General features: G+C 55.0%; 50 protein-coding genes, 5 tRNA genes and 1 pseudogene (1 of these 56 running past the window's edge). 24 read left to right on the forward strand and 32 right to left on the reverse strand.

Going from position 1 to position 57,671, the window contains the following annotated elements:
* The 5 genes from EKN83_RS11135 to EKN83_RS11155 form a co-directional block, all read right to left on the reverse strand.
* Window positions 1-111 (reverse strand): GTP-binding protein (locus EKN83_RS11135; RefSeq protein ID WP_001336758.1); only part of this gene is annotated, 111 nt, incomplete at its 3' end.
* 118 nt (window positions 112-229) lie between these two features.
* Window positions 230-305 (reverse strand) — tRNA-Thr (locus tag EKN83_RS11140).
* 6 nt (window positions 306-311) lie between these two features.
* Window positions 312-386, reverse strand: a tRNA-Gly gene (locus EKN83_RS11145).
* 117 nt (window positions 387-503) lie between these two features.
* Window positions 504-588: transfer RNA gene (locus EKN83_RS11150), tRNA-Tyr, on the reverse strand.
* An 8-nt stretch (window positions 589-596) separates the two neighbouring features.
* A tRNA-Thr gene (locus EKN83_RS11155) sits at window positions 597-672 on the reverse strand.
* Window positions 673-990: 318 nt separating this feature from the next.
* Between EKN83_RS11155 and coaA the strand changes: the two genes are divergently transcribed.
* A complete protein-coding gene (gene coaA / locus EKN83_RS11160; RefSeq protein WP_025759195.1) occupies window positions 991-1,941 on the forward strand; it encodes a type I pantothenate kinase in 951 nt (316 codons plus the stop codon).
* 45 nt (window positions 1,942-1,986) lie between these two features.
* Here coaA and dppF read toward each other — a convergent pair whose 3' ends face one another.
* The 14 genes from dppF to lpfA form a co-directional block, all read right to left on the reverse strand.
* Window positions 1,987-3,000, reverse strand: coding sequence for a dipeptide ABC transporter ATP-binding subunit DppF (gene dppF / locus EKN83_RS11165; protein WP_045285991.1), 1,014 nt, complete (start codon window positions 2,998-3,000; stop codon window positions 1,987-1,989).
* On the reverse strand, window positions 2,997-3,980 hold the full coding sequence (dppD, locus tag EKN83_RS11170; RefSeq protein WP_008502772.1) for a dipeptide ABC transporter ATP-binding protein: 984 nt from the start codon (window positions 3,978-3,980) through the stop codon (window positions 2,997-2,999). The genes dppF and dppD overlap by 4 nt, the downstream gene beginning before the upstream one ends.
* 10 nt (window positions 3,981-3,990) lie before the next feature.
* Window positions 3,991-4,893 carry a dipeptide ABC transporter permease DppC gene (gene dppC / locus EKN83_RS11175; protein ID WP_025759191.1) on the reverse strand — a complete coding sequence of 301 codons (903 nt, stop codon included), beginning with the start codon at window positions 4,891-4,893 and terminating at the stop codon, window positions 3,991-3,993.
* 9 nt (window positions 4,894-4,902) lie between these two features.
* The gene (gene dppB / locus EKN83_RS11180; protein WP_045285992.1) at window positions 4,903-5,922 is read right to left on the reverse strand and encodes a dipeptide ABC transporter permease DppB; all 1,020 of its coding nucleotides are present in this window, start codon (window positions 5,920-5,922) and stop codon (window positions 4,903-4,905) included.
* Between the two features lie 177 nt (window positions 5,923-6,099).
* Window positions 6,100-7,707, reverse strand: a complete 1,608-nt coding sequence (gene dppA, locus EKN83_RS11190; protein ID WP_025759189.1) for a dipeptide ABC transporter periplasmic-binding protein DppA — start codon at window positions 7,705-7,707, stop codon at window positions 6,100-6,102.
* A gap of 620 nt (window positions 7,708-8,327) precedes the next feature.
* Window positions 8,328-8,404 (reverse strand) — tRNA-Pro (locus EKN83_RS11195).
* A 91-nt stretch (window positions 8,405-8,495) separates the two neighbouring features.
* Window positions 8,496-10,187, reverse strand: coding sequence for a kdo(2)-lipid A phosphoethanolamine 7''-transferase (eptB, locus tag EKN83_RS11200; protein ID WP_126800923.1), 1,692 nt, complete (start codon window positions 10,185-10,187; stop codon window positions 8,496-8,498).
* Between the two features lie 259 nt (window positions 10,188-10,446).
* Window positions 10,447-11,649 (reverse strand): MFS transporter, encoded by a 1,203-nt coding sequence (locus EKN83_RS11205; RefSeq protein ID WP_008502767.1) that lies wholly within the window; start codon window positions 11,647-11,649, stop codon window positions 10,447-10,449.
* 238 nt (window positions 11,650-11,887) lie between these two features.
* Entirely contained in the window at window positions 11,888-12,586 is a 699-nt protein-coding gene (locus EKN83_RS11210; RefSeq protein ID WP_088244015.1) for an autotransporter domain-containing protein, read from the reverse strand.
* 151 nt (window positions 12,587-12,737) lie between these two features.
* Complete coding sequence (gene lpfE / locus EKN83_RS11215) at window positions 12,738-13,247, reverse strand: long polar fimbrial protein LpfE (RefSeq protein ID WP_409513608.1); 510 nt, start codon at window positions 13,245-13,247, stop codon at window positions 12,738-12,740.
* 23 nt (window positions 13,248-13,270) lie between these two features.
* Entirely contained in the window at window positions 13,271-14,338 is a 1,068-nt protein-coding gene (gene lpfD / locus EKN83_RS11220) for a long polar fimbrial protein LpfD (protein ID WP_126800925.1), read from the reverse strand.
* Between the two features lie 17 nt (window positions 14,339-14,355).
* Window positions 14,356-16,884, reverse strand: coding sequence for an outer membrane usher protein LpfC (gene lpfC / locus EKN83_RS11225; RefSeq protein WP_126800926.1), 2,529 nt, complete (start codon window positions 16,882-16,884; stop codon window positions 14,356-14,358).
* 23 nt (window positions 16,885-16,907) lie between these two features.
* Entirely contained in the window at window positions 16,908-17,606 is a 699-nt protein-coding gene (gene lpfB / locus EKN83_RS11230; RefSeq protein ID WP_260591220.1) for a long polar fimbrial biogenesis chaperone LpfB, read from the reverse strand.
* A gap of 58 nt (window positions 17,607-17,664) precedes the next feature.
* Window positions 17,665-18,189, reverse strand: coding sequence for a long polar fimbrial major subunit LpfA (gene lpfA / locus EKN83_RS11235; RefSeq protein ID WP_126800928.1), 525 nt, complete (start codon window positions 18,187-18,189; stop codon window positions 17,665-17,667).
* Between the two features lie 349 nt (window positions 18,190-18,538).
* Between lpfA and tag the strand changes: the two genes are divergently transcribed.
* A complete protein-coding gene (gene tag, locus EKN83_RS11240) occupies window positions 18,539-19,120 on the forward strand; it encodes a DNA-3-methyladenine glycosylase I (protein WP_025759181.1) in 582 nt (193 codons plus the stop codon).
* Window positions 19,098-19,544 (forward strand): N-acetyltransferase, encoded by a 447-nt coding sequence (locus EKN83_RS11245; RefSeq protein ID WP_126800929.1) that lies wholly within the window; start codon window positions 19,098-19,100, stop codon window positions 19,542-19,544. Before tag ends, EKN83_RS11245 begins: the two co-directional genes overlap by 23 nt.
* Here the strand turns inward: EKN83_RS11245 and EKN83_RS11250 are convergent.
* Entirely contained in the window at window positions 19,507-21,786 is a 2,280-nt protein-coding gene (locus EKN83_RS11250) for a molybdopterin guanine dinucleotide-containing S/N-oxide reductase (protein WP_260591233.1), read from the reverse strand. The two genes, EKN83_RS11245 and EKN83_RS11250, sit on opposite strands and share 38 nt — an antisense overlap.
* A gap of 211 nt (window positions 21,787-21,997) precedes the next feature.
* Between EKN83_RS11250 and EKN83_RS11255 the strand changes: the two genes are divergently transcribed.
* The 6 genes from EKN83_RS11255 to ghrB all read left to right on the forward strand — a co-directional run bounded on the left by EKN83_RS11255 (window position 21,998) and on the right by ghrB (window position 28,068).
* Window positions 21,998-22,660, forward strand: a complete 663-nt coding sequence (locus EKN83_RS11255) for an OmpA family lipoprotein (protein WP_021242473.1) — start codon at window positions 21,998-22,000, stop codon at window positions 22,658-22,660.
* A 179-nt stretch (window positions 22,661-22,839) separates the two neighbouring features.
* The gene (locus EKN83_RS11260; RefSeq protein ID WP_021242472.1) at window positions 22,840-23,856 is read left to right on the forward strand and encodes a LacI family DNA-binding transcriptional regulator; all 1,017 of its coding nucleotides are present in this window, start codon (window positions 22,840-22,842) and stop codon (window positions 23,854-23,856) included.
* Between the two features lie 103 nt (window positions 23,857-23,959).
* On the forward strand, window positions 23,960-24,709 hold the full coding sequence (locus EKN83_RS11265) for a sugar phosphate isomerase/epimerase family protein (RefSeq protein WP_126800931.1): 750 nt from the start codon (window positions 23,960-23,962) through the stop codon (window positions 24,707-24,709).
* 3 nt (window positions 24,710-24,712) lie between these two features.
* A complete protein-coding gene (locus tag EKN83_RS11270; RefSeq protein ID WP_126800932.1) occupies window positions 24,713-25,651 on the forward strand; it encodes a sugar kinase in 939 nt (312 codons plus the stop codon).
* A gap of 135 nt (window positions 25,652-25,786) precedes the next feature.
* Window positions 25,787-27,067 carry an MFS transporter gene (locus EKN83_RS11275; RefSeq protein ID WP_025759175.1) on the forward strand — a complete coding sequence of 427 codons (1,281 nt, stop codon included), beginning with the start codon at window positions 25,787-25,789 and terminating at the stop codon, window positions 27,065-27,067.
* 26 nt (window positions 27,068-27,093) lie between these two features.
* On the forward strand, window positions 27,094-28,068 hold the full coding sequence (ghrB, locus tag EKN83_RS11280) for a glyoxylate/hydroxypyruvate reductase GhrB (RefSeq protein ID WP_126800933.1): 975 nt from the start codon (window positions 27,094-27,096) through the stop codon (window positions 28,066-28,068).
* Window positions 28,069-28,126: 58 nt separating this feature from the next.
* Here ghrB and cspA read toward each other — a convergent pair whose 3' ends face one another.
* Window positions 28,127-28,339 carry an RNA chaperone/antiterminator CspA gene (gene cspA, locus EKN83_RS11285; RefSeq protein WP_003860775.1) on the reverse strand — a complete coding sequence of 71 codons (213 nt, stop codon included), beginning with the start codon at window positions 28,337-28,339 and terminating at the stop codon, window positions 28,127-28,129.
* A 247-nt stretch (window positions 28,340-28,586) separates the two neighbouring features.
* Window positions 28,587-29,297: a DUF3053 domain-containing protein gene (locus tag EKN83_RS11290; RefSeq protein WP_025759171.1), complete on the reverse strand. Its 711-nt coding sequence runs from the start codon at window positions 29,295-29,297 to the stop codon at window positions 28,587-28,589.
* 331 nt (window positions 29,298-29,628) lie between these two features.
* Between EKN83_RS11290 and EKN83_RS11295 the strand changes: the two genes are divergently transcribed.
* Window positions 29,629-29,916 carry an HTH-type transcriptional regulator gene (locus tag EKN83_RS11295; protein WP_025759170.1) on the forward strand — a complete coding sequence of 96 codons (288 nt, stop codon included), beginning with the start codon at window positions 29,629-29,631 and terminating at the stop codon, window positions 29,914-29,916.
* Between the two features lie 39 nt (window positions 29,917-29,955).
* Here the strand turns inward: EKN83_RS11295 and EKN83_RS11300 are convergent, their stop codons facing one another.
* Complete coding sequence (locus EKN83_RS11300; RefSeq protein WP_088244009.1) at window positions 29,956-31,575, reverse strand: ABC-F family ATP-binding cassette domain-containing protein; 1,620 nt, start codon at window positions 31,573-31,575, stop codon at window positions 29,956-29,958.
* Between the two features lie 747 nt (window positions 31,576-32,322).
* On the opposite strand from EKN83_RS11300, the pseudogene EKN83_RS23675 reads away from it, so the two are divergent.
* A pseudogene (locus tag EKN83_RS23675) lies at window positions 32,323-32,556 on the forward strand (hypothetical protein); the annotation flags it as partial.
* Window positions 32,460-32,837 carry a hypothetical protein gene (locus EKN83_RS11305; RefSeq protein ID WP_229235389.1) on the forward strand — a complete coding sequence of 126 codons (378 nt, stop codon included), beginning with the start codon at window positions 32,460-32,462 and terminating at the stop codon, window positions 32,835-32,837. The pseudogene EKN83_RS23675 and the gene EKN83_RS11305, both read left to right, overlap by 97 nt.
* Before the next feature lie 93 nt (window positions 32,838-32,930).
* Here EKN83_RS11305 and glyS read toward each other — a convergent pair whose 3' ends face one another.
* From glyS to EKN83_RS11320, 3 genes are all read right to left on the reverse strand, one after another.
* Complete coding sequence (gene glyS / locus EKN83_RS11310; protein ID WP_059386737.1) at window positions 32,931-35,000, reverse strand: glycine--tRNA ligase subunit beta; 2,070 nt, start codon at window positions 34,998-35,000, stop codon at window positions 32,931-32,933.
* Window positions 35,001-35,009: 9 nt separating this feature from the next.
* A complete protein-coding gene (gene glyQ / locus EKN83_RS11315; protein ID WP_003860141.1) occupies window positions 35,010-35,921 on the reverse strand; it encodes a glycine--tRNA ligase subunit alpha in 912 nt (303 codons plus the stop codon).
* A 160-nt stretch (window positions 35,922-36,081) separates the two neighbouring features.
* Window positions 36,082-36,387: a YsaB family lipoprotein gene (locus EKN83_RS11320; RefSeq protein WP_025759165.1), complete on the reverse strand. Its 306-nt coding sequence runs from the start codon at window positions 36,385-36,387 to the stop codon at window positions 36,082-36,084.
* Between the two features lie 182 nt (window positions 36,388-36,569).
* Between EKN83_RS11320 and EKN83_RS11325 the strand changes: the two genes are divergently transcribed.
* Entirely contained in the window at window positions 36,570-37,565 is a 996-nt protein-coding gene (locus EKN83_RS11325; RefSeq protein WP_126800934.1) for an acyltransferase, read from the forward strand.
* Here EKN83_RS11325 and EKN83_RS11330 read toward each other — a convergent pair.
* From EKN83_RS11330 to xylA, 4 genes are all read right to left on the reverse strand, one after another.
* Window positions 37,558-38,478: a GlxA family transcriptional regulator gene (locus tag EKN83_RS11330; protein WP_126800935.1), complete on the reverse strand. Its 921-nt coding sequence runs from the start codon at window positions 38,476-38,478 to the stop codon at window positions 37,558-37,560. The genes EKN83_RS11325 and EKN83_RS11330 overlap by 8 nt on opposite strands.
* On the reverse strand, window positions 38,478-39,017 hold the full coding sequence (locus EKN83_RS11335) for an isochorismatase family protein (protein WP_126800936.1): 540 nt from the start codon (window positions 39,015-39,017) through the stop codon (window positions 38,478-38,480). The genes EKN83_RS11330 and EKN83_RS11335 overlap by 1 nt, the downstream gene beginning before the upstream one ends.
* A gap of 103 nt (window positions 39,018-39,120) precedes the next feature.
* Entirely contained in the window at window positions 39,121-40,575 is a 1,455-nt protein-coding gene (gene xylB / locus EKN83_RS11340) for a xylulokinase (RefSeq protein WP_126800937.1), read from the reverse strand.
* A gap of 62 nt (window positions 40,576-40,637) precedes the next feature.
* Complete coding sequence (gene xylA / locus EKN83_RS11345) at window positions 40,638-41,960, reverse strand: xylose isomerase (RefSeq protein ID WP_126800983.1); 1,323 nt, start codon at window positions 41,958-41,960, stop codon at window positions 40,638-40,640.
* A gap of 370 nt (window positions 41,961-42,330) precedes the next feature.
* Between xylA and xylF the strand changes: the two genes are divergently transcribed.
* The 4 genes from xylF to xylR all read left to right on the forward strand — a co-directional run bounded on the left by xylF (window position 42,331) and on the right by xylR (window position 47,307).
* Window positions 42,331-43,323, forward strand: a complete 993-nt coding sequence (gene xylF / locus EKN83_RS11355; protein WP_025759158.1) for a D-xylose ABC transporter substrate-binding protein — start codon at window positions 42,331-42,333, stop codon at window positions 43,321-43,323.
* A gap of 71 nt (window positions 43,324-43,394) precedes the next feature.
* Window positions 43,395-44,936, forward strand: a complete 1,542-nt coding sequence (locus tag EKN83_RS11360) for a xylose ABC transporter ATP-binding protein (RefSeq protein ID WP_126800938.1) — start codon at window positions 43,395-43,397, stop codon at window positions 44,934-44,936.
* Window positions 44,914-46,095 (forward strand): xylose ABC transporter permease XylH, encoded by a 1,182-nt coding sequence (gene xylH / locus EKN83_RS11365; protein WP_126800939.1) that lies wholly within the window; start codon window positions 44,914-44,916, stop codon window positions 46,093-46,095. The genes EKN83_RS11360 and xylH overlap by 23 nt, the downstream gene beginning before the upstream one ends.
* Before the next feature lie 33 nt (window positions 46,096-46,128).
* A complete protein-coding gene (gene xylR, locus EKN83_RS11370; protein ID WP_021242460.1) occupies window positions 46,129-47,307 on the forward strand; it encodes a D-xylose utilization transcriptional activator XylR in 1,179 nt (392 codons plus the stop codon).
* Between the two features lie 39 nt (window positions 47,308-47,346).
* Here the strand turns inward: xylR and EKN83_RS11375 are convergent, their stop codons facing one another.
* On the reverse strand, window positions 47,347-48,171 hold the full coding sequence (locus tag EKN83_RS11375; protein ID WP_032672543.1) for a protein bax: 825 nt from the start codon (window positions 48,169-48,171) through the stop codon (window positions 47,347-47,349).
* 314 nt (window positions 48,172-48,485) lie between these two features.
* Here EKN83_RS11375 and EKN83_RS11380 point away from each other — a divergent pair, with 314 nt between their 5' ends.
* The gene (locus EKN83_RS11380) at window positions 48,486-50,516 is read left to right on the forward strand and encodes an alpha-amylase (protein WP_126800940.1); all 2,031 of its coding nucleotides are present in this window, start codon (window positions 48,486-48,488) and stop codon (window positions 50,514-50,516) included.
* A gap of 240 nt (window positions 50,517-50,756) precedes the next feature.
* The gene (gene avtA / locus EKN83_RS11385) at window positions 50,757-52,013 is read left to right on the forward strand and encodes a valine--pyruvate transaminase (protein WP_025758385.1); all 1,257 of its coding nucleotides are present in this window, start codon (window positions 50,757-50,759) and stop codon (window positions 52,011-52,013) included.
* 72 nt (window positions 52,014-52,085) lie between these two features.
* Here the strand turns inward: avtA and yiaJ are convergent, their stop codons facing one another.
* Window positions 52,086-52,898, reverse strand: a complete 813-nt coding sequence (yiaJ, locus tag EKN83_RS11390) for an IclR family transcriptional regulator YiaJ (RefSeq protein ID WP_025758387.1) — start codon at window positions 52,896-52,898, stop codon at window positions 52,086-52,088.
* 230 nt (window positions 52,899-53,128) lie between these two features.
* On the opposite strand from yiaJ, the gene yiaK reads away from it, so the two are divergent.
* The 5 genes from yiaK to EKN83_RS11415 all read left to right on the forward strand — a co-directional run.
* A complete protein-coding gene (gene yiaK / locus EKN83_RS11395; protein WP_059386744.1) occupies window positions 53,129-54,127 on the forward strand; it encodes a 3-dehydro-L-gulonate 2-dehydrogenase in 999 nt (332 codons plus the stop codon).
* A gap of 10 nt (window positions 54,128-54,137) precedes the next feature.
* Complete coding sequence (locus EKN83_RS11400; RefSeq protein WP_059386745.1) at window positions 54,138-54,605, forward strand: YhcH/YjgK/YiaL family protein; 468 nt, start codon at window positions 54,138-54,140, stop codon at window positions 54,603-54,605.
* Between the two features lie 152 nt (window positions 54,606-54,757).
* On the forward strand, window positions 54,758-55,684 hold the full coding sequence (locus EKN83_RS11405) for a DUF4862 family protein (RefSeq protein WP_126800941.1): 927 nt from the start codon (window positions 54,758-54,760) through the stop codon (window positions 55,682-55,684).
* 43 nt (window positions 55,685-55,727) lie between these two features.
* Window positions 55,728-57,047, forward strand: coding sequence for an MFS transporter (locus EKN83_RS11410; protein WP_045286011.1), 1,320 nt, complete (start codon window positions 55,728-55,730; stop codon window positions 57,045-57,047).
* Window positions 57,048-57,111: 64 nt separating this feature from the next.
* Window positions 57,112-57,671, forward strand: partial view of an FGGY-family carbohydrate kinase gene (locus EKN83_RS11415; RefSeq protein ID WP_126800942.1) — the beginning only. The gene runs 946 nt beyond the window's last position; only the first 560 of its 1,506 coding nucleotides appear in the window; the start codon lies at window positions 57,112-57,114; its stop codon lies off the right edge, out of view.

The raw sequence follows: 57,671 nt of genomic DNA on the forward strand, positions 1-57,671 counted from the left end.
TGCCAGAACGGTAGTGATTGCAGCGGTCAGCGTTGTTTTACCATGGTCAACGTGGCCGATAGTACCGACGTTAACGTGCGGTTTTGTACGTTCAAACTTTTCTTTAGACATCGATTGTCCCTCTAAGACACGGATAAATCGGTGATATCACCACATCAACCAGGCGAAATGCCTGAATTGTTGAATACAGTAAAATTGAAACAGAGAGAAACGGGAAGGAGAAGTGAAGTGGTGCTGATACCCAGAGTCGAACTGGGGACCTCACCCTTACCAAGGGTGCGCTCTACCAACTGAGCCATATCAGCACGTATTGGAGCGGGCAGCGGGAATCGAACCCGCATCATCAGCTTGGAAGGCTGAGGTAATAGCCATTATACGATGCCCGCATCCTGAAACTCGGCTACCCAGTTCTTTCTGTAACAAAAAAAGAGATTTCTCTCTTTTTCAGTTCGAGCTGATTCAGCTTTTAAACCAGCTCCGGCGGCATTTACGCTGCCAGAAAGTGGTGGTGGGGGAAGGATTCGAACCTTCGAAGTCTGTGACGGCAGATTTACAGTCTGCTCCCTTTGGCCGCTCGGGAACCCCACCGGACTTGATGGTGCCGACTACCGGAATCGAACTGGTGACCTACTGATTACAAGTCAGTTGCTCTACCTACTGAGCTAAGTCGGCATCAAGTAGCGCGCATTCTATGGATACCTGCGCGGTCATGCAACTAAAAATTTGCATAAAACGTTCTTTCGCTCACATTTTATGCGAACAGCGCATTGAGCGCTGTAAAAGTAGTCATTCACGGTCAAATATTCAACATATCAGTGTGATTTGCACCGTATACACCGTAGCGTGACGGCTTCCGCGTTACGCAGCGCTTTCCATCTTTTTTCTTATTATTCCTGTCATCTGGTGTTAACCTCCTGCCCATTGTCCAAAATTAACTGTGTGATGAGCCACGATCCGGCAGTTGTGATGCTGGCTCAATGAAGCATGCTTATGAGCAAAAAAGAGCAAACGTTAATGACGCCTTACCTTCACTTTAACCGCAGTCAGTGGGCTGCCCTGCGTGATTCCGTCCCTATGACGCTGACGGAGGGTGAAATCGCACGGTTAAAAGGGATAAACGAAGATCTGTCCCTGGAAGAGGTGGCAGAAATTTATCTCCCCCTCTCTCGCTTGCTTAACTTCTATATCAGCTCCAACCTGCGTCGTCAGGCGGTGCTGGAGCAGTTCCTCGGAACCAACGGTCAACGCATTCCTTATATCATCAGTATTGCCGGCAGCGTGGCCGTGGGTAAAAGCACCACAGCACGTGTCCTGCAGGCGCTGTTGAGCCGTTGGCCCGAGCACCGCAGCGTAGAGTTGATCACCACCGACGGTTTCCTGCATCCAAACGAAGTATTAAAAGAACGCGGGCTGATGAAGAAGAAAGGCTTCCCGCTCTCTTATGATATGCACCGCCTGGTGAAATTTGTCTCCGATCTGAAGTCTGGCGTGCCTCACGTGACGGCGCCGGTCTATTCACACCTGATCTATGATCGCATTCCGGGTGGGGATAAAACCGTGGTCCAGCCGGATATCCTGATTCTGGAAGGTTTGAACGTGCTGCAAAGCGGCATGGATTATCCTCACGATCCGCATCATGTCTTTGTCTCAGATTTCGTCGATTTCTCTATTTATGTCGATGCGCCGGAAGACCTTCTGCAAAACTGGTACATCAACCGCTTCCTGAAGTTCCGTGAAGGGGCGTTCACTGACCCGGACTCCTATTTCCACCACTATGCTCAGCTATCTGAAGAAGAAGCGATCAATGTGGCCACGGGGCTGTGGAAAGAGATCAACTATGTGAACCTCAAAGAGAACATCCTGCCCACACGCGAGCGTGCGAGCCTGATCCTCACCAAGAGCGAGAAGCACGCCGTTGACCAGATTCGCTTGCGGAAGTAATCACGCAGACATAAAAAAACCGGCTAAGCGCCGGTTTTTTTTATTTTATGCGTGTGGCTTCTCGCCATTTTCATCCTGATCGACTGCGAAGCAGGCAACCAGCTGACCACCATACTCCTTCAGCTGCGGCTGTAGCTGGGTGCAAGGGCCAAAGCGACGGCTGCAGCGGGCGTTGAATGCACATCCCGGAGGTGGATTCAGCGGGCTTGGCAGTTCACCCGTCAGCTTAATACGCTCACGACGATCGTCCGGGTTCAGACGCGGCGTCGCAGACAGCAGCGCCTGGGTATACGGGTGACGAGGATTATTAAAGATCTGGTCTTTGGTCCCCTTCTCCACGCAGCGTCCCAGATACATCACCATCACTTCATCAGCGATATGCTCCACTACCGACAGGTCGTGGGAGATAAAGACGTAAGAGAGCCCCAGCTCCTGCTGCAGATCCATCATCAGGTTCAGCACCTGCGCGCGGACAGAAACATCGAGCGCTGAAACCGGTTCATCGGCAATCACCACGTCCGGATCGAGCATCAGCCCCCGCGCGATCGCGATACGCTGACGCTGCCCGCCGGAGAACATATGCGGATAGCGGTCATAATGCTCGGTTTTGAGGCCGACCTTCGCCATCATCGCCAGCGCTTTTTCACGGCGCTGCTCTTTGCTCAGATTGCTGTTAATCAACAGCGGCTCTTCCAGAATCTGCCCTACTTTTTTACGCGGGTTCAACGAACCGTACGGGTTCTGAAACACAATCTGGATTTTCTGGCGACGCAGCTTCTGCGCCTGCGGGTCATGCTTGAGCAGATCCTGCCCCTGATAATAGAGCTCGCCGCCGGTCGGCACTTCAATCATCGTCAGCAGGCGGCCCAGCGTGGATTTACCGCAGCCAGACTCCCCCACCACCGCCAGCGTTTTACCGCGTTCGAGGTTAAAGGAGACGCCGTCCAGCGCTTTCACCAGGCGCTCAGGGGCAAACAGTCCCTTCTTCACCGGGTAGTATTTTTTCAGATCGATGGCCTGCAACAGCGGCTGTTGCGTGGTGGCCTGTGGCGTACTCATAGTGTTGGCCTCCCGGCATCATCGAGTGGGTAGTGGCATTTTGACTGACGACCGTCAGCAAGCTGGTTCAGCTCTGGCTCTTCTGCCCGACATTTGTCTGTCGCATACGGGCAGCGCGGGTTAAGCAGACAGCCCTGCGGACGGTCATATTTCCCCGGTACCACGCCCGGCAGCGAGGCCAGGCGCGCTTTGTCCTGGGCAAACTCCGGCAGCGCGCGTAAAAGCGCCTGGGTATACGGGTGACGCGGCGCACGGAAAATATCGTGCGAATTTCCGGTCTCGACCACCTGGCCGGCATACATCACGATGATCTTATGCGCCGCTTCGGCCACCAGCGCCAGGTCGTGCGTAATCAGCACCAGCGCCATATTCTCTTTCTGCTGCAGCTCCAGCAGCAGCTCGATGATTTGCGCCTGAATGGTCACATCCAGCGCCGTCGTCGGCTCATCCGCAATCAGCAGTTTTGGTCGACAGGCAATCGCCATCGCGATCATTACGCGCTGGCTCATCCCTCCGGAGAGCTGATGCGGGTAAACGTCCAGACGGGATGCCGGGTCAGGGATCCCGACCTGGTTCAGCAGATCGATCGCACGCTGGCGACGGGTTTTCTTATTCCCGCCCTGATGCACCTTGATCGCCTCCATAATCTGGAAACCGACGGTGTAGCACGGGTTCAGGCTGGTCATTGGATCCTGGAAAATCATCGCCACTTCCGCGCCCACCAACTGGCGGCGCTGTTTTTCAGAAATGCGCTTCAGATCCTGACCGTTGAACTGCAGGTTTTCCGCCATCACGCGGCCCGGATAATCAATCAGACCCATGATCGCCAGTGAACTGACTGACTTACCGGAACCGGACTCCCCGACAATACCTACCACTTCGCCCTGATTAACGCTGTAGCTGATGCGGTCCACGGCGCGAAACGGGGTGCCTTCATCGCCGAAGTGCACCGATAATTTATCTACATTTAATAACGCCATCTCGTGCCTCTTACTGCTTCAGTTTGGGATCAAGTGCATCACGCAGGCCATCACCCATCAGGTTAAATGCCAGCACCGTCAGCAGGATTGCCAGACCCGGGAAGGTGACAACCCACCAGGCGCTTTGTGCGAACTGCAACACGTCGGAGAGCATGGTGCCCCACTCCGGTGTTGGCGGCTGCGCACCCATGCCCAGGAAGCCAAGAGCGGCCATATCAAGAATGGCGTTAGAGAAACCGAGCGACGCCTGAACAATCAGCGGCGCAAGGCAGTTAGGGAAGATATTGACGAACATCTGACGCATCGCACCCGCACCCGCCACGCGAGACGCGGTGACGTAGTCGCGATTCACTTCCACCAGCACTGCCGCACGGGTTAAACGTACGTAGTGAGGGAGTGCCACGAAGGTCAGCGCCAGCGCGGCGTTACCGATCGACGGGCCAAATATCGCCACCAGCACCAGGGCCAACAGCAGACTAGGCAGCGCCAGCATGATGTCAACAATACGCATGATGATGTTATCAACGATACCGCCGAAATAACCCGCAACCAGGCCGAGGATGATCCCCATAATCAGGGACAGCACCACCACCAGGCAGCCGACCAGCAGCGACAGCCGCGCGCCATACATCAGACGCGACAACACATCGCGGCCCACGTCATCGGTTCCTAACAGGTGCGCCAGGCTACCGCCATCCTGCCATGCCGGTGGTGCAAGCAGCGCATCGCGGAACTGGTCCGCCGGGTTATAGGGTGCCAGCACGTTCGCAAACACCGCAATGAGGATCATGATAGAGACATACACCAGCCCCACCACCGCGCCTTTGTTGCGCTTGAAGTAGTGCCAGAATTCCTGCAGCGGCGTCATTGGAACCGGTGCAGCAACCACTTTATTTTCAGAAACGTGTGACATGATGGCCCCTTACTTCTTATGACGAATACGCGGGTTCACCACGCCGTACAGCAAATCGACCAGCAGGTTGACGAGGATAATCATCGTCGCGACCAGCAGTACACCGCCCTGCACAACCGGATAGTCACGGCGTTGCAGCGCATCAATCAGCCAGCGGCCCAGACCCGGCCAGGAGAAGATGGTTTCGGTCAGGATCGCCCCCGCCAGCAATGTCCCCACCTGCAGCCCGATAACGGTTACCACCGGCAGCATGGCGTTACGCAGCGCATGGACGATGATGACGCGCATACGCGTCAGGCCCTTGGCGCGCGCGGTGCGGATATAATCCTCACCCAGCACTTCCAGCATGGACGAACGGGTCATACGCACGATGACCGCCAGAGGAATGGTACCCAGCACCATGGCAGGCAGGATCATATGCGCGACGGCATCAATGAAGTTGCCCTCTTCGCCCCAGATAGCCGTATCAATCAGCATAAAGCCAGTGAGTGGGTTGGAGTCATCCAGGAAGACCATGTCGCTGACGCGCCCGGAGACCGGCGTCAGGTTAAGCTGAACCGAGACCAGCATGATCAGCATCATGCCCCACCAGAAGATAGGCATGGAGTAGCCGGTCAGCGCCAGGCCCACGGCAGTATGGTCAAAAATGGAGCCACGTTTAACGGCAGCCAGTACCCCAACCGGAATACCCACCGCGGTGGCAAAAATCATGGCGCAGACGCCAAGCTCCAGTGTCGCTTTAAAACGCGGCACGAACTCGTCCCACACCGGAAGACGGCTTTTCAACGAAATCCCTAAGTCGCCGTGCATGACGCCCCAAATATAATGGAGGTACTGCTGCCACATCGGCTTATCGAGGCCGAGTTCAGCCAGCAGCTGTGCATGGCGCTCAGGGGAAATACCACGCTCGCCCGCCATAATCATTACCGGGTCGCCGGGGATCATATGGACGAAGGCAAAAGTGAGAAGGGTGATACCGATAAACGTGGGGATAACAAGTCCCAGACGTCGGAGGATGAACTGCAACATAACCCGGATTCTCTCTGATGACGCACGACCAGTGGCGTGGCGTCTGTATTGCTCACAAATCTTATCCCCTCTCCTTTCAGAGAGGGAATAAAGCACTGCTGCCGGGTGACGCTACGCTTACCCGGCCTACATACCGTAGGCCAGTGCAAGCGCAGCGCCGCCTGGCGTGGCTTTTAATTATTCAACAGAAACGTTTTCGAAGTGGTGTTTGCCCAGTGGATCAACCACGTAGCCTTTCACTTCTTTGCGCACTGGCTCGTACACGGTGGAGTGAGCAACAATCAGCGCCGGAGCCTGATCGTGCATGACAACCTGCGCCTGCTTGTACAGTTCAATACGTTTGTTGTGATCGTCGGTCGCACGCGCCGGCTGGATCAGGTCTTCAAACGGCTTGTAGCACCAGCGAGAGTAGTTAGAACCATCTTTTGCCGCCGCGCAGCTGAACAGGGTAGCGAAGAAGTTGTCCGGATCCCCATTGTCACCGGTCCAGCCCATCATTACCGCCTGGTGCTCACCCGCTTTGGCACGCTTCAGATACTCGCCCCACTCGTAGGTCACAATCTTGGCCTGAACGCCAATTTTCGCCCAGTCAGCCTGAACCATTTCAGCCATGCGGCGTGCGTTCGGGTTGTATGGACGCTGTACCGGCATCGCCCACAGCTCAACGGTAAAGCCTTTATCCTGGCCTGCTTCTTTCAGCAGCGCTTTCGCTTTCTCAGGATCGTAGGTGTAGTCTTTAACGTCATCGTTATAGCCCCACATGGTAGGTGGGATCAGGTTTTTGGCAGCAACGCCAGCGCCCTGGTAAACCGCTTTGATGATCGCTTCTTTGTTCACCGCGTAAGTCAGCGCCTGACGCACTTTTACGTCATCGAACGGTTTCTTCTCGGTGTTGAAAGAGAGGTAGCCTACGTTAAGACCCGCCTGCTCCAGCAGGTTGATGTTCTTATCCTGCTTCATGCGAGCAATGTCAGCCGGGTTCGGGTATGGCATCACCTGGCATTCGTTTTTCTGCAGTTTTGCATAACGCACTGACGCATCAGGCGTAATAGAGAAGACCAGACGGTCGATCTTCGGCTTGGTTCCCCAGTAGCCTTCGAACGCTTTGTAGAGAATACGGGAGTCTTTCTGGTACTGCAGCAGCTGGAATGGACCGGTACCGATTGGGTTCAGGTCAACTTTCTCCGGCGTACCGGCTTTCAGCATATTATCCGCGTACTCTTTAGACAGAATAGAGGCGAAGTCCATGGCCAGATCCGCCAGGAATGGCGCTTCAGGACGCGTCAGCACGAACTGAACGGTATTATCGTCCACTTTTTTCACTTCAGCGATCAGGTCCGGCAGACCCATCCCTTCGAAGTATTCATAGCTGCCGCCAGAAACTTTGTGATACGGGTTCTGGGCGTTTTTCTGACGATCGAAGGAGAACACAACGTCGTCGGCGTTAAAGTCGCGCGTTGGTTTGAATTCTTTGCTGTCCTGCCACTTCACGCCCTTGCGCAGGTGGAAGGTATAGGTTTTACCGTCTTCGCTGACGTCCCACTTCTCCGCCAGACCCGGAATCACTTCCGTAGTACCGGTTTTGAATTCAACCAGACGGTTATAGATTGGTACAGAGCTTGCGTCGTATGTCGTACCAGAGGTAAAGAGCTGTGGGTTAAAGCCTTCCGGCGAGCCTTCAGAACAGTAAACCAGGGTTTTTGCCTGTACACTTGCTGCCACGGTCATAGCCACCAGGCTCAGACCAAGCTTCAGCATCCCTGACTTCTTCAAGGAAATACTCATTATTCTGCTCCAATGTGATGTTTTGCTTTGTTGTGTTACGCCGCCAGACCTTTATTTATTTTTTACCCGGTCCGGTCGGTGATGCCCGAAGGCGTTAAAGGGATGGAGAATCCTTTCAGAAGAGCGTTTGAGTTGCAGCGCAGATCGTCCCTGAAATGCCCCTCATGCCCTACAATCTGTCAACAGAATGTGAAAACGTCAATACAGGTGACGGGGATTTACGCTGAGTGTGAGAAACCGCAAACAAAGATTAAAAAAACTATGTATGCCAGTTTTCAGCAGGGAAATTTATGCTACTCGCCATGTTGCAGCACAACTATCTTCATATTGCGCAACAATCAGTGATTAACTTTTATTCAGAATGGTTAAATTTTCTTGCAGAATGGTGATAATCTGAGCACTAAATACCGCGAACGTTAAAACGCACAGCGAAAAATGCTGAGGTTATCCATAAGCAACGCGAAAAAAGATCAATCTATATATAAAAAAATACAATGGATTATGTCACAAAATCGTTAACAGGCAGGGTGAAGCGAGGCTAAGGGGCATTTTGGCCACTCTGAAGCGCTAAGATCATAATGCAAAAAGGGCTAACCTTGCGGTTAGCCCTTTTCAGAATGTGGTCGGCGAGAGAGGATTCGAACCTCCGACCCACTGGTCCCAAACCAGTTGCGCTACCAAGCTGCGCTACTCGCCGAATGCGGAGCGCATCTTACTGCTGAGGTGCGCCCCCGTCAATCCCTTAATTTAAAAAAGCCCTTCAACTGGCGATATTCTCGCCAGGCGAGCTACTGCGCGGCTTTAGCGGTGCTGTCAGGGAGTTTGCACCAGTTGTTATTTTCGTTCAGACCGCCGTCCGGAGAGGTATAACCCAGGCAGCCTAAAATTGTGTCGTACAGCTCAACGTGACGACGTGGCACCTTCATGTCCGCCTCTTTTTTCAGGTGAGCAAACATCTTCGCTTTCTCCGGATCCTCCAGATACTTGTCAGACATCCACACCATCATCGGTACGCGGAACTGCTCCGGCGGCGCCATCTTACGTGGCGTACCGTGCAGGTGCTCGAATTCATTGATGGATTCACCATGGTCCGCCGCATAGAACACTATCGCTTTCTTATCACGCACCTGGTCAATGACCGAATCAATAAAGTGATCCACATACATCACGGAGTTGTCATAAGAGTTAATCAGCTGCTCTTTAGTGCAGTCTTTATCCACCCCGACACATTCCGGCGTCCATTTCGCAAAGCTACGCGGGTAGCGTTGCGTGTAGTTAAAGTGCGACCCTTTGGTATGCAGGATAATCATGTGTTTACCGTTCGGGTTGCCGTTGAGAGACAACTTCATCTCATCAATCAGCAGCATGTCATCAACAGGCTTACCGCGGTTACGCGCCTCCGCACCAATCTGCTCGCGGTAGGAAATGTTCTGCGCCATGGTGTTGCTGTAGAACCACATCTCGCTCTGCATCGCATACAGGTCAGATGTAAACCCAAGCTGATGCAGCACCGAGAAGACGTTTTGCTCTTTCAGCGTCCGCTGTGGGTTATCGCTCGCCCCTCCTTCGCGTACGAACATGCAGCGCAAGGAGAGCTTGGTGGCGGTATCACAGGAGTAGCCGCGATAGGCAATCAGGTTTTTCTCCTGCGCCAGTTTTGGCGTTGTATCGCGGTCATAGCCAAGAATACCCATATGATCCCAGCGCGTGGTTTCCCCAATAATAAAGACGACGTAGGTGTCGTCGATATCTTTTGGCGCGACATAGGTAAACTTCTTCGCCGGGTTCATCAGCGATTTATTATCAGAAGACTCATCTACCTGCGCCCACGCATACAGCCCCAGCGCAGAGATCCAGTTAGACGGTAAATACGAGTTGGCAACCACACCGCCGTAGCTTGGTAGATCCACGCCGGAGGTACGTTCGTCATACTTCTGTTTCACCTCCAGCAGACGAATTGGCCCCCAGACCATCAGCCCGGCCAGCAGAACAATCGCAACGCTTCTGAAGCGTTTACCCGGCGTGCGGATCTGGTGAACCAGCGTGTACCGGCAGCGGTTACTCCAGATGAGCAGCAACGGCAAAGCACTGACCGCCACTACCCAGAGAATAAAGTGCAACCCCACGACCTCTTTAGAGAGATCGATATCCGTGGTCATCACCGAGGCAATAATGCCGTAGCCAATGACCACATTCATAAAGGTCATGTAATAGCTGGCCCCCGCCGAGCACAGCACGATAAACGTTGCCAGCACTCGCCACACGCGACGGCCAAACAGGGTCAGAATACGGAATAAAAAGAAGGTGACCAGTACCGCGGCGACCAATTCGACAACCGCTGCAATTCCTTTCCAGGCGGTAAAATCTTGCGCATAACCGTCAAACCGACGGAAAAAAACCGCGCCATTCATAAACAGGCCGATGTACAACGCCAGCAAAAAGCAGAGCTTTTGTTGCGCCATCGATTTAATGTATTTCATGCAAGCTACCCGGAAATAAGGGACAGTACCGCCGCCTGCCTCGGTTAAAAAGCAGACAGATTAAACATACGCTCAAGGGATCGTTCAATGAAACGTCTGGAGGCGTGGTAAGTAGACCACAGGGAAGCAGAAAAGTGGCAGAAGAGAGTGTGATCGGTACAGTTATTTACAAAAAAGCAAATCCCGAGACAGACAAAAACGCTTTATTTCCCGTTTTCAGAAAATACAAAGGCCGGATAACCGGCCTTTCGTGTCGTCATTACGCATGAACTTCTTTGAAAACTTCACGCTGCGGTTGGCGAATCGTGGTAGAGAGCGCCAGGGAGATAATCAGCAGAGCGAAAATCACGCAGAAGGTCACATAGAACCCACCGAACAGGGAAGCAATCAGCGAGCCACAGATGCTGCCAATCCCAAAGCCCAGATAGATAACGCCGTAGTTTTTCGCCAGATTATTCAGACCAAAGAACTCGCTCACCAGTGACGGGAAGACCGTAATGGTGCCACCGAAGTTAAAGGCCACACAGGCAATCGCCGCAAAGAAGGTTGCTTCGTTCAGCGGGGCAAACAGGAGAGCCGCCATACCGACCAGCGAAACCACCTGTCCAATCGTAATCACGCGGATGCGGGCGATTTTGTCAGACAGAATACCGAGTACCAGACGACCGGAGAGGTTGGCAATGGAGATCACGGTCACCGCATTGGCCGCCGTGGCCGCATCCAGTTTTACCATCCCCTGCGCGATGTCTTTTGCGACACCGATAACATACAGACCGCTCATGCAGGCCGTCAGGAACATCACCGCCAGCATCCAGTACTGGGGTTTACGCATGGACTGCGCGAGTGTGAAGTCGTTCTCCACTACGCCGTTCACGGATTTAACTTCCTGCTGTGGCGCATCTTTCATCAGGGTGGCGCCGAACAGAATCATCACCAGAACAATCGCCCCCCAGATCATAAAGGTTTTTTCGAGGCCAACGGATGCCAGCAGGTGGGCATCGATAAATTTAAAACCGAGACTGCCCAGACCATAAGATCCGATGGCAAACGCAGAGATCAGGCCTTTACGTTCCGGGAACCACTTCACGCAGTTCGACAGGGTCAGCAGGTAACCTGCACCATCCGCCAGCCCCACCAGCACCCCGGCGCTCAGCCACAGCATCATCAGGTTGCTGGAATGCGCCGTCAGGAAAAAACCCAGGCCGAGCAGGATCCCGGACGCCATGGTCACACGCTTCACGCCAAAACGTTCCTGCAGCTTGCCCGCCACGGAAGACGAAATCGCCAGCCCCAGGCTCAAGAGACCAAAGGAGAACGCGACCTGGCTAACCGGTGCACCGAGTTTGTCGGAAAGGGCACTGTTAAACAGACTCCAGGTATAGACCGAGCCCAGCGCAAACTGGGTGACGATGGTGCCAAAGAGCGTGAGCCAGCGCGTACGGTTATAAGTTGATGTGTTCATGGCAGTTGTCCTGCAAGAGAAATTGAGGGAATTCGCTGAGGACAACAATAAACAAAACCTTAATATGCCTGGGGTAAAACGGCATGAAGTGCAGGCGAAACGGAATGAAATGCCTGGAATCGGGAATGAATGGCCTGGCCCGGGAATAAAGCGATAGAGTGTTAGTACCTGCTATCGCTGTAACCCCTGCGGTTATTGTATTCAGGATGTTATCGTAACGTTTAAAAAAGTAACAACGCTAGAAATTTGCATTAACACCCAGGGTGTACAAAAACTCCTCTCCGCTGGTGGTGTGTTCCCCTTGTGCAAGCGACGCATAGGCCGCAACGTGGGTGTTAAACGGCATATCCGTTCCCACGGTCACATCCATCCAGTTGCCGTTTTGTGCCGGAGAGGGTGTCTGCGGCATGCCAAACTGCGATTTCCACTGATTCTCACCAAACTGCTGGTTATAGCTAATCTGCGCCCAGGGACGGAGATCGCCGTAGCGGGTATTCACACGCCACCCCAGCGTGCTGACGCTGGCATGCCAGAGCGGGTCGCTGGACGTTTGCATTGTCGCACTATCACCAAACTCGTTAATCATCATGGGAGCCGTGCCGTCATAACGCCACGCCACCACCGGGCCAGTGTTGATGCCCGCTGAAACCGGAAAATTCCAGCCCACGCTCATCGCTCCGTCCAGGGTGCTGCCAGACGGCACATTCAGGGCCAGACCAGGCGCGTCTTGTGAAGACTGAATTCGCTCAGCGAGAATATCCTCATAACGCGGTGGGTGATCCGCGTCCCAGGTATAGCGTTCCGCCGTATTATTTTGGGCGTCTGAAACGATATATTCCTGTTGCCAGGCAGACGCTGTATTACAAAAAAACAGGCAGGCTGAAATCCCCACCAGGCCAGAAGCAGCATGGCGACCACTGATTTTTTTTATCATCATCAATGCGACCCCAGAGAGAGCCGAATTCGGCGATTATTATCATTTTCAGGACGAGATTTTAGAGCCTATGGCTCTGTATTAACTATTGTCTTTTTCACCAGCACGTCAAGCCAGCCAGGTTGAATTATTTAACGTTCTGTCAGCCACTCCTCTATTCATAAACAACGCTGAAGTTCAGCATGGCGTTAGCCGCCCCCGATTTTGCATCAGGACTGACCGTGACATAGCTGGCGATATATCTCAGCGCGTTATTTCCATCAGTGGGGATGGTATGTGCCAAAGGCGTGGGATCGGTGCTCAGCGGAAACTGCTGAACACCCTCGTCGGTTTTAATTTTCAGGGCAATCCCCGTCGCGCCGCCGCTGTCCAGCGCGAAAAGACGGGGGTCTGTGCTGTCCGCCAGGCCATCCATAGTGACGTAAGTCCGGGCGACGTTAGCACAGTTTTTTAGCGCAATGGTAAACGCCTTTTGATTAAGTTCACGCCCAGCCTGTACCGGGCGCGGCAGTATTACCGACCCCATGTCCACCTCAATGTTGTCCTGCTCCAGTTCGCAGGTTCCCTGACGAATGCTGATGGTGAAATGTACATCTCCGGCAGACCCTATATTGACGGGAGCCGCCCAGGCACCGCAGGAGATCAGCAGTCCGCCATAGATCATCGCGTTTATCCTTTTCACGGGCGTCACTCCACATCAATTCGCAGGGTGGCGATGCCTTCAAAATCGCCGGTTTCCGGCAGCTTACCGGTTGTGCTTACAGGCGAGAATGAAAGCGTGGTGGAGGCAGTACGGTGGATGTCATCCGTCAGCGGCGAGGCCGTCAGCGCCTGCGCATCCGTGCTATTCGGTTTTAGCACCACGCCGCTGGCATTTTTGATCACTGCGCCAATATCCGGGTTGCCGAGATCGATGGCTGAACTGTCATTCGGATTCGGCGTTCCCTCAATGCGCAGGAGAATTTTCACGCCGTCAGAAATATTAGTGCAGTTAAACTGCAGTTCTTTCGTCACCGGCGAGGCACCGGCCGGAAGTTGTCCTTTACGATCCTTAAAATCATGGGCCTGGAATTCACCGAAGGGGATCTCCAGCGTGCTACCGCTGGCCAGTTCACAGCCCTGGGGCACGGTGACAGAACCACTGAGATAGACCGCAGCCATAGGTGTTGCACTGTATACGCCGGGCTTATAAGTACCGTACAGCTCCATAATATTGGTAGAGGGTATATCCAGTTGCCCGACAAAGGGGTGATGAATATAAAGCGATAAGCTTCCTTTAGCGCCTGTACCCGCTTTATCGGTACCATTAGGATTAACATCACATGCCAGGCGGGCGTTATACTCATTTGAAACATTTTCAAAAGGCGCATCAACATACGCTTTCTTTGTCCCTTCGATCCGAATTTTGGTCGCGATCTGAATATTATTATTTACAATGAAATACTGTTGTGAACCATCATTGTGCCCAAAAGGGAGCGATGTTCTTGCGCTAAAAATCGTGGGCCTGGACTCTTGATTATCGGGGCACTCACATTTCACCTGATAATATTCCCCCAGATCCCAGGCATAAAAATCTGGAAACACGGTGCCTGAACTGTTCTCAGAGGTATCAGTCACCGTTTTAATCATCAGGGCATTAAACTGACGCGTCCCGTCCGTAGGGATGCAGGGTCCCCAGTCGTCTGCCGCCAGCGCCTGGTGGGAAAACAGCGCCGCACACACCAGCCCGATTAGCGCAAAAATACGTTGATACATCGTCTTTTCCTTCCCTGTTATCGACAGACCGCGTGGGTCATCACCACGTCGCTGCTGTTTTGCTGCTCTGGCAGCGTAAAGTTAACGCGACACTGCTGATCGACATTGTTACCCCAGCGCAGCTGTAGCATCCCGCTCTCCGGCATTCCGCTGATATAAAGCTGCCCCTCTTCACCCACAATGCTGCTGTTCTCTTTCTTATCATTCACCAGCGTGGCCGTAGCGCCAAAAGGCACGACCCGGCCATCAACCTGAGTGACGTTCATCAGCACCCGGTAGCCCACGCGGGTATCGAAGCGAGCCCGTACGATGGCACCCCGCGTGGGCACCACGTTCACCGAGGCACTGTCCAGATCCACCCGACTGTTCAGGCTGTCGCTTCTCAGCGCGACCTCTGTTTCACGGTACGGACTGAGGTAAGGCACCACCGCATTCCCCATCCAGTCCACCGTCACTCCACCGTTATTGACCACTCTCGCGCCCCGCGCGCCCGGCGCCGAAATCAGCGCCATCGACTCACCCAACGGCTGTGACAGCGTAATCCCTTCGCTGTGGGCAATAATCCCGCCGCGCAAACCATAGTTAACCTGCTGACTGTCGCGGTTGTAGTTATAACCCACGCTGGCATTGCCAAATCCCCCCTGGTAATCCAGACTGGCGTTGCCGCTGTTGCCAACACCATTGCTGCCATACCCTTCCTGGACGCTGTAGTTGAGGTTATGGTCTTCCAGCGCAGAGCCGCTTAACCCCGCCTGTTGCAGGGTACGTCCATGCTGGTCGGTGGTAAGATGATAGTTGCTCCATACCCGCCCGAGCGGCACCGACAGGCTAAACGACCACAGGCGGTCACTCTCACGACCATCGTGGCTTTTGGTCCAGGAGTAGGCCACGCTGTAATTCACCCGGCCAATACGTCCGTTATAGCCAGCGTTAATGGAGCGCTGCTTACCTTCATCATTCCAGTAATCCTGCTGTGTAGCGTTAACATAAACCGAACCGTAGCTGCCCATCTGCTGGCTGACGTTAGCCTGGATCTGGCTGCGCTTGTGGTAGTTGGCAGAATCGCTGCCTGCGTCGTTGCGCACATCTGTTGCTTCCTGGAAGGTATAAAAACCGCTGGTCGAATACTTGTAGCCCATCAGGCGAAAATCCGTCCCGCCGTTAAAGCTTTTGGAATAGAGGAAGCGATAAGACTGTCCTTCTTCGGAGCGACCATCCCCCAGCGTGCTTTTAGCCTGGGTGACATCAATGGAGATCGCGCCAATGTAGCCGAAGTTTTTCCCTAGCCCCGTCGCCAGTGCGTTGTAATCCTCAGACAGGATGGCGCCGCCATAGGCGGTAAAACCCAGCGGCAGCCCGTACATGGCATCAAACTGTCCAAATTTTGGCTCACCACTGCGGTAATTCCCGGCGCGATATTCCCCACCGGAAAGCGTGTATTTGAGATGCCCCTCGCGCTGAAAAATCGCGACCGACGAGAAAGGCTGAATAAAGGTCTGCTCGCTGCCATCGGCCTCTTTCACCTTCACCGTCAGGTCGCCGCTGTTCGAGGTGGGATAAAGATCGTTAATCTCAAATGCGCCAGGCTGTACATATGCACGGTAAATGACGTAACCATTCTGTTCGATGGTCACCTCGGCGTTGCTTTTCGCGATACCACGTACTACGGGGGCAAACCCTCGCTGGCTGTCCGGCAACATATCATCGTCCGAGGCCAGCATGACACCACGCATCTGCACGCTGTCAAAGATATCGCCCGCCGTTGAGGTATCCCCGAGGGTAAGTTCAGCTTTCAGCGGCACGATGGCGCGACTCAGAGATGTACCAAGATTATCCCAGTGCTGTTCACCGTCGTTGCGGGTCCAGGTACTGTAGTTACGCAAACGCCATGGCCCCATATTCATACCGCTGCGCATATTCAGGTAATAGTTGTCGCTGCTGTCACTCAGATCGCTGTTATGGTCGTTGTAACTGGAATGACTGCCGGAAAAGTTGTAGTCCAGCAGCAGAGCGTTGATCCCCTCATCCCAGCGTGATTCGGGTACCGTACCGCGCGCGGTTTGCTGCATAGCGGCCTGGGGGAAACGCATCACCAGCGTTTGTTCAGCAAAATCAAAATGGCTTGCCGCCTGGGGAATAATCTCTTCAAAGGCAACGCAGGCTTCAGGTGGAGCCTGCTTAAGCGCCGGGAAGCTGTCGATACGCACACCCATACCTTCAAGCTGCACCCGACTCAGGCAAGGCATCAGCGTTTCACCCAGTTTATCGTGCTGAGCCGGAGTCGCCGCTTTAAACTCCAGCGTTCTGGACTCCATCTTGCGGTCATTCACTACCACTGCCACCCGATATTTGCCAGGTACCTGCTCAGCACTTTTCGATTCAAACAACGAGAGATCGACGTGCTGATCAATACCAGGTACCTCTTCCAGAAAACGTGGATTAAACTTTCCCGCCCATGCAGGGGACGTCCCCGCCACCATCAGCGCGAGTGCAGACAACGAGAAATGGGGAGCGTTTCTGGCAAAAAAATGTGACATCCATGGCATTGCGGCGTTCCTTAAGACAATGTTCAGTTCAGATGCTGCGTCAGCATCTCGCCTGCCGTCCCAAAGTCATTGATAATGTTATATTTAACGTCTTTTACCTGACCCACTTCTGCGGGGAGCTGGATAATCAATGAGCCTTTTGCAGGGACCATTCCCAACTTTTCAACAGCGTGCCCATCGGCATAAAGCTGATTAAACGTAAGATTGAAAGCGGAAGGATTGGTCACACTGAGTTGGTGTTTTCCCACGCGAGAGAAACGCAGTGTTTCCCAGCCATCCATACTTTTGCCCTGAAGACCCGCCGGGCGATAAAAAAGCTTAAGGCGTGTACGTACCGCAATCTGCAGCACATTCTTGTCCGCTGAGCCCTCGCTTTGTGCAGGAATGGATTTTACGTTTATCCAGTAAACAGACTCGCGATCCTGGGGCAGCGCATCCGTGGTTTTCACAATACGCAGGACGTTATTTTTCGTTGGATTCAGTTTGAACAAAGGCGGCGTGATGATAAAGGGCGTTTTTTTACTGCCATTGATATCATCAATCCAGGACTGAATAAGAAATTCATCCGTCGTGCTTTTATTATTCACCATGAGCGACGCTTCTTTTTTACTCCCGTCATATATCACTCGCGTACTGCTCAGCGCCACCCCAGCGGCGTAACCGGTTGACGTAAAAAATGAAAGTATTAATGTGCCGAGTAATATAAACCTGCCACCTCTCATGATTCTCTCCATCGAATCATCAAAGGCAATAGAAACTATTGCCTTTTCTCTTTGTCAATTATTCGTACGTCAGATTGAAGTCAACTTCTGCATTACCATAACCCGTAGTTACAGCAGCCTTGGTGGCAACATAATTGGCGGTGTAGTACAGAACGGTTTGACCCGCCTGAAGCGTCGTTGTCGCTTTTCCTGTATTTACATCAATCAGCTTATTCGCATTGTCATAGATGCCGATACCTACGCCTGAAGCAGAGCCAGCCTCCGTGTTGACGGAGAGCAGCGAATCGTTTGTTTCATCGGCGATGCCTGAAAAACTCACGTTAACTTTGGTCTTGCTGGAGATATCACATTCTTCCAGTTTGATTTCAAATGGTCTGGAAGAAGATTTATCGCCCACTGCGGTGAATACACTCTTTTTCACCTGGCCGAGCACAACCTCCTGATTTTGTGAATCAACAGAGATGACGCAGGGTGAATCAACTATTTCACCAGTGAATTTGATCGTACCATCACCGGACGCTGCGGCAAAAACGGATGACGACATAACAGCAAGAACCGGAAAAAGCGCAATGATCTTTTTCATTAAAACTCCTTTTAAAAAATACGCCAATGGGATAAAACAAGTCAGGAAATATAATACACATGCCGAATCAATAAAATAATATTAATTAAAGAATGCATTAAGTAAAATTAAATACTTCTTTAAGTATCATAAAAATAATATTTAATTTAAATATCTAAACTTATGCGAATTAATCAGCCCTGAAAATATAATTCCTATCAATACAATCCAAAAATACATTTGGCGAATGTCAGAATGATACGCGGTTCACAGTGTCATCGAAGAGGTTATGCGCTTTGGAGGCTGAACCGTCATAATGTCCGCAGGCTATCGATTCGTTTAGCATCAACATCATTAAGGGACATCGCCTATGCAACGTTGCGGTTGGGTAAGCCAGGATCAGCTTTATATCGACTATCACGATCGGGAATGGGGCGTGCCGGAAAGGGAGGGCAAAAAACTCTTCGAGATGATCTGCCTGGAGGGCCAGCAGGCGGGTTTGTCATGGATTACGGTACTGAAGAAACGCGAAAACTACCGCAATGCCTTTCACCAGTTCGATCCTGTCGCCGTCGCCGCCATGACCGATGACGACGTGGAACGCCTGGTGCAGGATGCCGGTATCATCCGCCATCGCGGTAAGATCCAGGCCATCATTGGTAACGCACGCGCTTACCTGGCGATGGAGCAAAACGGTGAATCCTTTTCAGCGTTTGTCTGGACGTTCGTGAATAACGAACCACAAATCACGCAGGCCGCCACGCTGGCGGAAATCCCCGCCTCGACGCCGGCCTCGGATGCGCTCTCGAAGGCCCTGAAAAAACGTGGCTTCAAGTTTGTCGGCTCCACTATCTGCTACGCCTTTATGCAGGCCTGTGGCCTGGTCAACGACCATGTTACCGGCTGCTTCTGTCATCCGGGAGGCCATCATGATCCGCAAATGGCAAAGTGAGAATACCGCGCCGCTTTTGAGCCTATGGCTTGAAAGCACCACAGAAGCGCATCCGTTTATTGAGGCGAGTTACTGGAAAGAAAATGAAGCCATGGTACGGGACATTTACCTGCCTTCGGCTGAAACCTGGGTCTGGGAACAGGATGGCGAACCTTGCGGATTTATCAGCGTGATGCAGTCGCAGTTTGTCGGCGCACTGTTTGTCGCACCGGGGTATATCGGTAAAGGCATCGGGCGAGCACTGCTGAACCACGTTCAACAGCGCTTCCCGCACTTAAGCCTGGAGGTGTATCAGAAAAATGTCCGGGCGGTGAATTTCTACCACGCGCAGGGTTTTCGTATTGAAGACAGCGCCTGGCAGGATGACACTCAACACCCGACCTGGATCATGAGCTGGCAGGCGGATCAAACGCCGTTAAGGTAAGCTCGGGTCCCTGATATTTCTCGACCCAGGCCAGCGCCGTGTTTCCTGCACAACCATTCCCCAGCTTCGAGCTGGGGAGATCTTTGGTCAGTACGTTAACCGCCCCGTTTTTACAGATCCCCCCTTCGGTGGGCTCCAGGTCAGGCCAGGCGCCCTGGTGAATACAGAAAACGCCCGGTTTAATCCCGTCGCTCACGACCGCTCCGGCCAGCACCTGTCCGCGATGGTTCCAGACGCGCACCACGTCACCGTCGACAATTCCGCGGGCTTTTGCATCGAGGCTATTCAGCGTAATCGGCTCTCGCCCTGCAACCGCATACCGCTCACGCAGTGACGAATAGTTAAGCTGGCTGTGCAGACGATGCGCGGGATGGGCTGACAACACCTGCAACTGCCCCGGCTGGGCGTTGCCGTGCCATTCGTCCGGCTCGAGCCACATAGGGTGCGGCGGGCAGTCGGCGTAGCCAAAGCTGGCGATGCGCTCGCTGTAGATCACCATCTTTCCGCTCTCGGTTTTCAGCGGGTGCTTTTCCGGGTCGCGTCGGAAATCGGCGAAACGGACAAACTGCGCGTTCTGTTCACTCTCCGGCATTTCGACGATCTGGTTTGCTTCCCAGAATTCAGTAAAGGGCGGTAGCGTGACGCCCTGGGCGGCCCCGCGCTGAGCGGCAATCTGATAGAAGGTTTCCAGCCATTCGAGATCAGTTTTCCCCTCGGTGAAACGCTCCCGACCACCCGCTTCCCACAGCTCGCTCAGCTCAGCAAATACGTCAAAGTCATCACGCGCTTCATCACGTGGCGCCACCACGCGCTTCATCGGCACCATATGCTGGTTGCTGTAGTCGCCGGTCATGGTGAGATCGTTACGCTCAAACGAGGTGGTCGCCGGCAGCACGATATCGGCGTGTTTGGCCGAGGCGGTCCAGAAGCACTCTGAGATCACCACCAGCTCCGGCTTCTGCCAGGCGCGGATCAGACGATGGGTATCCTGATGATGGGTGAAGTTCGCCCCACCCGCCCACCAGACGAATTTAATCTCCGGGAAATGGCGGTCCTGACCGTTGTGCTGATAAAAACCGCCCGGATTTTCCAGGGCTTCAACAATACGCGCCACCGGAATTTTATCCACGGCATCCACGCCCCCCTGCACCGAGCCCTGCATGGAAGCCAGTACGGCCGCTTTACGGGTGGGGTTACCGCCGTTCGCGAAGTGATAAGAGAGACCAAAGCCACCGCCCGGGGTACCGATCTGCCCGATCATCGCGGCGAGCGTCACCAGCATCCAGTGTTTTTGCTCGCCAAACTGCTGGCGCTGCATCCCCCAGCCGGACATCAGCATCGTGATGTTTTGATGGAATAACGCCGCCAGTTCGCGGAGTTTATCCGCAGGAACGCCGCAAATGCCTGCCGCCCACTCTGCCGTTTTGGCCACGCCATCCGTTTTCCCCGTCAGATAGTCGGCGAATTTATCGAAGCCGGTGGTACAACGCGTCAGGAATTCGACATCGTGCCAGCCGTTTTCGACCAGCGTATGGGCGATACCTAACATCATTGCCACGTCGGTGCCCATATGCGGGGCAATCCACTCGGCGCTGTCGCCAAAGAAGTCCATGGTTTCAGAACGCATCGGGTCAATACAGATGATACGCTTACCGCTTTTACGCAGCGCGTCAAAATAGCCAATGCCCTGTTCGTCGCTGGCATTCCAGGCAATTTTCAGCGTGTTGAGGGGGTTAGCGCTCCAGAGCACCACCACGTCGGTGTGTTCCAGCACCAGCGGCCAGCTGGTCTGTTGCTGATAAACCTCATTGCCCCCCACCACATACGGCATAATCGCTTGCGCCGCGCCGGTGGAGTAATCCCCGAGATGGCCGGTGTAGCCTCCCGCCAGGCTCATATAACGCTGCAGCAGCGTCGAGGCCTTATGCAGCACGCCGTTTGAACGCCAGCCGTAAGAGCCGGCAAAAATAGAGGCAGGGCCGTAGCTCTCGCGGATCCGCTTGTGCTGCGTGTGGATCAGCGCCAGCGCGTCATCCCAGCTCACGCGAACAAATTCGTCCTGACCCCGAATGCCCTGTGGCTTGTCCGGCGAAGCCAGAAATCCTTTACGCACCATCGGCCAGCGCACGCGCGTTTTGCTGTGCACCTGATCGCGAACGACGGTCTGTAAAGAGTTGGGATGTTGGGTTGGCAATGCCCCGCGAGACGACAGGACATTCTCGCCATCGGTTTCGACCAGCATCGGCCCCCAGTGGGCGGCGGTCAGAATGGTTTTCGTTGAGGTGCTCAAGCGTGCGCTCCTGGTTGCGTGCAGGTTTACGGCCTTCTTATTGAGGCAGTTTATGGTTTGTCACAAATTTCAGAGTTATCCCCGGAATTTTCTCCGTATCCGGACGTCATAATCAACTGCCACGCTCGCCGTGGCAAAGAATAAAAAGGATTAAGGAAAGAAGATGAAAAAACGCGTACTCGTTATTGCCGCTCTGGTGAGCGGTGCACTGGCTGTTTCTGGCTGCACAACCAACCCTTACACCGGCGAACGCGAAGCGGGTAAATCCGGTATCGGCGCGGGTATCGGCTCGCTGGTAGGCGCAGGCGTAGGGGCACTCTCCTCCTCCAAGAAAGACCGCGGCAAAGGCGCGCTGATTGGCGCAGCAGCGGGCGCGGCGCTGGGCGGCGGCGTCGGTTATTACATGGACGTACAGGAAGCGAAACTGCGCGACAAAATGAAGGGAACCGGCGTGAGCGTCACCCGCAGCGGGGATAACATCATCCTGAACATGCCAAACAACGTGACCTTCGACAGCAACAGCGCCACGCTGAAACCTGCGGGTGCTAACACCCTGACCGGCGTGGCGATGGTGCTGAAAGAGTACAACAAAACCGCCGTGAACGTGATTGGCTACACCGACAGCACCGGCAGCAAGGATCTGAATATGCGTCTGTCCCAGCAGCGCGCCGATTCCGTGGCCAGCTCGCTGATTACCCAGGGTGTAGAAGCAAACCGCATTCGCACCAGCGGCATGGGCCCAGCTAACCCTATCGCCAGCAACAGCACGGCGGAAGGCAAAGCGCAGAACCGCCGCGTTGAGATTACGTTAAGCCCAATTCAGTAGGTAAAAGCAAAACGGCAACCCCGTTGCCGTTTTTAGTGTTTGCGCCCTCTCCCGTGGGAGAGGGTTGGGGTGAAGGCATCAGACCGCAACCTCCGATAAGCGCAGCGCCACCGGGCAAATTACTTGATTCGTCCGATTTTCCCGCTAAGGTATTCTCACTAAATTCAGGGAAATCAGTGATGAGCAAACCAGCCCGGGCCACTATCAGCGACGTGGCGAAAGCCGCCAGAACCGGTAAAACCAGTATTTCGCGCTATCTCAACGGCGAGAAACACCTGTTGTCTGATGCCCTGCTGGCGCGAATTGAACAGGCGATTGCCGATCTCGACTATCGTCCCAGCCTGATGGCGCGCGGACTCAAACGCGGCCGCACCCGTCTCATCGGTCTTATCATCGCCGATATCACTAATCCCTATTCCGTTAACGTGCTCAGCGGTATCGAAGCGGCCTGTCGCGAGAAGGGCTTCACGCCGCTGGTCTGTAATACCAACAACGAAGTCGACCAGGAGCTGCACTATCTCGATCTGCTGCGCAGCTATCAGGTGGAAGGGATTGTGGTTAACGCGGTGGGCATGCGGGAAGAAGGATTAAATCGCCTGCAGCAGTCCTCCCTGCCCATGGTCCTCATCGACCGTAAAATTCCCGAATTTGCCTGCGATGTGGTCGGGCTGGATAACACCCAGGCCGCCACGACCGCCACTGAACATCTGATTGAACAGGGTTTCGAGGCCATTCTGTTTCTGAGCGAACCGCTGGGCATGGTTAACACCCGTCGTGAACGCCTGGGCGCATTTCGCGCCACGCTGGAGCGTTATCCGGGTGTTATCGCCGAAAATGCCGAAACGCCGCTTCACGAAGCCGACCAGCTCGACAACACCCTGCGCCAGTTCCACACCCGCCATCGCGGGATGCGCAAAGCTGTGATCTCCGCCAACGGGGCGCTGACGCTTCAGGTCGCTCGTTCGCTCAAACGCATTGGCCTGCACTGGGGCAGCGACATTGGTCTGCTGGGGTTTGATGAACTGGAGTGGGCGGAGCTGGCCGGTGTCGGCATCACCACCCTCAAACAACCCACCTGGCAAATTGGCTATGCTGCTGTAGAACAAGTGGTTCGTCGTATCGAAGGTATCAGCGATGCGGTTCGCGAGCAGGTGTTCTCCGGTGAACTGATTGTTCGCGGCTCCACCGCGCGTTAATTTCCCCTTGTGATGTCGATCATAAATTCAACATCCTGACCTTTTCTTTGGAACCGGTTCCATCTAGCGTAATAGTATTGATATGTTGCGATGGAGTCCGACGATGGACAGGAAAATAATGGTGGTCACCGCCGCGTACGGCGCGGAACAGGTGCGACAGGCGGGCGGTCAGCGGGCGATGCTTCCCGTTATTGCTGGCGCGGGCGCAGACGGCGTGGAGATCCGCCGGGAACTGTTCAACAGCGAAGAGCTGCTGGCGCTGCCTGCGCTGGGGGAATCCATTGAGCTGCTGGGCCTGCTGGCGTGCTACTCAGCACCCGCCGCCCTGTTTATGCCCGACGGCACACTCAACCCGGATCTGCCCCGCTATCTTTCAGAGGCCAATACCCTGAACGCGCTGTGGCTCAAGGTTTCCCTCGGCCATTTCAGCGACACGCACGCTCTCGACACCCTGCGTGCGCTGCTGAACACAAGCGGCATGGCGCTGGTCGTGGAAAACGATCAGACCGACTGCGGCCAGCTGGCGCCTATGCAGCGTTTCCAGGCCGCCTGTCGGGACATGGAGCTCCCCGTCACCCTGACCTTCGACATGGGTAACTGGCTGTGGGTCGGCGATTCGCCCGAAGAAGCAGCCCGCCACCTGGCCCCTGCCGTGAGCTATATCCACGTGAAAGCCGCCGTGCCGCATAAGGATAACTTCCGCGCTGTCGCACCGGACCACGCCGATGCGCGCTGGCTGGATCTGCTCAGCCAACTGCCCGCCGATGCCCCGCGCGGTATCGAGTTCCCGCTGGAAGGGACGGATTTAACCGCCGTGACCCGCCATTACGTCAACCTGCTACGCGAGGAGTAAACCATGCACAAGACGCTGGATGTCATCACCATCGGCGAGGCCATGGCGATGTTTGTCGCCACCGAAACAGGCGAACTGAGTGCGGTGGAGCGCTTTATGAAACGCGTGGCAGGCGCAGAGCTGAACGTCGCGACCGGGCTGGCGCGCCTCGGCCTGAACGTCGGCTGGGTCAGCCGCGTGGGGGATGACAGCTTTGGTCATTTCGTTCTCGATTCGCTGAAAAAAGAGGGGATTGATGCCGCTGGCGTCACCCTCGACGGACGCTTCCCCACCGGTTTTCAGCTTAAATCTAAAGTCGAAAATGGAACCGATCCCATCGTGGAATATTTCCGTAAAGGATCGGCCGCAAGCCATCTCTCCGTGGCGGATTACCACGCCGACTATTTTGCTGGCGCACGTCACCTGCACCTGAGCGGCGTCGCCGCGGCACTTTCTGCCAGCTCGTATGAACTGCTCGATCATGCCGCGACCACCATGAAAGCCCAGGGGAAGACCATCTCATTCGATCCCAACCTGCGCCCGGTGCTGTGGAAAAGCGAGGCAGAAATGGTTGAGAAGCTCAACCGTCTGGCGTTCCGGGCGGACTGGGTTCTGCCAGGCCTGAAAGAAGGGATGATTCTGACCGGCGAAAGTACGCCGGAAGGTATTGCCGACTTCTACCTTAATAAAGGGGTAAAAGCGGTGGTGCTGAAAACCGGTGCCGATGGCGCATGGTTTAAAACCGCCGCGGGCGAACAGGGCGCGGTCGCTGCGGTGAAGGTTGAGAACGTCGTCGATACCGTCGGCGCAGGCGATGGTTTTGCCGTGGGCGTCATTAGCGCCCTGCTGGAAGGCAAAACGCTGCAACAGGCCGTCGCGCGGGGCAACAAAATTGGCTCGCTGGCCATTCAGGTACAGGGCGATAGCGAAGGATTACCAACACGAGCACAGCTTAACGAATAAACATCCCCCCTCACCCTAACCCTCTCCCCTCTGGGGGGGGCCGGGGTGAGGGGGCATACATCGTACTCAACAAAACAAACCACCGTGTACCCTACAGACAACGGCGGTAACCACCTCAACAACAGAGGCAAGCCTATGAACAGTTCGACCAATGCAGTAAAACGCTGGTGGTACATCATGCCAATCGTGTTCATCACGTACAGCCTGGCGTACCTTGATCGTGCCAACTTCAGTTTCGCGTCCGCGGCAGGGATCACCGAAGACCTTGGGATCACCAAAGGGATCTCCTCCCTGCTGGGCGCCCTTTTCTTCCTCGGCTACTTCTTCTTCCAGATCCCTGGCGCGATCTATGCGGAACGGCGCAGCGTGCGTAAGCTGATCTTCATCTGTCTGATCCTGTGGGGTGCCTGCGCGTCTCTCACCGGTATGGTGAACAATATTCCTGCCCTGGCCGCTATTCGCTTCATCCTCGGCGTGGTTGAGGCGGCGGTAATGCCAGCGATGCTGATCTACATCAGCAACTGGTTTACCAAATCCGAACGTTCACGCGCCAATACCTTCCTCATCCTCGGTAACCCGGTCACGGTGCTGTGGATGTCGGTCGTCTCAGGCTACCTGATCCAGTCCTTTGGCTGGCGCGAGATGTTTATCATCGAAGGGGTGCCGGCGATTATCTGGGCCTTCTGCTGGTGGGTGCTGGTGAAAGATAAACCTGCCCAGGCGAAATGGCTCTCCGAAGATGAGAAAGCGGCGCTGCAGGCACAGCTGGATAAAGAGCAGCAAGGACTGAAGGCGGTGCGTAACTATGGCGAAGCCTTCCGCTCCCGCAACGTGATCCTGCTGTGCGCGCAGTACTTTACCTGGAGTATTGGGGTGTACGGCTTTGTGCTGTGGCTGCCGTCCATTATCCGCAGCGGCGGTGAAAACCTCGGTATGGTCGAGGTCGGCTGGCTGTCATCCGTGCCGTATCTGGCGGCGACAATCGCGATGATTATCGTCTCATGGGCATCGGACAAGCTGCAAAACCGTAAGCTGTTTGTCTGGCCGCTGCTGCTGATCGCTGCCTTTGCCTTCATTGGCTCCTGGGCCGTGGGCGCAAACCACTTCTGGGTCTCTTATACGCTGCTGGTGATTGCCGGTGCAGCCATGTACGCCCCGTATGGCCCGTTCTTTGCCATCATCCCGGAGATGCTGCCGCGTAACGTCGCAGGTGGCGCGATGGCGCTGATCAACAGTATGGGTGCGCTGGGCTCGTTCTGCGGCTCCTGGTTCGTCGGTTACCTGAACGGTGCCACCGGCAGCCCGGCTGCGTCATACATCTTTATGGGGGTGGCGCTTTTCGCCTCCGTATGGCTTACTCTGATTGTTAAGCCTGCTAATAATCAACAACACCCTGTCGGCGCTCGCCACGCCTGAAACCTTAAAACACAACGGAGATTAGCATGAAGCCGTCCGTCATTTTGTATAAAGCCCTGCCGGAAGATCTGCAGAAGCGCCTTGAAGAGCACTTCACCGTCACGCAGGTGAAGAACCTGAGCCCGGAGACCGTGGCACAGCACGCCGAGGCGTTCGCCCGCGCTGAAGGCCTGCTGGGTTCAAGCGAAAGAGTGGATGTCGCCCTGCTGGAGAAAATGCCGAAGCTTCGTGCTACCTCAACCGTGTCCGTGGGTTACGATAACTTCGACGTGGAGGCCCTTAATGCCCGCAGGATCCTGCTGATGCATACACCGCATGCCCTGACGGAAACCGTGGCCGACACGCTAATGGCGCTGATGCTCACGACGGCCCGTCGCGTGGTGGAAGTGGCTGAGCGCGTCAAAGCAGGCGAGTGGACAAAAAGCATAGGTCCGGACTGGTTCGGCGTGGATGTGCACGGCAAAACGCTGGGTATTGTGGGCATGGGGCGTATCGGACTGGCACTGGCGCAGCGCGCGCATTTTGGGTTTAACATGCCGATTCTGTACAACGCGCGTCGCCACCACAGTGAAGCTGAAGAACGTTTTAACGCCCGCTACTGCGAGCTGGATACGCTGCTGCAGGAAGCGGATTTTGTCTGCCTGGTCCTGCCGTTGACTGACGAAACCCGTCATCTGATTGGCAAAGCGGCGTTCGAAAAGATGAAGACGTCAGCCATTTTCATCAACGCGGGTCGCGGCCCGGTAGTGGATGAGAAGGCACTGATTGAAGCCCTGCAAAACGGTGAGATCCATGCCGCCGGTCTGGACGTGTTTGAGCAGGAGCCGCTGCCGGTGGATTCTCCGCTGCTGACGCTACCCAACGTGGTCGCCCTGCCCCACATCGGCTCCGCCACCCATGAGACGCGCTACAATATGGCGGCCACGGCGGTAGATAACCTTATCGCTGCCCTCAGTGGCAGGGTGGAGATAAACTGCGTGAACCCGCAGGTACAACGGTAGAAACGAAAAAACCCGCCAGAAGGCGGGTTTTTAAATTCTTTGCTACTGGGTTGGAAGCTTACAGGCTTACAACGTTACCAGCTGCTGGGCCTTTAGCGCCGCTTTCGATGGTGAAGGACACTTTCTGACCTTCGTCCAGAGATTTGTAGCCATCGTTCTGGATAGCAGAGAAGTGTACGAACACGTCTTTAGAGCCATCGTCAGGAGTGATGAAGCCGAAACCTTTATCAGCGTTGAACCATTTTACCAGACCAGTCATTTTAGCAGACATAGAAATTACCTTATTAACAAATATATTGTGCCTTCCGGCTTGATGGATTGCGTTACAGATTTTTAAGCGATGAAGGAAGGGTCACTACGAAGGGTATCTATGGATAACAATCTGGACTGCTTTACTAAACTGCTTTAGGTCTGTGTAACAAACCGACGCGAACAGTTATACCGATGTGGGGAAGGAATGACAAGCGTTATTTTCGGAATGCATAAAAAAACCCCGCCGAAAGCGGGGTTTTTTCAGTTTATTCTGTGGCCGCGACGGCTGCGCTCCAGGCCTGGCTAAAGGCCTGATGCTGGGAGGCCAGCGGTCCAATCAGCGTATTGTACTGACTTGCCTGCTGCGAGGTCGGGAACTGAATGCCATTGGCGACAAAGCTTACCTGAGTCTCCTGCTGGGCGATAAAGTCCCCCACCTGGACCAGCTGCTGCGTGAAAATTTGCGCGGCCGGAATCAGCGGTTGCAGCGCTTCAGACGGTTTGGTCACCACTTTCTCATACACTTTGTCGAAGACAGGTTTGAGATCGTCGCCCTGCTTCAGCGCAGAACGTGACGCATCAGCCTGCATTTTCGCATTCTGCAGCTGCTGACTCAGCACGCCAAGCGCACCGTTGGACTGACGTAACGGTTCGCGCTGCGTCATATAATCCTGTGGAACGCGGATGGCGTTCACGCTATCCACTACCGGACGGATACCGGAATCCATCGCCTGGCTCACCTGCTGTGAATAACCATAAAGAATGGCGTAATCGGACACGAAGGGGCCAAACTGTTTTTTCTGATCCGCAGTCAGCGTCGGCAACCGCTCGCCGCTGCGCATCACTGTATTCTGCAGAAAATCGATAAACGCTTTGCGCTGATCGCCTTCTTTATCAAAACACCCACTCAGGCTAACAACCATCAACAACGCCGCAATAGGCGCAAACCAGCGAGAGCAGGACTTTCCTGTCGCCATTTTATTACTCCTTTCACCCAAAAAAGCGCACACCGGCACACGCGTGCCCAACGCTGACAAGGATAGTCCAGGTCAGCCTTGCAAGATACTCTTTTCATGCAAAACGGCTATTGCCAATTTATTTCTTACCATTTACAAAAAAATACCTGGCGAGGCCGACATATGACTAATCAGGTAATTAGCATAAATATCCATATCGCTGAATCGGGTACAGCATTCGTTACCGCACGATTAATCACAGCCGTGACGATCCTGGGTCTGGATTAGGGACTATTCTTAATTGGCTCTCTGATGTTCTTGATCACGATGTGAGATTTAAGAGGAGTCCTCAATGGAATATAAAGATCCTGAGTTTGAGCTGCTGAGCAGTCTGGAACAGATCATTTTTAAAGATGTACCGCAGACGATTACCCTGCAACAAAAATCCAATCCCTTTACAGAATATGAGCAATTGCGCAAAGGGACAGGACTGAAAACCGAAGAATTCGCCAGAGCGATGGGTGTCAGCGTGGCTATGGTTCAGGAGTGGGAGTCGAAACGTGAGAAACCCACCCCAACCGAGTTAAAGCTGATGCGCCTGATTCAGGCCAACCCTGCACTCAGCAAACAGATAGCGTAGTGACGTTTGAATGCCCCCGCCTTTGCGGGGGCTTGTGTTTTAAAGGCTTTCACAACGCCATCCCCCCGCGTCCCACACCAGCTCATGCGTCAACGCGACTCCTTGCAGGAATTTTTCATCGTGAGAGACGACCAGCAACGCCCCGGGAAAACCGGCCAGTGCCGCTTCAATCGCCTGGACCGATGCCAGATCCAGGTGGTTGGTCGGCTCATCAAGCAGCAGTAGCTGTGTGGCTTTTTCGCGCCACAATACACAGGCCAGAGCGGCTTTCAGCCGTTCTCCCCCGCTCAGCTCTGCCAGCGGGAGCGTGACTTTGTCTGCCCCAAGCTGAAGCTGCGCCAGACGGGTTCGCAATACCCCCTCTTCAAGAGGCGTATGACTCAAATTGAGATGCGTCATGACCGATTGGGTAAGATCGAGTTGCGACAGATGCTGGTCGAGATATGCGCAGCTGACGGAAACCTTACAGGCACCTGAACGTGGGGCTATTTCGCCGAGGATGATTTTTAACAGCGTCGATTTTCCGCAGCCGTTTGGTCCTCTGAGCGCCACGCGCATGGGGCCATCCATCCGCCAGTTTACTGGCGGGAGAGAGACATGCGGCAGTTGCAGGTCCTCCAGCACCAGCACCTGTTTTCCCTCGGCAATGTGGCTTCCCGGAAGGGTAAACATGATGGGGGCATCTTCTTCCACCCGCTCACGCGCCTTGTTAACTGCAGCATTCAGCGTCTCGTTTTGCTCGTTGTGCTGCTTCTTCCAGCTGCCAATTCGTTCCTTTGCCGCGCCTTTGTATTTGACTCGCTCAAACGAGGCGATATTCAGGGTATCAACGGTGCGTAACGTTTTTGCCGACCGCCGCTGGCTGTCGTCATGCTCTTTTTGCATGCGCGCCCGCGTGCGTTTGCGCTCGGTCGCTGCATGTTCCAGCGCCGCACGGGCAGCCTGTTGCTCAGCATCGCGCTGGGTTTGATAATCCGCATAATTCCCGCCGTAGCTGCGCAGGCCCGAGGCGCTCAGTTCCAGAATACGCGGCACCTGCTCCAGAAGTTCACGGTCATGGGAGGCCACCAGCACACCGCCCTGAAACCGCCTAAGCTGGTCGTAAAACCATGCCCGGCCTTGTCGATCCAGATGGTTAGTGGGTTCGTCCAGCAGAAGAAAGTCTGCGTCCGCCGTAAATGCCCCACACAGCAGGGCGCGAATGCGCTCGCCGCCGCTGAGTTCACCGGCGGGCTTATCCGGATCAAACGCGGGCAGTTGCGCATGGATAAATGCCTCACACAGACGCTCGGCTAAATCCCAGTGGCCGTCGAGTATGTCCAGATCGTCAGGCTGGTAATCGCCGCTATCAACGCGTTTACGCGCCGCAAACATCGCGCCGTAACCGAGCAGTTCCGCCAGTGTCGTCTGCGGAGAAATAGCCTGCTGCTGCGCCACATAGAAGTGCGAGCCAAAGCGTTCAATATGACCGCTGGCCGGTTCATCCCGCCCCGCCAGCATGCGCAGCAGACGCGTTTTCCCGCTGCCGTTGCGGCCAACCAGCGCGCACAGGGAGGGCTCGAGCGTGAGATTCAGCGGACCAAAAAGGATATCGCCCGTCGCAAACTGACAGGAGACCTGATGCAAAATAAAAGAAGGGGACTGCGCAAAATGAGCCATAAGCACTCCTGAATGAAATCAAAACATCCCCTGCTGACGCGGTGGCGTTTAGCAAGGATCGAAATTCATCAGTCGTGTTTGTTCATTTTTGGGGGGCGCTCCAGAGCGGGAAAGTTAACGCGGATAAGGATAGCGGTAATGTGTTGACCATTTCAAGGTTAAATTTTGGTCGATTCGTACTCCCTCTCCCTTTCGGCTGAGGGATCCCCACAAAATAATACCTGCACAAACGACCCCCTCTCCCTGAAGGGAGAGGGTTGGGGTGAGGGGGAACATACGGCTGTGGAGGTTATTCCGTTCACTTTATGTTCCTTGCTACTCTGTTACGACAATGCCGGTGAACGTGCCAGGGCGGCTCAATCGCCACCGCCCTGGCGACCCGGGCTCCCGGCGGTAAATCGCCGCTACGCGGTACCTTCGGCTTATTCCTTCCGGCTTATCGGGGACGGGCGGAGGTAACATCCCTGTAAAGCCCGCCCTCTCGGCGCATCCCTGCGCCTCGCCCCGGCCTACAGGAAACGCCTCAGCGATTTACAGCCGGACCATGGCGTCGCTGTAAGACCTCTGCCCGCAGTATGCTTTTCATCGCGGTAATTTTGCGAGCCTCTTTCCAGAAATGGTAATATCCTCAGCAACATAGCTCAAAACTGTTGCAGCATGCTTTGCTACATCTCAATGGTGGGCTGAGCAGGGGCATCGAAAGATGCGCCGGTATCCGATAAGGCCGGTAATGCTAACTCTGTTCAGTCCACCACCAGCGAAATTAGCATTTCCGGTGGTGGAAGCTATATCACTTATCGGATGCTGCCAATATGGCTACTACCCCAACCCACGCTCATTCTTTATTCACCCTGCCCTTCAACCACACAACCGACTTCACCGAGTTGGCGGATAACTGCGAACGTTTTACCGACGCACTGGTCGATTGCGAAGAACCCGCCCCAAAAATGGCGCTTTACGGCCGACTCTCCGCCTGCCTGAATCTTCTGCAACCCACGCTTCTGGAACCTGTCCCGGAGCATTTAAAAGCCAGCCTGACCGTGGAGGAACTGCCGTCACGCCTTCCGGTTTTCGCCCCCGAATGCGATCAGCTGGGACGCTACTGTCAGGAGATTACGCAGTTGCTGATGAACGGCACACTGCCGCGACAATCTGAAATCGTGATGACAGATTTGCTGCGCGAACTGGTCAGCTACTTTGCCGATACGCTGAAGGCGCCGCGTTGGCTGCAGACGGATAAAGGCACAGTCGCGATAGGCTAAACCTGCTGCATGTCGCTGCGCTTATCCGGCCGACAAAAGACCCATAAAAAAACCCGCCGAAGCGGGTTTTTAATATTTATAACAACAGGCACCTTACTGCAGCAGCGAAATATCCGCTACGCGCAGGAACAGCTCACGCAGTTTTTCGAGCATAGAGAGACGGTTAATACGCAGCTCTTTGTCTTCTACGTTCACCATCACTTTCTCGAAGAAGGCGTCGATAACGTCACGCAGCTCCGCCAGCTCCACCAGCGCTTCCTGGTAACGGCCTTCCGCGAAGTACGGCTCGAGCTTGTCGCGCAGCACCACAACCTGCATCGCCAGGGCGATCTCTTCCGGCTCTTTCAGCGTCGCGGCGTTTACACGCTCGTTCAGCGTTTCGTCGGATTTCGCCAGAATGTTGGAGACACGCTTGTTGGCCGCAGCCAGGGCAGATGCCGCTTCCAGCGTACGGAAGTGGGAAACCGCCTTCATACGCGCATCGAAATCTGCCGGACGGGTTGGACGACGCGCCAGCACCGCCTGAATGGTGTCAACGGTGTAACCTTCGTCCTGATACCACGCGCGGAAGCGACCAAGCATAAAGTCGATCACATCATCCACCACGTTGGCGTTGGTCAGCTTGTCACCGTACAGACGCACCGCTTCTTCGGTCAGGGTCTGCAGATCCAGGTTCAGGTTCTTCTCAACGATGATACGCAGCACACCGAGCGCCGCACGACGCAGCGCAAACGGGTCTTTGTCGCCTTTTGGATGCTGACCGATACCGAAGATACCTGCCAGGGTGTCCATCTTATCGGCAATCGCCACGGCGCAGGCAACCGGGTTAGACGGCAGCTCGTCGCCCGCAAAGCGCGGCTGATACTGCTCGTTCAGGGCAACCGCCACGTCTTCCGCTTCGCCATCGTGACGCGCGTAGTGCATCCCCATCACACCCTGGGTGTCGGTAAATTCGAACACCATGTTGGTCATCAGGTCGCACTTGGACAGCAGGCCCGCACGGGTGGCGTGGTTGACGTCAGCGCCGATTTCACGGGCGATCCAGCCGGACAGCTCCGCAATACGATCGGTCTTGTCGCGCAGCGTACCCAGCTGCTGCTGGAACAGTACGGTCTGCAGACGCGGAAGATGATCTTCCAGACGTTTTTTACGGTCGGTGTTGAAGAAGAACTCGGCATCCGCCAGACGCGGGCGCACCACCTTCTCGTTACCGGAGATAATCTGGCTCGGATCTTTCGATTCGATGTTCGCGACAAAGATGAAGTTTGGCAGCAGCTTGCCGTCGTTGGCGTAGACAGGGAAGTACTTCTGGTCACCCTTCATGGTGTACACCAGCGCTTCAGCCGGAACGGCCAGGAACTTCTCTTCGAACTTCGCGGTCAGCACAACCGGCCACTCCACCAGCGAGGTCACTTCTTCCAGCAGGCTGTCGCTCAGATCGGCTTTACCGCCAATCTTACGCGCCGCCTCTTCTGCATCGGCTTTGATTTTGGCTTTACGCTGTTCGTAGTCAGCAATGACCTTACCGCGCTCCAGCAGGATTTGCGGATACTGATCGGCATTGTCGATGGTGAACTCAGGCTCGCCCATGAAGCGGTGACCGCGGATCACACGATCGGACGCCACGCCCAGAATAGTGGCCGGAATCACGGTATCGCCCAGCAGCAGGGTCACGGTGTGAACCGGACGCACGAAGTGCACGTCGGACGCGCCCCAGCGCATCAGCTTAGGAATCGGCAGCTTAGCCAGTGAGCTCGCAATCATCTCCGGCAGCAGCGCTTCAGCGCTTTCACCTTTTACGTGAGCGCGATACAGCAGCCACTCGCCTTTGTCGGTGGTCAGACGCTCGGCCTGGTCAACGGTGATACCGCAACCGCGCGCCCAGCCTTCTGCCGCTTTGCTCGGTTTGCCTTCGGCGTCGAACGCCTGGGCAATGGCCGGGCCACGTTTTTCCACTTCACGATCCGGCTGAGACGCCGCCAGGTTAGCCACTTTCAGCGCCAGACGACGCGGTGCAGCAAACCATTCAATTTTACCGTGCGCCAGGCCAGCGTTATCCAGCTCGGCAGTCACGTTCGCAGCAAAAGATTCAGCCAGGCTGCGCAGGGCTTTTGGTGGCAGCTCTTCGGTGCCGATTTCCACCAGGAAAGTTTTCTCAGACATGGCCGCCTCTTATTTGTTTCGGTTGCACATCGGGAAGCCAAGGGCTTCACGGGACGCATAGTAAGCTTCTGCAACGGCTTTGGTCAGGGTACGAATACGCAGAATGTAGCGCTGACGTTCAGTCACGGAGATCGCTTTGCGGGCGTCCAGCAGGTTGAAGCTGTGGGCGGCCTTCAGAATACGCTCATAAGCAGGCAGCGGCAGCGGAGTCTCCAGCGCCAGCAGCTGCTGCGCTTCTTTCTCGTACTGCTCGAAGCAGGTGAACAGGAAGTCCACGTCCGCGTATTCGAAGTTATAGGTGGATTGCTCCACTTCGTTCTGATGGAACACGTCGCCGTAGGTGGTTTTACCCAGCGGGCCGTCGCTCCAGACCAGGTCGTAAACGCTGTCTACGCCCTGAATATACATAGCCAGACGTTCCAGACCGTAGGTGATTTCACCCGTGATCGGTTTACATTCCAGACCGCCAACCTGCTGGAAGTAGGTAAACTGGGTCACTTCCATGCCGTTCAGCCACACTTCCCAACCCAGCCCCCAGGCACCCAGCGTTGGGTTTTCCCAGTTATCTTCCACGAAACGGATATCGTGAATGGTGGGATCCATACCCAGCTCTTTCAGTGACCCGAGATACAGTTCCTGAATATTGTCTGGTGATGGCTTAATCACCACCTGGAACTGATAGTAATGCTGCAGACGGTTCGGGTTCTCACCGTAACGACCATCGGTCGGACGGCGGGAAGGCTGCACATAAGCGGTCGCCATTGGCTCTGGCCCCAACGCGCGTAAGCTGGTCATCGGGTGTGAAGTGCCGGCGCCGACTTCCATGTCCAAAGGTTGAACAATGGTACAGCCCTGACGAGCCCAGTAATCCTGTAAGGTCAGGATCAGGCCCTGGAAGGTCTTGGTATCAAACTTTTGCATAGTATTTCGTGCTGGATACGTGTGGTTTTAAATGGAAGGGACCAGTATACCCGCTGGCTGCAAGATATACAGTACGAAACGGAGTTGTTTAGGGAAAATTGGGAAATAAGCATTCAAGCCAGAACGCCGCAGGCGTCTGGCTGTTGATTATCCGAGCAGGCTAGCGCATGGAGAGGTGTAAAAACTGACCGTCCGCATCAAACGAGCAGACAAAGCCCTCTTTACGGGAGGTATGGCCCCGCAGCTCATAGCTTCCCTGAAAGCGCTCAAACCCGGTGACATCAATTTTCTGCACCTCCGAGTTATAACGTCGGGCAGCCTGATCTTTACAGAGCGCTTCCATATTCAGTGAACGTTCCGGGCTCATTTTACCCTGCTGTGCTTTTTGCACTGGTGCTTCTTGCGGGGCACTGCATCCTGCCAGAATGCCCAGCAGAAAGAGTGACGCCACACGCTTCATCATCATTTTTATTACCGCCCTGGTCTGTGGCTGTTATTTTTAGTATCAAAGCTTTTATAGATTATGGTCTGGCATTCTGCGAATCTCGCGGCCTCCCGACAACACTGCTGAATAAATCTCAGATTTTTCCAGGGAAAGATATTTCCACAACGGCAGTCACACTCTATTTACAGGGAAAAGAGGAACTGATGCAGTCTAAAATTAACTGGATTGATAACCTGCGAGGAATAGCGTGTCTGATGGTGGTGATGATCCACACGACGACCTGGTACATCACGAACGCCCACAGCGTCAGCCCCGTTAACTGGGATATCGCCAATATTCTCAATTCTGCTTCACGCGTCAGCGTTCCGCTGTTCTTTATGATTTCCGGCTTTCTCTTTTTTGGCGAGCGTAGCGCGCAGCCTAGGCATTTCATTCGCATCGCAGCTTGCCTCGGGTTCTACAGCGCCATTGCCCTGCTCTATATCACGCTGTTCACCTCAATTAACGCCGGGTTAGCGCTGAAATACGTACTGCAAAAACCGGTGTTCTACCATCTGTGGTTCTTCTTCGCCATTATCGTTATCTATCTGGTTTCCCCCCTCATACAGGTGAAAAACGTCAGCGGAAAAATGCTGCTGGCGCTGATGGTGGTGATTGGCATTGTCGCCAACCCAAATACAGTCTCGCAGAAAATCGACGGTTTTGAGTGGCTACCGGTCAACCTCTACATCAACGGCGATACCTTTTACTATGTGCTTTACGGCATGCTGGGGCGGGCCATCGGGATGATGAATACGCAAAAACGCGGTATGAACGGGCTCTGCGCGGCGCTGTTTATCGCTGGCGTGGCGGTGATTGCGCGCGGGACACTGCATGAACTGCAGTGGCGCGGTAATTTTGCGGATACCTGGTATCTCTACTGCGGGCCGATGGTCTTTATCTGTGCCGTTTCCCTGCTGACGCTGATCAAAAACACGATGAACGCGCGCCCGCTTCCCGTGCTGGGATATATCTCGCGCCACTCGCTGGGGATTTACGGTTTTCATGCCCTGGTGATCCACGCTCTGCGAACGAGGGGGGTGGAACTGAAAAGCTGGCCGGTGCTGGACATCGTCTGGATTTTCTCCGCCACACTGGTCGTCAGCTTACTGCTGTCGATGCTGCTACAGAAGGTAGATACGCGCCGCTTCGTCAGTTAACAGTGCGCAGTCGGGCGCGATGAAACTGGCGCGGGGAAGAAAACCCTGCCGCCAGGGAAGCCTGCTCCACGCCACGCCCCTGCAATAACCACTGCTCGGCCACTGCCAGACGCAACTGCTCCAGGTAATCGCGAACGCTAATGCCTAAATGCGTCTGAAACAGACGGGTTAAATGGCGGGGACTGACGTGCGCCAGCGCGGCGATATCCGGGACGCTCCAGGCTTTTTGTGGTTCGGCGGTCAGCGCATCCTGGGCACGGTGGATAGCCGGGTGAAGATGATTGCGGTAGCGTAGCCACGGAGAAAGCTGCGGATCGTCTCCCGACCGGCGGAACCAGACCACCATCTCACGCGCCACGGCCAGCGCCTTTTCGGGGCCACACAGGCGGTTAATCATATGCAGCGCCAGATCGATACCTGAAGTGATGCCTGCGCTGGTCCAGATATTCTCATCCTGCACAAATATCCGGTTTTCTTTAATCACCGCCGAGGGAGCCGCGGTACGCAAACGGCTAATCACGTCATGATGTGTGGTGCACTGCCGGTGATTCAGCAACCCGGATTTCGCCGCCAGCAATGCCCCCGAACAGACGCACATCACCGTGATATCCCGACGCTGAATGGCGGGCTGCAGGCGCATCAGCCAGTGCTGGATCTGCAACGCCTGCGGTGTCGAAAACTGAGTGCGGGAGTCGCTCACGCCGGGCAGGACCAGCAGGCTCCCCGCCGGGAGCCCTTCCGGTAAGGGCTGAATGCCGCTCATTGCGAGACCAATCGACGTTTGGACCTCAGGTTGCGGGCCAATGTAATGCAGGCGAAACGCATCGCCCGCCAGCACAAAGGTTTCCGCCGGGCCGGTCATATCTAAAGACAGCACCCCGGGCAACATTACAAACCAGACGTCGATGCGCATTACAGTGACTCCAGCGTCTCCGCTACCGTTTTAATTCCGGCAAACCGCCCGGCCAGTACCGTTTCGGTACGATGGCGAATTTCCGCTGCGCTAAGGGTAATCCCTCTGTACGTCATGGGAAACGTCAGCGTTGCCTCGCTCACAAAGGTCACAGCATAACCCAGATCGAATGCCACCCGTGCGGTGGTCTCACAGCACTGTTCAGTACGAATGCCACACACGATCAGCTGGTTGATATCACGCGCGCGCAGCCAGCGGTCAAGCCCGGTATCCGTGAAGGCATTATGGACGTGTTTCTGGAAAACCACATCCGGCTGATGACGTAAAAAGGCCATCGGTTTGACATAGCCGCTTTGCAGTGAGAAAGGGCCATCTTCATCCACATGAAATATATCAACGACGGGAATATTGCGTGCCTGGCAACCCTCAATCAGCCCCAGCATTGCCTGCTGAAAGGCCGGAATGTCTTGTTCCTGCCAGTAATCACGGTGATGAAAAGACTGTTGGGTATCGATGTTAAGTAGTGCAATGCGTGACATGATGGTGCTCCTCGCCAGTGGGTATGAATACATACTGACGAGGAAACAGGCACGCGGACAGACCAAAAAAGGACATCCTCGTGCCGCTGGCAGACAATCGCGTTTACGACATCAGCGGCAGCAGCTGCTGATAAATTTTGCGGAACACATCGCGCCTTTCCGCGTAACGCGCATGGCGTGCGGCATCAGGCAGATGCGCCTGTTCCAGCGTAAGCTGCGGCAGCAGTTGCGACAGCGGTATTTCCGGGTTCATGGCGATCTGCGCCAGTCGCGCGGCACCGAGCGCTGGCCCGACGTCACCACCGGTGCGGAAATCCAGCTGCAGTCCGCTAATATCCGCCAGCATTTGTCGCCAGTACGGGCTTCGCGCCCCGCCGCCAATCAGGGTAATGCTCGCCGGTTTCAGGCCGCAGTCATGCACCACGTCCATTCCATCAGCCAGGGCATAACCTACGCCTTCGAGAACCGCTCGCGCCAGTTCTGCCGGACCGTGTTGGTGGGTTAAGCCAAAGAACACGCCTTTTGCTTCCGGGTTGTTGTGCGGCGTACGCTCACCGGACAGATACGGTAAAAACCAGACGGTACCGGCTTTTTCATCCGCCTGTTGCGCTGCGGCAATCAACGCAGGCACATCGGCCATCCCGGTCAGCTTCGCCGCCCAGTCCAGGCACGACGCGGCACTCAGCATCACCGACATCAAATGCCATTTTCCTGGCAGCGCATGGCAGAAGCTGTGCACTGCACTTTCAGGGTTGCTGCGATACCCGTCACTGACGGCAAAATAGACGCCGGAGGTTCCCAGCGAGAGCATAGCCTGCCCGGCCTCAACCATCCCGACACCCACAGCCCCCGCCGCGTTGTCCCCGCCCCCGGCCACCACCGGTACGGCAGGCATATTCCAGCGTTCCGCAACCGCTGGCAGCAATGTGCCCGTCACCTCACTGCCTTCGAACAGTGCGGGCATGTGTTCACGGGTCAGATGGCAGGCATTCAGCATCGCCTCGCTCCAGTCACGTTTCGCCACGTCGAGCCACATCGTGCCGGCGGCATCGGACATGTCGCTGGCAAAATCCCCCGTCATGCGAAAACGCAGATAATCTTTTGGCAGCAATACTTTTGCCACCTGACGGAAAATATCCGGCTCGTGGCGCTGCACCCATAGCAATTTGGGCGCAGTAAAGCCGGGCATCATCAGGTTTCCGGTAATTTCACGAGAGGCAGGAACACGCGCCTCAAGGAGTGCGCACTCTTCTGCACATCGGCCATCGTTCCAGAGAATGGCGGGACGAAGCACACGATACTGGTTATCCAGCAGCGTAGCGCCGTGCATTTGTCCGGCGATCCCCAGCGCGTTGACGCCACGCAGATTGTGCTGCTCACCCAGGGCCTGAATGGCACGATCCGTCGCCTGCCACCACTGCTCCGGATCCTGCTCCGACCACAGCGGGTGCGGACGTGAAACCTGCAGTTTTTCTGTCTGCGTTGCTAACACGTCGCCCTGCTCGCTTAACAGGATGGCTTTCACACCCGATGTGCCAAGATCGATCCCGATGTACATTAACGGTGACTCCTTTAACAGAAATGCCCGGTGGCGCTACCGCTTACCGGGCCTGCGTGCTGTTATTTATCGAACAGGTAGTGATTGACCAGATTTTCCAGCAGCTCCTGATGTCCGCTCTGGTGCTGCGGAGCCAGCTGATGTTGTTCAGCGTACTTCGCAATTTCCGCAAGCGATAACTGACCTTTCAGAATTTGCTGGCCCAGCTCACTGTTCCAGCCGCTATACCGCTTCGCCACGCGCTTATCCAGCTCGCCGTCTTCGATCATGCGCGCGGCCACTTTCAGCGCCAGCGACATGGTGTCCATCGCGCCAATGTGGCCGTAGAACAGATCGTATTTATCGGTGCTCTGGCGACGCACTTTGGCGTCAAAGTTCAACCCACCGGTGGTGAACCCCCCCGCTTTAATAATTTCATACATCACCAGCGCATTCTCTTCCACGCTGTTCGGGAACTGGTCGGTATCCCAGCCCAGCTGCGCATCGCCACGGTTAGCATCGACAGAGCCGAAAATGCCCAGCGCAATCGCAGACGCGATCTCGTGATGGAATGAGTGGCCCGCGAGGGTGGCGTGGTTGGCTTCAATGTTAACTTTAATCTCTTTTTCCAGGCCGAACTGCTTCAGGAAGCCGTACACCGTCGCCACATCATAGTCATACTGGTGCTTGGTGGGTTCCTGCGGTTTCGGCTCAATCAGCAGCGTGCCGCGGAAACCGATTTTATGCTTATGCTCAACAACCATCTGCATAAAGCGGCCAATTTGCTCGCGCTCCTGACGCAGGTCCGTGTTAAGCAGGGTTTCGTAGCCTTCACGGCCGCCCCACAGAACATAGTTCTCACCGCCCAGCTGATGCGTGGCGTTCATGGCTGTCACCACCTGGGTGGCCGCCCAGCTAAACACTTCCGGATCCGGGTTAGTTGCTGCCCCCGCGCCGTAGCGTGGATTCGTGAAGCAGTTCGCCGTGCCCCACAGCAGCTTCACGCCACTTTGCTGCTGTTTCGCCGCCAGCACATCCACCATCTGCGCGAAGTTGTTCAGGTACTCTTTCAGCGACGCGCCCTCTGGCGACACGTCCACATCGTGGAAGCAGTAGTACGGCACGTTCAGCTTGTGGAAGAACTCAAACGCCACATCGGCTTTCCGTTTCGCCAGCTCGATAGCCTCACCCGGCTGTTGCCACGGACGGTCAAAGGAACCCACGCCGAACATGTCGGCGCCATTCCAGCAGAAGGTATGCCAGTAACAGGCAGCAAAGCGCAAATGATCTTCCATGCGCTTACCCAGCACCAGCTCATCCGGGTTGTAGTGACGAAATGCTAAAGGATTGGTCGTTTTTGGGCCTTCGTAACGAACACGATCGAGTTGGTCGAAATAAGCTTGCATATTGAGCTCCATAATCAGGGTATGCGGCGAGTCGTTGATACAGGAGTAATAGTGAATAGACATTTGGGGTTGCTCAATTACGTTATTTCACACTGCTATTGAGAGAATGCACAACTGTGCGCTGGCTCGCAAAATAATGCGCAGGCAAACTATTTTTCGGCGTGTATTCCAGAATCAAATGTAATTAAGACGTTACGTATTTTAAAATCCGATCGCGGTCATAAATTCAGAAATAAACCAAATATCATAATAGGAAGATAAAAATCTGTAATTGCCAGCCTGCCTTTCCGCGTTAAAAATTTGCTGCGTCTCAGTAGTGAATGTTTCTTTTATCTCAGCAACACATACCCCTACAAAAGGCCTAATAATTATGAAGATAAAGAACCTGACCCTAACGCTCTGCACTACGCTCCTGCTGGCAAGCTTTGCAGGCCATGCTAAGGAGGTCAAAATTGGCATGGCGATTGATGACCTGCGTCTGGAGCGCTGGCAAAAAGATCGCGATATTTTTGTTAAGAAAGCAGAATCACTTGGCGCAAGCGTGTTTGTTCAGTCGGCGAACGGCAACGAAGAAACGCAAATGTCGCAAATTGAGAATATGATTAACCGTGGTGTCGATGTCCTGGTCATTATCCCCTATAACGGCCAGGTATTAAGTAACGTGGTGAAAGAAGCCAAACAGGAAGGGATAAAAGTTCTGGCCTATGACCGTATGATTAATAATGCGGATATTGATTATTATATTTCCTTCGACAATGAAAAAGTGGGCGAATTACAGGCGCAAAGCCTGATCGACAAAGTGCCTCAGGGCAATTATTTCCTGATGGGCGGTTCACCGGTAGATAACAACGCCAAACTGTTCCGCGAAGGGCAAATGAAAGTTCTTAAGCCGTACATCGACAGCGGGAAAATTAAAGTGGTTGGCGATCAATGGGCCGACGGATGGCTGCCAGAAAACGCGCTGAAAATTATGGAGAACGCGCTGACGGCCAACAACAACAAAATTGATGCGGTCGTCGCCTCCAACGATGCCACCGCAGGCGGCGCGATTCAGGCGCTGAGCGCCCAGGGCCTGGCCGGGAAAGTGGCCATTTCAGGGCAAGATGCCGATCTGGCCGGGGTAAAACGCATTATCGCCGGCACCCAAACCATGACGGTCTACAAACCGATTACCGAGCTTGCGAATACGGCGGCGGAAATTGCCGTGGAGCTGGGCAACGGTAAGCAACCTAAAGCCGACGCGACGCTGAATAACGGGCTGAAAGACGTTCCGGCTCGTCTGCTCACCCCTATTGAAGTCAATAAAGAGAACATTGACGCCACCGTGATTAAAGACGGTTTCCACAAGAAGAGCGAACTGTAATCCGGCGCGCCCCTGCTCTGCGGGGGCGCTTCACGTTGTACTGTTCTTCCCTCGGGTTACGTGGAGCAGTTATGCCTTATTTACTTGAAATGAAAAGCATCACCAAGCGCTTCGGCACGGTGAAAGCCGTCGACAACGTCAGTCTCCGGCTGAACCCCGGCGAAGTCGTTTCGCTGTGTGGCGAGAACGGCTCGGGCAAGTCAACGCTGATGAAAGTGTTGTGCGGGATCTACCCCCATGGCAGTTACGAAGGCGAAATCGTCTTTGCCGGTGAAGTGATTCAGGCGACACACATTCGCGATACCGAACGTAAAGGCATCGCCATCATCCACCAGGAGCTGGCGCTGGTGAAGCATCTCACCGTGCTGGAGAACATTTTCCTTGGGGCCGAAATTTCCCGCCACGGCGTGCTGGATTACGACACCATGACGCTGCGCTGTGAAAAGCTGCTGGCGCAGGTTAGCCTCAGCATTTCACCGGACACCCGCGTGGGAGATCTGGGCCTGGGGCAGCAGCAGCTGGTCGAAATTGCGAAAGCGCTGAATAAACAGGTCAGGCTGCTCATACTCGATGAGCCCACGGCGTCACTCACCGAACAGGAAACCGCGGTTCTGCTCAATATCATCCGCGACCTGCAAAACCACGGCATCGCCTGCATCTACATTTCGCACAAGCTCAACGAGGTCAAAGCCATTTCGGACACCATTTGCGTGATCCGCGACGGACAACACATCGGCACGCGTGAAGCCGCGGGCATGAGTGAAGATGACATCATCACTATGATGGTGGGCCGCGAGCTGACGGCGCTCTACCCTAATCAACCTCACACCACCGGTGACGAAGTGTTACGCGTGGAAAACCTGACGGCATGGCATCCCGTTAACCGCCACATTAAGCGCGTCAATAACGTCTCGTTTTCTCTTCACAGCGGTGAAATTCTGGGGATTGCGGGGCTTGTCGGGGCCGGGCGAACCGAAGCCGTACAGTGTCTGTTTGGCGTGTGGCCGGGGCGCTGGGAGGGCAAGATTTATATCGACGGCCAGCCGGTGAAAATTGACAACTGCCAGCAGGCGATTGCCCACGGCATTGCCATGGTCCCGGAAGACCGTAAAAAAGACGGCATCGTGCCGGTGATGGCGGTCGGTAAAAATATCACGCTGGCAGCACTCGATCAGTTCTCCGGTGCGCTAAGCAGCCTGGACGATGCCGCAGAGCAGCAGTGTATTCTGCAGTCTCTCGCCCGCCTCAAGGTGAAGACATCCTCTCCTGAACTGGCCATTGGTCGTCTGAGCGGCGGCAACCAACAAAAAGCGATTCTGGCGCGCTGCCTGCTTCTTAACCCACGCATATTAATCCTTGATGAGCCCACGCGAGGGATTGATATCGGTGCCAAATATGAAATCTACAAACTGATTAATCAGCTTGTACAGCAAGGGATTGCCGTCATTGTCATCTCGTCTGAGTTACCCGAAGTGCTCGGCCTGAGCGACCGTGTGCTGGTCATGCACGAGGGAAAACTGAAAGCCAACCTGATTAACCAGAACCTGACGCAGGAGCAGGTGATGGAAGCCGCTTTAAGGAGCGAACGTCATGTCGAAAAGCAATCCGTCTGATATCAAAGTCGCTGTTCCGACGCCCGGCGCGTTTGCGGGGCTAAAAGCGCTGAACCTGCAGGTTTTCGTGATGATCGCGGCGATTATCGTCATCATGCTGTTTTTTACCTGGATGACCGATGGCTCGTACCTGAGCGCGCGTAATGTCTCAAACCTGCTGCGCCAGACCGCCATCACCGGCATTCTGGCCGTGGGAATGGTGTTTGTGATTATCTCCGCGGAAATCGACCTGTCGGTCGGGTCGATGATGGGCCTGCTTGGCGGCGTGGCGGCCATTTTTGACGTCTGGCTTGGCTGGCCGCTGCCGCTGACCGTGGCGGTCACGCTGGTATTTGGCCTGGTATTGGGTGCCTGGAACGGCTGGTGGGTTGCCTACCGTAAAGTGCCGTCGTTCATTGTTACCCTGGCAGGAATGCTGGCCTTCCGCGGGATCTTAATCGGCATCACCAACGGCACCACCGTCTCCCCCACCAGCGCGGCTATGTCGCAGATTGGCCAGAGTTACCTCTCAGACAGCATAGGCTTTACGATTGGGGTGATTGGTCTGCTGGCGTTTGTCGCGTGGCAGTGGCGCGGTCGTATGCGCCGTCAGGCGCTGGGGCTGGCGTCGCCGGCGTCAACGTCGGTGGTCGGGCGTCAGGCGCTCACCGCAGTCATTGTGCTCGGCGCAATCTGGCTCCTGAACGACTATCGCGGCGTCCCTACGCCGGTATTGCTGCTGGCCCTCTTACTGCTGGGCGGCATGTTTATGGCCACCCGTACCGCCTTCGGTCGCCGTATTTACGCCATCGGTGGCAACCTTGAAGCCGCCCGTCTGTCGGGGATTAACGTCGAGCGTACCAAACTGGCCGTCTTCGCCATTAATGGCCTGATGGTCGCCATTGCCGGGCTGATCCTCAGCTCGCGTCTGGGGGCCGGTTCTCCCTCCGCCGGCAACATCGCCGAGCTGGATGCTATTGCCGCCTGCGTCATTGGCGGCACCAGCCTCGCAGGCGGTATCGGTAGCGTGGCGGGCGCGGTGATGGGGGCATTTATTATGGCTTCGCTGGATAACGGGATGAGTATGATGGACGTCCCGACGTTTTGGCAGTATATCGTCAAGGGGGCCATTCTCTTGCTGGCAGTCTGGATGGACTCAGCAACCAAGCGACGGGCCTGATAACGGTATTGTGACTTAATTGGGAAGTGAGCCATGTTTGAAAAGCGTCACCGCATTACGTTGTTATTCAATGCCAATAAAGCCTACGACCGTCAGGTGGTTGAAGGGGTTGGCGAATATTTGCAGGCGTCGCAATCGGAGTGGGATATCTTTATTGAAGAAGATTTCCGCACCCGTCTGGAGAACATTAAAGACTGGCTGGGCGATGGTGTCATCGCCGACTATGACGACCCCGTCATTGAGCAACTGCTGACCGACGTCGACGTCCCGATTGTGGGCGTCGGCGGCTCCTACCATTCCCCGGAACACTATCCGCCAGTCCATTATATTGCTACCGATAACCATGCCCTGGTCGAAGCGGCCTTTCTCCATTTAAAAGAGAAAGGCGTTCATCGTTTCGCGTTTTATGGTTTGCCCGCCACCAGCGGCAAGCGCTGGGCCGTTGAGCGTGAGCACGCGTTTTGTCAGCTGGTCGCGCAGGAAAAGTACCGCGGCGTGGTCTATCAGGGGCTGGAAACCGCACCGGAGAACTGGCAGCACGCGCAAAACCGCCTGGCAGACTGGCTGCAAACGCTGCCGCCGCAAACCGGTATTATTGCCGTTACGGATGCCCGCGCGCGCCACGTGCTGCAGGTCTGCGAACATTTACACATCCCGGTACCTGAAAAACTGTGCGTGATTGGCATTGATAACGAAGAACTTACCCGCTATCTGTCTCGCGTGGCGCTCTCTTCCGTTGCTCAGGGCACACGTCAGATGGGGTATCAGGCGGCGAAGCTGCTGCATCGTCTGCTGGATAAAGAGTCTCTGCCGCTTCAGCGCTTGCTGGTACCCCCTGTGCGGGTCGTTGAACGGCGCTCAACCGACTATCGCTCTTTAAGCGATCCTGCCGTCATTCAGGCCATGCACTACATTCGCAACCACGCGTGTAAAGGGATTAAGGTCGATCAGGTTCTGGATTCAGTGGGCATCTCGCGTTCGAATCTGGAGAAGCGCTTCAAAGAAGAGGTGGGCGAAACCATTCATGCGGTTATCCATGCTGAGAAGCTGGAGAAGGCCCGCAGCCTGCTCATCTCCACGTCGCTGTCGATCAACGAAATTTCGCAGATGTGCGGTTACCCATCCCTGCAGTATTTCTATTCGGTGTTTCGCAAAGAATATGACACCACACCCAAAGAGTACCGGGATCGCCACAGCGAGGTGCTGATATAGAAAAGAAAACGCCTTCCAGTGGAAGGCGTTCTTTTAAGATTACATATGGGCGGCAATTAAGCGCTGGTTATCCTGATACATCGCGAACAGATAGTTGTTATAGCTCTGCCCCTTCGTCGAATACCCTTTCAGCTTGTGGATCATCGTACTGGCCGTCACTTCCTGGTCCGCTTTACGCAACTGCGCGCGTGATTTACGGAACGATGAGTAGGCCGGGTGCGTGTTCAGATTCACCACGTAGGCATTCACAGAATCTTTCACTGATTCAAACTGAGAATAACCTTTCACCTTGCCAGGCGCATTGTTACAACGACCTTTCACACACTTCATACCGAAAAGGTTATTGTTGTTTCGCGCAAGTTTAGAGGTCCCCCAGCCGCTTTCAGCAGCCGCCATGGTCGCAACCATGCTACCCGGGATGATATCCACACGCTCAAGGAGAGCGTTCCACGGCACACGACGAGTGTTACCGTTCCAGCTCAGCTTGTAGCGCTTCGTGATATCTTTCAGACGCGCGCGCTCTGACGGCGACCAGCGGCTATCGTACTGTTTCGAAATCAGCCAGTTACGATCCGCAGTAATCGCGGCATTTTGACTCGTGATGTAAGGCATTACCGTCCGGAGAAACGCTTTTTTCCTTGGTGTTCCGGAAGGGTATTTTCGCAAATCAGGAAGTGAACTACTCTTTGCACTATTGCGAGAATACTCTTGTTTACTGCTAACCTTACTACTTGTCGTCTTTATTACGTGGGCTTTCTTACTCGTTGTATCCGTGTGCGTCTTCGCAAGCACCTCACCCGAAAATGCCGTGGTGAGTAACATGAGTATCGCAGCCCCATATCGTCGGATGGGAGTCGATATCATTAGGTCTCCTGGTCGGATGTAATCATCCTAACACCTTATTTTTTTCACAAATTTGAGAGCGGAATCTCAAATCATATCAAAAATAGACTTCAAGAGCACGTATAGAAATAGTCCAATTCTGAAACTATGTCATCTGAAACTTGCTCATTTAAGCATCAATTCTGAAAAAATGTGTGCGATCTCGCAGATAACTGCCTAATTTTGCGCGAGATCACTCATCCTCACGCATCCTCCGGGCAGAAAGCGCCGGGGGATGAGTTTTTACCCTCCGCCTGGTGGCACACTGGTCAAAAATGCCGCGACAGGAAAATGGAATGAAACGCACCGCAATAGCCTTTCTGATGTTACCCGCACTGGCACATGCTGACTGGTCGTCACCGGGGTTTAACGCCTTTAGCGCCGAAGGCACCGGCGTTTTCATAAGCCAGGCAAAGCTTGCGAAGGGTACGCGTCCTTTGACCGTGAGTTTTGACAACACGTGCTGGCAGCCAACAGACGCGATAAAACTCAATGAGATGCTGTCACTTAAACCCTGTGACGGCACGCCGCCGCAGTGGCGCCTGTTCCGCGACGGTGAATACCAGATGCGGATAGACACCCGCTCCGGCACGCCCACTCTGCTGCTGACCATCCAGAGCACTGCAGAACAGCCGGTGGCAAACGTCATCCGCCAGTGCCCGACGTGGGACGGTAAACCGCTGACGCTGGACGTCAGCCATACCTTCCCGGAAGGCTCGGTCGTGCGCGACTATTACAGTAAACAGACCGCGACAGTGCAGAACGGAAAAATCACTCTGCAGCCAGCTGCCAACAGCAATGGCCTGCTGCTGCTTGAGCGCGCAGAAACCGACAAACCCGCGCCGTTTAGCTGGCAAAACGCCACCGTCTATTTTGTACTGACCGACCGCTATGTGAATGGCGATCCTGGCAACGACAACAGCTATGGCCGTCATAAAGACGGCATGCAGGAGATAGGCACATTCCACGGCGGCGATCTTAAGGGACTGGCCAGCAAGCTCGATTACTTACAGCAGCTGGGCGTGAATGCCCTCTGGATAAGCTCTCCGCTTGAGCAGATCCATGGCTGGGTGGGCGGGGGGACCAAAGGTGACTTCCCTCATTACGCCTATCACGGCTACTACACCCAGGACTGGACAACGCTTGATGCCAACATGGGTAGCGAAGAGGATTTACGCCATCTTGTTGATGAAGCGCATAAACGCGGCATTCGCATCCTGTTCGATATCGTGATGAACCACACGGGCTACGCAACGCTTGCGGACATGCAGGAGTATCAGTTTGGCGCCCTGTACCTGCAGGGCGATGAGCTGAAAAAGACGCTGGGAGAGCGCTGGACAAACTGGACGCCGGGCGCAGGCCAAAGCTGGCACAGCTTTAACGACTACATCAACTTCAGCGACAAAGCCGCATGGGAAAAATGGTGGGGGAAAAAGTGGATCCGCACCGACATTGGCGATTACGACAACCCCGGCTTCGATGATTTAACGATGTCGCTGGCGTTCTTACCCGATTTGAAAACGGAATCCACCGCGCCTTCCGGGTTACCCAACTTCTATCAACACAAACCCGATACCCATGCGAAAGCCATTCCGGGCTATACCCCGCGCGATTACCTGACCCACTGGCTCAGCCAGTGGGTCAGGGACTATGGCATTGACGGTTTCCGGGTGGATACCGCCAAACACGTCGAACTTGCGGCCTGGCAACAGCTGAAAGACCAGGCAAGCCAGGCGCTGGCTGCCTGGAAAGGCGCGAACCCGGACAAAAAGCTCGACAACGCGCCATTCTGGATTACAGGGGAATCCTGGGGCCACGGGGTCATGCAGAGCGATTATTATCGCCACGGCTTCGACGCGATGATCAACTTCGATTATCAGGAGCAGGCGGCGAAAGCGGTAAATTGCCTGGCTGATATGGACCTCACGTGGCAGCAGATGGCGGAAAAGCTGCAAAGCTTCAATGTGCTGAGCTATCTCTCCTCGCATGACACGCGCCTGTTCCGTGAAGGCGGCCAGCGCGCGGCCGAACTGCTGCTGTTAGCACCGGGTAGCGTTCAAATCTATTACGGAGATGAATCTGAACGTCCGTTCGGCCCGACGGGTTCCGACCCGCTGCAGGGCACCCGCTCGGACATGAACTGGCAGGACGTGACGGGCAAACAGGCCTTAACCGTCGCCCACTGGCAAACGCTGGGTCAGTTCCGCGCCCGCCATCCCGCGATAGGTGAAGGCAAGCAAACCACGCTGTCGCTGAAAGAGGGGTATGGCTTCGTGCGCGAGCATAAGGGCGATAAGGTGATGGTGGTTTGGGCAGGTAATCAATAATTTACCCCCTCACCCTAACCCTCTCCCCAAGGGGAGAGGGAATTGCACGGTGCGGTCTTTTCCCCCTCGCCCCTTTGGGGAGAGGGCCGGGGTGAGGGGAAAAGCACCAGAACTATTCACTACATAAAGCCACTCCCACCCTATAAAACAACAAATCCGACCACACCAGCCGATTTGCACCAGCACGGTGCTAGCGTTATGGTTACCCACTTTCAAAATAAGCTCGACAGATCACCTGCTATGACGTTTTCACTTTTCGGCGACAAATTTACCCGCCATTCAGGCATTACTCGCCTGATGGAGGACCTCAACGACGGGCTGCGCACACCGGGCGCAATCATGCTCGGCGGCGGAAACCCGGCTCAAATCCCGGAGATGAATACCTATTTCCAGACCCTGCTTGCTCAGATGCTGGAAAGCGGCAAAGCAACCGATGCGCTTTGCAATTACGACGGCCCGCAGGGGAAAACTGAACTGCTGGCACTCCTCGCTGAAATGCTGCGTGACGAGCTGGGCTGGGATATCGAACCACAGAATATTGCACTGACAAACGGCAGCCAGAGCGCATTTTTCTACTTGTTTAACCTCTTCGCTGGGCGTCGCGCCGACGGCACCACCAAAAAAGTGCTGTTCCCGCTGGCGCCAGAGTACATCGGCTACGCCGATTCCGGCCTGGAAGAGGATCTGTTCGTCTCCGCGCGCCCGAACATCGAACTGCTGCCGGAAGGCCAGTTCAAATATCACGTCGATTTTGAACATCTGCATATTGGTGAAGAGACGGGCATGATCTGCGTATCACGTCCCACGAACCCAACGGGCAACGTGATCACCGACGAGGAGTTAATGAAGCTGGATGCGCTGGCGAATCAGCACGGCATCCCGCTGGTGATCGATAACGCCTACGGCGTACCGTTCCCCGGTATTATCTTCAGCGAAGCACGTCCACTGTGGAACCCGAACATTGTCCTGTGCATGAGCCTCTCTAAGCTGGGCCTGCCGGGCAGCCGCTGCGGCATCATCATTGCCAATGAGAAAATCATCACCGCCATTACCAATATGAACGGCATTATCAGCCTTTCACCGGGCGGCATCGGTCCGGCGATGATGTGCGAAATGATCAAACGCAACGACCTGCTGCGCCTGTCGAATGAGGTGATCAAGCCGTTCTATTACCAGCGCGTTCAGGAAACCATTGCGATTCTTCGCCGCTATTTACCGGAAGAACGCTGCCTGATCCACAAACCTGAAGGGGCGATTTTCCTGTGGCTGTGGTTTAAGGACCTGCCTATCACCACCGAACTGCTCTACCAGCGCCTGAAAAAGCGCGGCGTACTGATGGTACCAGGTGATTACTTCTTCCCGGGGCTGGATAAGCCGTGGCCACATACACATCAGTGCATGCGGATGAACTACGTGCCCGATCCGGAAAAAATTGAAGCCGGGGTGAAAATTCTCGCCGAAGAGATCGAATACGCCTGGCGCGAAGATACGCAGTAAGGGCTTACGCCAGATGACGCACCAGACGGTACGTCATCTGGCAGGCTCCGCAACGATAAACCTGCCCTTCTGCTACGCCTCGCGCACGTTAAAACCCAGCTCTTTTGAAATAGCCTCTGCCGTTTCGCGCAGCGGCTTGAGTAAATTCTTTTCGCCCACCTGCTTCATGCGCGACGTCGACAGCGATATAGAGATCGCGTACGGCACGCGGCCATGAATATCAAATACCGGCACGGCAATACAGGAGACACCCAGTTCGTTCTCTTCTTTGTCCATCGCCATGCTGTGCTCGCGGATCGTTGCCAGCTCGTCATACATCGCGCTCAGTTCGGTGATGGTATTGCGGGTCAACGGCTGGATCTGATCCTGGTGGCTTTCCCAGTAGCTCGCCACATACGCCTGTTGACCAAACGCCATGTAGATCTTGCCCATCGCAGAGCAGTAGAGCGGCATATGCTGACCGATATAAGCACGCGTGCGCAGCATACCGGTTGTCGGTTCAAGCTTATAAATCAGAATAGCGTGGTCGTCTTCCCGGCTGGAGAAGTTCACCGTCTCGCCGGTAGCAATGTTCAGCGCTTCAAGGTGTGGCGCCGCCACGTGGATAATATTCAGCGATGACAGCGCCTTTTGCCCGACGGCGATAAATTTGGTGGTCAGGCGATAGCTCCCCGCCGCAGGTGCCGGCGTGACGTACCCGCACGACTGCAATCCCTGCAGCAACCGGTGCACGGTGCTCTTATTTAGCCCCGCCAGTTCCGATAAATGCGCCAGCGGACAGCCGTTCGGATAGTTACTGAGGATCTCAATCAGCATCAGGCCGCGAAACAAGCTCTGGCTGCCTGCTGGCCTCTCTTTTTCTTGCGTCATTTCGCTCTCTTTCATGCTTTTCCCATGGCTCCTGTTTAGCGCGTCCTGATGGTAGCGCAAAGTGTGGGTCAGTTCACGATCTCGACAGAAAAAATACAACCAGTTGATTTTAATCGATTTTGAAAAACAGGAATGTCGTTGATCTGACAAATTTTGATCGCTATATTTGAAATCAGATTTCGCATAGTGAAATTTAGCGATAAAAAAGCACTCGCACTTGCCCCGACAAAAACAGGAGAACAGGGATGAAAGTGACCTTCGAAGAGTTGAAAGCGGCGTTCAATCGGGTTCTGCTCGATCGCGGTGTCAGCGCGGACACCGCGGACGCCTGCGCGGAGATGTTTGCCCGCACCACGGAATCCGGCGTCTATTCGCATGGCGTCAACCGCTTCCCGCGCTTTATTCAGCAGCTTGACGCCGGCGACATCATTCCTGACGCCCAGCCAAAACGGGTTACCACATTAGGGGCCATCGAACAGTGGGATGCACAGCGATCCATCGGCAACCTGACAGCGAAGAAGATGATGGACCGCGCCACCGAGCTGGCGTCCGATCACGGGATTGGTCTGGTGGCGCTGCGTAACGCGAACCACTGGATGCGCGGCGGCAGCTACGGGTGGCAAGCCGCCGAGAAGGGCTATATCGGGATTTGCTGGACCAACTCCATAGCCGTGATGCCCGCCTGGGGCTCAAAAACGTGTTGCATCGGCACCAACCCGCTGATCGTGGCCATTCCTTCCAGCCCGATCACCATGGTCGATATGTCGATGTCGATGTTTTCCTACGGCATGCTGGAGGTCAATCGTCTCGCGGGGCGCGAACTCCCGGTAGACGGCGGCTTTGACGACGAGGGTAATCTCACCAGAGAGCCTGGCGTGATTGAGAAAAACCGTCGCATCCTGCCGATGGGATACTGGAAAGGCTCAGGCTTATCGATCGTGCTCGATATGATCGCCACCTTGCTCTCCAACGGCGCGTCCGTGGCGGAAGTCACCCAGGACAACAGTGACGAATACGGCGTGTCGCAGATCTTTATCGCCATCGAGGTCGATCGCCTGATCGACGGACCAACCCGCGACGCTAAGCTGCAGCGCATCATGGACTTTATCACTACCGCAGAGCGGTCAGATGAAAACGTGGCGGTCCGTCTGCCGGGGCATGAATTTACGCGTCATCTGGAAGAGAACCGTCGCCACGGTATCACCATCGACGACAGCGTGTGGGCGAAAATCCAGGCACTGTAAGGAGTGGACCATGATATTCGGACATATCTCGCAGCCCAATCCGTGCCGCCTGCCACGCGCCATTGAAAAAGCACTGGATTTTCTGCGTACCACGGATTTCACCTCCCTGATGCCGGGCGTCGTTGAAATCGAAGGACGTAACATCTTTGCTCAGGTGCTCGACCTGACCACCAAAGCACAGCATGAGAATCGCCCGGAAGTACATCGCCGCTACCTCGATATTCAATTCCTGGCCTCCGGCGAAGAGAAAATCGGTATCGCTATTGATACCGGCAATAACGAAATAAGCGAATCATTGCTCGAACAGCGGGATATTATTTTTTATCACGACAGCGAAAATGAGTCGTTTATTGAAATGGTACCGGGCAGCTACGCCATATTTTTCCCGCAGGACGTTCACCGCCCTGCCTGTATTAAAAATAAAAGTTCTGCAATTCGTAAAATTGTGGTGAAAGTTGCCATCAGCGAATTGAATTAATTTTTTTATATACCCTAAATAATTCGAGTTGCAGGAAGGCGGCAAGGGAGTGAATCCCCAGGAGCTTACATAAGTAAGTGACTGGGGTGAACGAGTGCAGCCAACGCACATGCAACTTGAAGTATGACGGGTATAAATAGTGGAAACGCGAAATGACCAACACCGGGTTTATTATTGGTGCGTATCCCTGCGCACCCTCGTTTCATCAGCAAGGGGAACAAGAAGAACGGGCCTTCTGGCGGGCACTTTCCGACACGCCGGATATCCGAGGGCTGGAACAACCGTGTCTGGAAAATCTCCATCCGTTTGGTGATGAATGGCTGTTCCGCCATACGCCAGGCGACTGGCAAATGGTTGTCACCGCCGTTATGGAAACCATGCGCCGCCGGGGCACCCACGGTGCGTTTGGCCTGGCATCTGCTGACGAAGCGCAGCGTAAAGCCTGCGTCAATTTCTACCGTCATCTGCACCAGAAAATTGACGCCGTGAATGCCCGTTTTCCGGGAAAAATTATCGCGCTGGAAATGCAGGCGGCTCCGCAGATCGGCAATGCTTCTGTCGAGCAGGCCACCGATGCATTTTCCCGCTCTGTTCGCGAAATCACCGCGTGGGACTGGGCCTGCGACCTGGTGCTTGAACATTGTGATGCCATGACAGGTCTCGCCCCGCGCAAGGGTTTCCTGCCTCTGAAGCAGGTTCTGGAGGCGATCAACGAGACCGATATCAGCGTCTGCATCAACTGGGCGCGTTCGGCCATTGAGGGACGCAACACAACGCTTCCGGTTGAGCATGTGCAAACCGCCCTTCAGGCCGGAAAGCTAGGCGCGCTGATGTTCTCCGGTACCACCCTCAGCGGGGAGTACGGCGAATGGCAGGATCTGCACGCGCCGTTTTCTTCGTTCTGCGCCGACAGCCTGATGTCCACTGAACATGTAAAAACACTGTTTACTGCGGCGCACGCCGCAACGTTGAAATTCTCCGGTATTAAATTACTGGAAATAAATGCTAATGCTGACGTCGGGCATCGTATCGCTATTTTACGCGACGGCATTAGCGCGATGAAAAAAGCAACACAATAACAATAAAAACGTAATTCCGGTTACCTACACTGAGAGATTAAATATGACTACGTCTACTCAAGCCCTACATGCGGACATTCCGCGCCAGCGCTGGCTAAGAATCATTCCTCCTATTCTTATCGCCTGTATTATTTCTTATATGGACCGTGTGAATATCGCTTTTGCCATGCCGGGCGGTATGGATGAAGAGTTGGGTATTTCCGCCACCATGGCAGGTCTGGCGGGCGGGATATTCTTTATCGGTTATCTGTTCCTGCAGGTTCCCGGCGGCAAGATTGCCGTCCACGGCAGCGGCAAGAAGTTTATCGGCTGGTCACTGGTCGCCTGGGCGGTGATCTCGGTTCTGACCGGGCTTGTGACGAATCAGTATCAGCTTCTGGTGCTGCGTTTCTTACTCGGTGTGGCGGAAGGGGGGATGCTGCCCGTTGTGCTCACCATGATCAGCAACTGGTTCCCGGATGCCGAGCGCGGTCGCGCCAACGCCATTGTGATCATGTTTGTGCCCATCGCCGGGATCATCACCGCCCCGCTGTCGGGCTGGATTATTACCGCACTCGACTGGCGCTGGCTGTTTATCATTGAAGGGCTGATGTCCATCGCGGTGCTGGTGCTGTGGGCGTTCACCATTTATGACCGTCCCCAGGAAGCCCGCTGGATCTCAGACGCTGAGAAAAACTATCTGGTGCACACGCTGGCGGCTGAACAGCAGGCCATCGCCGGAAAAGAGGTGAAAAACGCCTCGCTCAGCGCGGTGCTGTCAGACAAAACCATGTGGCAGTTGATCGCCCTGAACTTCTTCTATCAGACCGGAATTTACGGTTACACCCTCTGGCTGCCCACCATTCTCAAAGAGCTGACGCACACCAGCATCGGCCAGGTGGGAGTGCTCGCGATCCTGCCTTACATCGGCGCTATTGCGGGCATGTTCCTGTTCTCTACGCTCTCTGACCGAACCGGCAAGCGCAAGCTGTTTGTCTCCCTGCCGTTGATTGGTTTCGCGCTCTGCATGTTCCTCTCGGTGGCGCTCAAAGCGAATACCTGGCTGGCCTATGCCGCTCTGGTGGGCTGTGGTTTCTTCCTGCAGTCGGCCGCAGGCGTGTTCTGGACCATTCCGGCCCGCCTGTTCAGCGCGGAGATGGCGGGCGGTGCGCGTGGCGTGATCAACGCCCTGGGCAACCTCGGTGGCTTCTGCGGCCCGTATGCGGTAGGCGTGCTGATCACGCTCTACAGCAAAGATGCGGGAGTGTACTGCCTGGCGGTCTCTCTGGCGCTGGCATCGCTGCTGGCCCTGCTGCTGCCGGCGAAATGCGATGCGGGGGCAGAGCCCAATCCCACGGTGAACCCCCATAAACGTGCGGCCTGATGCCCTCAAACCGAACCGTAGGCCGGGTAAGCGCAGCGCCACCCGGCGAATAAGCGAGATAAAGATGAGTGAAAAAGAGCCCTTCTGGCTGGGTATCGATTGTGGCGGTACTTATCTGAAAGCCGGTTTATACAACAGCCAGGGCAAAGAAGTCAGAATCGAACGCCGCTCCGTTGCCACGCTCAGCCCACGAGCGGGCTACGCCGAGCGGGATATGCACCAGCTGTGGCAGCACTGCCACGCGACCGTGGCCTTGCTGCTCAACCATTCAGGGGTAAACGGAAAACAGATCAAGGGTGTCGGTATTTCCGCGCAGGGCAAGGGACTGTTTTTACTCGATAAACATGACCAGCCGTTGGGCAACGCTATCCTCTCCTCTGACCGCCGGGCCCAGGACATTGTGCAGCGCTGGCAGCAGGACGGTATTCCCGAAAAACTGTATCCGCATACGCGCCAGACGCTGTGGACCGGGCATCCGGTCTCCCTGCTGCGCTGGATCAAAGAGAACGAACCGCAGCGGTATCAGCAAATCGGCTGCGTGATGATGGCGCACGACTATCTTCGCTGGTGCCTCACCGGCGTAAAAGGCGGCGAAGAGAGCAACATTTCCGAGTCCAACCTCTA

It is taken from the genome of Enterobacter sp. WCHEn090032 (genome assembly GCF_003986875.1).
Taxonomy (GTDB): Bacteria; Pseudomonadota; Gammaproteobacteria; order Enterobacterales; family Enterobacteriaceae; genus Enterobacter; species Enterobacter sichuanensis.

What these genes read in the sequence shown, in the direction of transcription:
- yiaJ (WP_025758387.1), bottom strand. Translation starts at nt 52,898, where the DNA reads ATGAAAGAGAGCGAAATGACGCAAGAAAAAGAGAGGCCAGCAGGCAGC.
- EKN83_RS11275 (WP_025759175.1), top strand. Translation starts at nt 25,787, where the DNA reads ATGAACAGTTCGACCAATGCAGTAAAACGCTGGTGGTACATCATGCCA.
- avtA (WP_025758385.1), top strand. Translation starts at nt 50,757, where the DNA reads ATGACGTTTTCACTTTTCGGCGACAAATTTACCCGCCATTCAGGCATT.
- EKN83_RS11205 (WP_008502767.1), bottom strand. Translation starts at nt 11,649, where the DNA reads ATGAACACATCAACTTATAACCGTACGCGCTGGCTCACGCTCTTTGGC.
- eptB (WP_126800923.1), bottom strand. Translation starts at nt 10,187, where the DNA reads ATGAAATACATTAAATCGATGGCGCAACAAAAGCTCTGCTTTTTGCTG.
- dppC (WP_025759191.1), bottom strand. Translation starts at nt 4,893, where the DNA reads ATGTCACACGTTTCTGAAAATAAAGTGGTTGCTGCACCGGTTCCAATG.
- xylR (WP_021242460.1), top strand. Translation starts at nt 46,129, where the DNA reads ATGTTTGAAAAGCGTCACCGCATTACGTTGTTATTCAATGCCAATAAA.
- EKN83_RS11405 (WP_126800941.1), top strand. Translation starts at nt 54,758, where the DNA reads ATGACCAACACCGGGTTTATTATTGGTGCGTATCCCTGCGCACCCTCG.
- yiaK (WP_059386744.1), top strand. Translation starts at nt 53,129, where the DNA reads ATGAAAGTGACCTTCGAAGAGTTGAAAGCGGCGTTCAATCGGGTTCTG.
- xylF (WP_025759158.1), top strand. Translation starts at nt 42,331, where the DNA reads ATGAAGATAAAGAACCTGACCCTAACGCTCTGCACTACGCTCCTGCTG.
- dppB (WP_045285992.1), bottom strand. Translation starts at nt 5,922, where the DNA reads ATGTTGCAGTTCATCCTCCGACGTCTGGGACTTGTTATCCCCACGTTT.
- tag (WP_025759181.1), top strand. Translation starts at nt 18,539, where the DNA reads ATGCAACGTTGCGGTTGGGTAAGCCAGGATCAGCTTTATATCGACTAT.
- lpfD (WP_126800925.1), bottom strand. Translation starts at nt 14,338, where the DNA reads ATGTATCAACGTATTTTTGCGCTAATCGGGCTGGTGTGTGCGGCGCTG.
- EKN83_RS11250 (WP_260591233.1), bottom strand. Translation starts at nt 21,786, where the DNA reads ATGCTGGTCGAAACCGATGGCGAGAATGTCCTGTCGTCTCGCGGGGCA.
- EKN83_RS11375 (WP_032672543.1), bottom strand. Translation starts at nt 48,171, where the DNA reads ATGATATCGACTCCCATCCGACGATATGGGGCTGCGATACTCATGTTA.
- EKN83_RS11270 (WP_126800932.1), top strand. Translation starts at nt 24,713, where the DNA reads ATGCACAAGACGCTGGATGTCATCACCATCGGCGAGGCCATGGCGATG.
- EKN83_RS11320 (WP_025759165.1), bottom strand. Translation starts at nt 36,387, where the DNA reads ATGATGATGAAGCGTGTGGCGTCACTCTTTCTGCTGGGCATTCTGGCA.
- lpfC (WP_126800926.1), bottom strand. Translation starts at nt 16,884, where the DNA reads ATGCCATGGATGTCACATTTTTTTGCCAGAAACGCTCCCCATTTCTCG.
- EKN83_RS11410 (WP_045286011.1), top strand. Translation starts at nt 55,728, where the DNA reads ATGACTACGTCTACTCAAGCCCTACATGCGGACATTCCGCGCCAGCGC.
- dppA (WP_025759189.1), bottom strand. Translation starts at nt 7,707, where the DNA reads ATGAGTATTTCCTTGAAGAAGTCAGGGATGCTGAAGCTTGGTCTGAGC.
- coaA (WP_025759195.1), top strand. Translation starts at nt 991, where the DNA reads ATGAGCAAAAAAGAGCAAACGTTAATGACGCCTTACCTTCACTTTAAC.
- EKN83_RS11380 (WP_126800940.1), top strand. Translation starts at nt 48,486, where the DNA reads ATGAAACGCACCGCAATAGCCTTTCTGATGTTACCCGCACTGGCACAT.
- dppF (WP_045285991.1), bottom strand. Translation starts at nt 3,000, where the DNA reads ATGAGTACGCCACAGGCCACCACGCAACAGCCGCTGTTGCAGGCCATC.
- EKN83_RS11290 (WP_025759171.1), bottom strand. Translation starts at nt 29,297, where the DNA reads ATGGCGACAGGAAAGTCCTGCTCTCGCTGGTTTGCGCCTATTGCGGCG.
- EKN83_RS11400 (WP_059386745.1), top strand. Translation starts at nt 54,138, where the DNA reads ATGATATTCGGACATATCTCGCAGCCCAATCCGTGCCGCCTGCCACGC.
- lpfB (WP_260591220.1), bottom strand. Translation starts at nt 17,606, where the DNA reads ATGAGAGGTGGCAGGTTTATATTACTCGGCACATTAATACTTTCATTT.
- glyQ (WP_003860141.1), bottom strand. Translation starts at nt 35,921, where the DNA reads ATGCAAAAGTTTGATACCAAGACCTTCCAGGGCCTGATCCTGACCTTA.
- EKN83_RS11210 (WP_088244015.1), bottom strand. Translation starts at nt 12,586, where the DNA reads ATGATGATAAAAAAAATCAGTGGTCGCCATGCTGCTTCTGGCCTGGTG.
- EKN83_RS11360 (WP_126800938.1), top strand. Translation starts at nt 43,395, where the DNA reads ATGCCTTATTTACTTGAAATGAAAAGCATCACCAAGCGCTTCGGCACG.
- EKN83_RS11325 (WP_126800934.1), top strand. Translation starts at nt 36,570, where the DNA reads ATGCAGTCTAAAATTAACTGGATTGATAACCTGCGAGGAATAGCGTGT.
- EKN83_RS11295 (WP_025759170.1), top strand. Translation starts at nt 29,629, where the DNA reads ATGGAATATAAAGATCCTGAGTTTGAGCTGCTGAGCAGTCTGGAACAG.
- EKN83_RS11330 (WP_126800935.1), bottom strand. Translation starts at nt 38,478, where the DNA reads ATGCGCATCGACGTCTGGTTTGTAATGTTGCCCGGGGTGCTGTCTTTA.
- EKN83_RS11245 (WP_126800929.1), top strand. Translation starts at nt 19,098, where the DNA reads ATGATCCGCAAATGGCAAAGTGAGAATACCGCGCCGCTTTTGAGCCTA.
- EKN83_RS11255 (WP_021242473.1), top strand. Translation starts at nt 21,998, where the DNA reads ATGAAAAAACGCGTACTCGTTATTGCCGCTCTGGTGAGCGGTGCACTG.
- ghrB (WP_126800933.1), top strand. Translation starts at nt 27,094, where the DNA reads ATGAAGCCGTCCGTCATTTTGTATAAAGCCCTGCCGGAAGATCTGCAG.
- EKN83_RS11265 (WP_126800931.1), top strand. Translation starts at nt 23,960, where the DNA reads ATGGACAGGAAAATAATGGTGGTCACCGCCGCGTACGGCGCGGAACAG.
- EKN83_RS11335 (WP_126800936.1), bottom strand. Translation starts at nt 39,017, where the DNA reads ATGTCACGCATTGCACTACTTAACATCGATACCCAACAGTCTTTTCAT.
- cspA (WP_003860775.1), bottom strand. Translation starts at nt 28,339, where the DNA reads ATGTCTGCTAAAATGACTGGTCTGGTAAAATGGTTCAACGCTGATAAA.
- xylA (WP_126800983.1), bottom strand. Translation starts at nt 41,960, where the DNA reads ATGCAAGCTTATTTCGACCAACTCGATCGTGTTCGTTACGAAGGCCCA.
- lpfE (WP_409513608.1), bottom strand. Translation starts at nt 13,247, where the DNA reads ATGATCTATGGCGGACTGCTGATCTCCTGCGGTGCCTGGGCGGCTCCC.
- xylH (WP_126800939.1), top strand. Translation starts at nt 44,914, where the DNA reads ATGTCGAAAAGCAATCCGTCTGATATCAAAGTCGCTGTTCCGACGCCC.
- dppD (WP_008502772.1), bottom strand. Translation starts at nt 3,980, where the DNA reads ATGGCGTTATTAAATGTAGATAAATTATCGGTGCACTTCGGCGATGAA.
- xylB (WP_126800937.1), bottom strand. Translation starts at nt 40,575, where the DNA reads ATGTACATCGGGATCGATCTTGGCACATCGGGTGTGAAAGCCATCCTG.
- EKN83_RS11260 (WP_021242472.1), top strand. Translation starts at nt 22,840, where the DNA reads ATGAGCAAACCAGCCCGGGCCACTATCAGCGACGTGGCGAAAGCCGCC.
- glyS (WP_059386737.1), bottom strand. Translation starts at nt 35,000, where the DNA reads ATGTCTGAGAAAACTTTCCTGGTGGAAATCGGCACCGAAGAGCTGCCA.
- EKN83_RS11300 (WP_088244009.1), bottom strand. Translation starts at nt 31,575, where the DNA reads ATGGCTCATTTTGCGCAGTCCCCTTCTTTTATTTTGCATCAGGTCTCC.
- lpfA (WP_126800928.1), bottom strand. Translation starts at nt 18,189, where the DNA reads ATGAAAAAGATCATTGCGCTTTTTCCGGTTCTTGCTGTTATGTCGTCA.